Origin of the sequence: Streptomyces sp. LUP30 (genome assembly GCF_001746365.1) — a bacterium.
Taxonomy (GTDB): Bacteria; Actinomycetota; Actinomycetes; order Streptomycetales; family Streptomycetaceae; genus Streptomyces.
The window spans coordinates 1-57,671 of record NZ_MJAJ01000048.1 but is presented as its reverse complement, the minus strand read 5'-3'; the positions used below and the strand labels follow the sequence as shown (position 1 = coordinate 57,671).

The window sequence follows — 57,671 nt, the reverse complement described above, 5'->3', positions numbered from 1 at the left end:
GCCCGACGGCCGGGCGGCGAACCAGGCGTTGGCGGTGGTCACCTTGATGCCGCCGATGGCCGCGCCGTTGCCCGGGGCCTCGGTGAGCACGCCGGTGACGGCTTCGCCGGCCAGGGTGTCCGCGGTGACCTGCGCGGGTGAGAGCTTGGCGAGCAGCGCCTTCTCCTCGCGGGTGGCCGGCGCGTCGATACGGGCGTAGGCGGGCGCGCCGAAGCGTTCCGTCAGGGCGGCGTAGTGCTCCGACGGGGTTTTCTCGGTGACCGCCGTGATCTCGGAGGCCAGCAGCGCCAGGATGATGCCGTCCTTGTCCGTGGTCCAGACGGAGCCGTCACGACGCAGGAAGGACGCCCCGGCCGACTCCTCCCCTCCGAAGCCCAGCGAGCCGTCGACCAGGCCGTCCACGAACCACTTGAAGCCGACGGGCACCTCGACCAGCCGGCGCCCGAGGTCGGCGGCGACCCGGTCGATCATCGAGGACGACACCAGGGTCTTGCCGATGCCCGCCCCGGCGGGCCACTGCTCCCGGTGCGCGTAGAGGTAGCCGATGGCGGCGGCCAGGTAGTGGTTGGGGTTCATCAGGCCCGCGTCCGGCGTGACGATGCCGTGCCGGTCGGCGTCGGCGTCGTTGCCCGTCGCGATCCGGAAACGGTCACGCTGGTCGATGAGCGAGGCCATCGCGTACGGCGACGAGCAGTCCATGCGGATCTTGCCGTCCCAGTCCAGCGTCATGAAACGCCAGGTCGGGTCGGTGAGCGGGTTGACGACGGTCAGGTCGATCCGGTGCTGCTCGGCGATCCGGCCCCAGTAGGCGACCGACGCCCCGCCCAGCGGGTCGGCGCCGATGCGGACGCCCGCGGCGCGGATCGCGTCCAGGTCGACGACGTTCGGCAGGTCCGCGACGTAGGCGCCGAGGAAGTCGTGGCGACCGGTGGTGGAGGCGCCGAGGGCCCTCGTGTACGGGATGCGCCGTACGTCCTTGAGGCCGGCCGCGATCACGTCGTTGGCGCGGTCCTGGATCCAGGAGGTGGCGTCCGAGCCGGCCGGCCCGCCGCTCGGCGGGTTGTACTTGAAGCCGCCGTCGGCGGGCGGGTTGTGCGAGGGGGTGACCACCACGCCGTCGGCGAGGCCGGTCGTGCGGCCCCGGTTGTGGGTGAGGATGGCGTGGGAGACGGCGGGCGTGGGGGTGTAGCCGTCGGCGTCGTCGATGAGCACGCTCACGCCGTTGGCCGCGAACACCTCCAGCGCCGTGACCCGCGCGGGCTCGGACAGGGCATGGCTGTCGGCACCGAGGAAAAGGGGGCCGTCGGTGCCCTGGGCCGCGCGGTACTCGCAGATCGCCTGGCTGGTCGCGGCGATGTGATCCTCGTTGAACGCCGTGTTCAGCGACGATCCGCGGTGCCCCGAGGTGCCGAACGCCACCCGCTGGGCCGGGTCGGCCGGGTCCGGGTGCAGCGCGTAGTACGCGGTGACCAGCCGGGCGACGTCGACGAGATCTTCGGGGCCGGCCGTCCGGCCCGCTCGCTCGTGCTGCATGTGCCCGCTCCTCCACATCGGTTGACCATTGGCTTGCGGTCCCATCTTTCCCTGTGGGAGCGCCCGCCCGCGACTACGGGCCGGCCCGCCGTATCCGGAGTTCGTCCGGTCCGGTCCGTCCGGTCCGGTCCGTCCGGTCCGGTCCGTCCGGCCCGTGCCGCGATCCGCTGCGGTGCGACGGGCACGCGGCGCGACAGGCGCCGCGGTGCCGTCGGGCGGGATCAGCGCCGGCGGCCGCGGACCGCCCAGCCGCTGCCGATGCCCGCGACATGGAGGGCGAGCAGGGCCAGTCCGATCAGCATGACGTTGGTGGAGGTGAAGGTGTCGTTGGTGGAGATGTCCGCCGCGTTGATCAGGAAGGCGATGAAAAACAGCACTGCCGAGATGATGGCGAGCACGGGGTCCGTCCTTTCGGGTCTGGAGCTTCGCCGGGCGCCTTGTCCCGGCGAGTCGTTCAGGCGAGCCGGTGTTCCGGCGAGTCGTTCCGCCGAGTCGTTGCGGTGTACTGCCGCGGTGCACTGACGCCGGGTGTCGCCGGGTGTGATGCTTCGATATGTAGTGCTTCGGTGTGCGTTGTTCGGGTCCGGTGTCGCTTCGGTGTCGTCGTCTCGTCGATGTGACTGTTCTCCGAATGCCCCCGACCGGGGTTCGAACACCGGGCCGTTTCACCGCCGTTCGGCGCGGGGCCGGTATCTGAGTAGCCGTACTCAGGCGTGGGGGCCCCGCCGCCGGGAGACTGGGGCTCCGATCGTCCAGCCCGGAGGCCCTCGTGTTCAGCCGTGCCGTCTACGCCCTGACGCCGCTCTTCGGGCGCCTCACCGTCACCAGCGAGATCAAGCTGCGGCTGCCCGCGGGGACCATATTCGTGGCCAACCACGACTCGATGGCCGACCCGGCCGTCGTCCTGACCGCCCTGCGGCGGTTCGAACTGGAGCCGGTGGTCATGGCGACCGCCGGACTGTGGCGCATCCCGCTGCTCGGCAGGGCCCTGACGCGCGAGGGACACATCCCGGTCCACCGGCGTTCGGCGCGTGCGGCGCTGGCTCTCGACGCCGCCGCCGAGGCGCTCGCCGGGGGCCGGCACGTGCTGCTCTACGGCGAGGGCGGACTGCCGCACCGCAAGGACGCGGGGGCGTCGGCGCCCGAGGCCTTCCGCACGGGACTCGCCAGACTGGCCCAGGCGACCGGCTCGCTGGTCGTGCCGGTGGGGCACGCGGGCGCCCGACGGATCGCCTCGGGCTCGACCGCCAAGCAGCTGGCGGGCACGCTCACCGCGCCCGTGCGCCGTCCGCACTGCCACGTGCACCTGGGCGCACCGCTGCGCCTGCCCTCGGAGACGGAGCGCGGCACGACGGCGGCCCGGCTCGCCGTCACCACGGCATGGCGGACCGCGGCCCGCGCCGTGGGCGAACACCCGAGGTAACCACCCGCGCCACGCCTCACATTTCCCCTCCCCGTGCCACGCGCCTCTGTGCGAGGCCCCGTCGGCCCCGGGAGAAGGGGCGCGCCCGCTCCTGTCCCGTCGGCCCGGGCTTGCACACGCGGCCGGGCACACCTCGGCCACCGCACACCTCGACGACGGCGGAACCTCGGCCACCCAGGGCTCCAGCCACGTCCGGTCCCCGGCCGCCTCGCACGCGGCGCGCCGCCGGCACCCGGAGCCCCGGCGCCGTACGGATCGACCGCCGCGCACCCCTCCCGCCGGGCGACGGGCGGCTAGCCCTCGGCGGGCGGTGGGGCCGTGCTGTCGCGCAGGACCAGTCGCGTGGGCACGAGCGTCGTGCCGTGCTCGGAACCGTCCGGGCGCATCTTGCGCAGCACGGCCTGGACGCACAGGCGGCCGACCTCGGCGAAGTCCTGGTGCAGGGTGGTGAGCGGCGGCAGGAAGGAGCCCGCCTCGGGGATGTCGTCGAAGCCGATGACGCTGACGTCCTCGGGCACCCGGCGGCCGCGTTCGTGCAGGGCCCGCAGCAGGCCGAGGGCCATCTGGTCGTTGGCCGCGAAGACGGCGGTGCACTCCTCGCGGGCCGCGAGTTCGAGGCCGGCCCGGTAGCCGGACTCCGCCGACCAGTCCCCTCGGACGAGGGGCGGGGGCGTGCGGCCCGCCTCGGCGAGGGCGGCGCGCCAGGCGTCCGCGCGGCGCTGAGCGGCGAACGAGCCCTCGGGCCCGCCCAGATGCCATACGGTCCGGTGTCCGAGGTCGAGGAGATGCTGGACGGCGGTCCGGGTGCCGCCCGCCTGGTCGGTGTCGACGACGGTGTAGTGGTCCCCGGCGTCGGAGTCGACCACCACCACCTGGACGTGCGGCGGCAGTTTGACGGTCGCCGCGTCCAGCAGGTGCACTTCCATGATCACGATGACGGCGTCGACGGCCAGTTCCTCGAGCCGGGAGAACGCGCCGCGCACCTCGTCGGTGGTGGGCACGGCCACCGGGAGCAGGGTCACCGCGTAGCCTTCCTCGGCCGCCGAGGTGGCGATCGCCTCCAGGGTGCGCACGTTTCCCGTGGTGGACAGCGTGAACGTGATGACGCCGATCGTGCGGAACTCGCCGCGCTTGAGGGCGCGGGCGGCGCTGTTGGGCCGGTAGCCGAGTTCGGCCATGGCGGCGAGGACCTGCTGCCGGGTCTCCTCGTTCACGCCCGCGTAACCGTTGGAGACACGCGAGACGGTCTGCGACGACACCCCGGCGAGCCGGGCGACGTCGGCCATGGAGGCGGTGGCCCGGGTGCGTCTGGGCACGTCGGCCGGTGTTCTTCGAGCCATGTCCACTCGGTGTCCCCACCTCTCTGTCGGCGCAGGTGCCACGGTCTCCCCAGACGACTCTTGACCATCGTTATCGGGGCAGTGTAGACATGCCGCCATCAGATGTTTACGTAAACATAACAGCTTGCCCAGTCTCTTGCGTGGCCGATGTTTGCGTAAACATCATGGTGGCGGTGAGGCGTTCGGAAATCTCCGCGCAACACCGCCTGCTCCAGTTCTGGACGAGCGAGGAACGACATGACGACGCTGCAACCGCCGGTGGCCGCCGAGCCGCGGCCGGCACCTCCTCCGGCGAAACGGGACCGCCGCTCCTGGACGGGATGGGGTTTCATCGGTCCCTTCGTGGTGGTGTTCGCGCTGGTCTTCCTGGCGCCGATCGCGTACTCGATCTACCTGAGCCTCTTCCGCGACCAGCTCATCGGCGGAAACCACTTCGTCGGCCTGGACAACTACACGCAGGCCCTGCAGGACGACGCGTTCTGGTCGGCCGTCGGACGGGTGGCGCTCTTCCTGGCGGTCCAGGTGCCGATCATGCTGGGCATCGCCCTGCTGGTCGCGCTGGCGCTGGACAGCGGCCGGCTCTACGGCAAGAGCTTCTTCCGGATCACGATCTTCCTGCCGTACGCCGTGCCCGCCGTGGTCGCCACCCTCATGTGGGGCTTCATGTACGGCACCAAGTACGGCCTGGTGGGCGACATCAACTCCGCGTTCGATGTCACCCTGCCCGACCTGCTCTCCCCGGACTGGGTGCTCGCCTCCATCGGCAACATCGTGACCTGGGAGTTCGTCGGGTACAACATGCTGATCTTCTACTCGGCGCTGCGCGTCGTGCCGACCTCGCTGTACGAGGCTGCGGAGATCGACGGCGCGGGCCAGTGGCGGATCATCGGCTCGATCAAGCTGCCCGCGATCCGGGGCGCGCTCGTCATCGCGACGATCTTCTCGATCATCGGCAGTTTCCAGCTCTTCAACGAGCCGAGCATCCTGCGTCCGCTGGCGCTGAACTCGATCACCACGGACTTCACGCCGAACTTCTACACGTACTCGCTGTCCTTCAACGGCCAGCAGCACAACTACTCGGCGACGGTGGCCATCATCATGGGCGTCATCACGATGATCGTCGCCTACGCCGTCCAGCTGCGCGGCATGCGCAAGGGAGCGTGACCCGATGAGCACCTCTGTCACCGCCTCCCCCGCGAAGAGCAGCGCGCCCAGGCTGCGGACCCCTCGCAAGAAGCACACCCCGGGCAAGCCGAAGCGCAATGTGCTGCTGACGGTGCTGATGGCCCTGATGGTCCTCTACACCGTGGTGCCGCTCATCTGGCTGGTCATCAACTCCACGAAGACCCAGGCCGGGCTCGCCGACTCCAACGGGCTGTGGTTCGCCCACGACTTCGCCCTGTGGGACAACATCCGGGACACCTTCACCTACCACGACGGCATCTTCGGCCGCTGGCTGCTGAACACCCTGCTGTACGTGGTGCTCGGTGCGGGCGGCGCGACCCTGCTGGCCGTGCTCGGCGGGTACGCCCTGGCGAAGTTCCAGTTCCCCGGCAAGCGGGCGATCTTCGCCGTCGTGATCGGCGCGGTCGCCGTGCCGGCCACGGCGCTGGCCGTGCCGACCTTCCTGATGTTCAGCAAGATGGGCCTGACCGACACCCCCTGGGCGGTCATCATCCCCTCGCTGGTGTCTCCGTTCGGCCTCTACCTGATGTGGGTGTTCGCCGCCGAGGCGATCCCGACCGAGCTGCTGGAGGCGGCCCGGATGGACGGGGCGAGCGAGGTGCGGACCTTCTTCCAGGTCGCGCTGCCGCTGCTGGCCCCCGGGATCGTGACCGTGCTGCTGTTCACCACGGTCGCCACCTGGAACAACTACTTCCTCCCGCTGATCATGCTGAAGGACCCCGACTGGTACCCGCTGACGCTGGGTCTGAGCGCCTGGAGCTCCCAGGCACAGACCATCGGCGGAGACGTGATCTTCAACCTGGTGATCACGGGATCCCTGCTCACGATCCTCCCTCTCATCGCCGCCTTCCTGTTCCTCCAGAAGTACTGGCAGTCCGGCCTCTCCGCCGGAAGCGTCAAGGAGTGACGCGGGCAGCGCCCCCGAACCCCACATGTGAGCAACACCGGCACCACCTCCACCCTCACCTGTCCCACCCACGTAGAAGTGGAAGCACCATGCGCAGAACAACGAGCCGCATCCTGCGCGGCATCGCCCTCGTCTCCACCCTGGCCCTGGGCGTGACCGCCTGCGGCGGCTCGGACGACGCCTCCGACACCAAGGCCGTCTCCGCCGGCGACATCCAGGCCGCCCTGGACAAGGGCGGCGACATCACGGTCTGGGCCTGGGAGCCCACCCTGAAGACGGTGGCCGCCGACTTCCAGAAGAAGTACCCGAAGGTCAAGGTCAACCTGGTCAGCGAGCGCTCCGGGGACAAGCACTACACCGCGCTGTCCAACGCGATCTCGGCCGGCAAGGGCGTCCCGGACGTCGCTCAGGTCGAGTACTTCGCCCTCGGCCAGTACTCCCTGACCAAGGGCCTGACCGACCTGGCCCCGTACGGCGCCTCCAAGCTCGCCTCCAAGTACACGCCGGGCCCGTGGAACGCGGTCAGCGACGGCGACAAGGTCTACGGCCTGCCGATGGACTCGGGCCCGATGGCGCTGTTCTACAACAAGACGGTCTTCGACAAGTACAAGATCGCCGTCCCGACCACCTGGGACGAGTACCTCGACGCCGCCCGCAAGCTCCACAAGGCCGACCCCAAGGTCTACATCACCAGCGACCTCGGTGACCCGGGCCTGACCACCTCCCTGCTGTGGCAGGCCGGTTCGCGCCCCTACAAGGTCGACGGCACGAAGCTCGGCATCAACTTCGACGACGCCGGTGCCAAGAAGTACGAGACGGTCTGGCAGCAGCTGATCAGCGAGAAGCTGGTCGCCCCGGTCAACGGCTGGACCGACGACTGGTACAAGGGCCTCGGCGACGGCACCATCGCCACCCTGCCCACCGGCGCCTGGATGCCCGCCAACTTCGTCACCGGCGTCCCGAACGCCAAGGGCCAGTGGCGCGCGGCGCCGATGCCGGCCTGGACCAAGGGCGACAAGGCGAGCGCGGAGAACGGCGGCAGCTCGCTGGCCGTCCCGGCGCTGGCCAAGAACAAGGAACTCGCCTACGCCTTCACCGAGTACGCCAACTCCGGCGCCGGTGTCGCCACCCGCGTCGGCGAGGGCGCCTTCCCCGCCACCAAGGCGGAGCTCGAGTCCCCCGCGTTCCAGAGCAAGAAGTTCGACTACTTCGGCGGCCAGGAGGCCAACAAGATCTTCGCCGACTCCGCCGCCAACGTGGCGAGCGACTGGTCGTACCTCCCGTTCCAGCCGTACGCGAACTCGATCTTCAACGACACGGTCGGCAAGGCCTACGTCTCCAGCGCCAAGCTGGCGGACACTCTGAAGGCCTGGCAGGACGCCTCGGTCAAGTACGGCCAGGAGCAGGGCTTCACGATCGAGAAGTAGTCGGAAACAGTCGGTACGCAGTGATCAGTACCCAGTAATCCCCATGCAGTGAAACGCCGGGCGGCGCGGCTCCCGGGCCGCGCCGCCCCCGTGCACCACCTTCGGAAGGACCGCCATGATCTCCACCCTCCAGTCCCGCATGCTGCGCGGGGCGGACGGTGACCCCGCTCCGCGTCTGGCCTACGGCGCCGACTACAACCCCGAGCAGTGGCCCCGGGACGTGTGGGAGGAGGACGTCCGGCTGATGCAGGAGGCCGGCGTCACCGTCGTCTCCGTGGGGATCTTCTCCTGGGCCCGCATCCAGCCGGGCCCGGACACCTGGGACTTCGGCTGGCTCGACGAGGTCATGGACCTGCTGCACGCGGGCGGGATAGGCGTCGACCTGGCCACCGCCACCGCCTCTCCGCCGCCGTGGCTCACCACGGCCCACCCCGAGATCCTGCCGGTCACGGCGAACGGCGAGACGCTCTGGCCGGGCGCCCGGCAGCACTGGCGGCCCACCTCTCCCGTCTTCCGCGAGCACGCACTGCGCCTGGTCCGCGAGATCGCCGGCCGCTACAAGGACCACCCGGCGCTGGTCGCCTGGCACGTCTCCAACGAGCTCGGGTGCCACAACGTCTACGACCACTCCGACGACGCGGCCCGCGCCTTCCGCGTCTGGCTGCGCGCCCGTTACGGCACGCTCGACGCCCTCAACCACGCCTGGGGCACGGCGTTCTGGTCGCAGCGCTACAGCGACTGGGAGCAGATCCTGCCTCCGCGGCTGGCCGCGTCCCATCCCAACCCCACCCAGCAGCTGGACTTCAAGCGGTTCTCCTCGGACGCGCTGAAGGACCACCTCGTCGCGGAGCGCGAGATCCTGCGGGAGATCACCCCCGGCGTTCCCGTCACCACCAACTTCATGGTGATGGGCGGCACGAAGGGCATGAACTACCCGGACTGGGCGGGCGAGATCGACTTCGTCTCCAACGACCACTACGTGCATCCCGGCCCGCAGGACCGCGACGAGCTGTCCTTCTCCGCCAACCTGGTCAGCGGCATCGCGAGCGGCCGGCCGTGGTTCCTGATGGAGCACTCCACCAGCGCGGTCAACTGGCAGCCCGTGAACGTGGCGAAGCGACCGGGCGACCTGGCCCGCGACTCGCTGCTGCACGTGGCGCACGGCGCGGACGCGGTGTGCTTCTTCCAGTGGCGGCAGTCCGCGGCCGGCGCCGAGAAGTACCACTCTGCGATGGTCCCGCACGCCGGCGCGGACAGCGACCTGTTCCGCGCGGTCGCCGACCTCGGCGCCAAGCTCAAGACGCTCGCCCCGGTGGCGGGTTCGGAACGCGAGGCGGCGGCCGTCGGCATCCTCTACGACTGGGAGTCGTGGTGGGCCAGCGAGCAGGACTCCCACCCGAGCGCCCTGCTGGACTACCGGCAGGAGGCGCTCGACTGGTACTCGGCGCTCCTGGCCCTCGGCGTCCGCGCCGACCTCGTGACCACCCGCGCCGACCTCTCGCGCCACCAGGTCCTCGTCGCGCCCGTGCTGCACATGGTGCCGGCCGAACTGGCCAAGGACCTCACGCGCTACGTCGAGCGGGGCGGCCACCTCGTCACCACGTACTTCTCCGGGGTCGTCGACGAGAACGACCATGTGTGGCTCGGCGGATACCCCGGCGCGCTGCGCGACCTGCTCGGCATCCGCATCGAGGAGTTCGGCCCGCTGCTCGCCGGCGAGAGCGTGGAGCTGGACGACTCCACCCGGGGCAGTCTGTGGACCGACCGGATCACCCTCGCCGACGGCGACACGGAGGTCCTGGCGCACTACCGCAGCGGGGTGCACTCCGGGCGGCCCGCGGTCACCCGCCGGTCCACGGGCGCCGGCTCGGCCTCGTACGTGTCGACCCGGCTCGGCGTCGACGGGCTGCGCTCGCTGCTGCCGCGCCTGCTGGAACCGGCCGGTGTGAGCAGCGAACTTCCGTCGCAGGCCAGGGGATCGGTCGAACTGGCGGTACGGCGCGGCCCCCAGGGACGGTTCCTGTTCCTGGTCAACCGGACCGACGACACGGTGCAGGTGCCCGGCCTCGACGGCGAGGTACTGCTCGGCGCCCGCGACGCGGAGGGCTCCCTCGTCCTCGGTCCCCGGGAGGTCGTCGTCCTGCACCGGCCCACCGCCTGACGTCCCCACCCGCACCCCACGACTCCCCGGGCACGGCCTGACCCGTGCCCGGGGGCCATCCCCTCCGGCCCGCACGGCGGGAGGGGGCCCGCCACAGCGACCGCACCGCAGTTGGGAGCACACATGGCACGCCGTACCCGCAGCAGACGGACCCTCGGGGCCGCCGCACTCACCGCACTGGCCACCGGGGCCGCGCTCTTGAGCGTCCCCGTGCAGGCGCACGCCGAGGCCGCCGTCACGGTGACGCCGGACCCCTCGTACCAGCAGGAGAAGTTCGAAGGCTGGGGCACCAGCCTGGTCTGGTTCGCCAACGCCACCGGCGACTATCCCCCGGCGGTCCGGGAGAAGCTCGCCAAACTGCTCTTCGGTGACGACGGCCTGGCGCTGAACATCGCCCGCTACAACATCGGCGGCGGCAACGCTCCGGACGTCGAGAACTACCTGCGGGCCGGCGGCGCCGTGCAGGGCTGGTGGAAGGCGCCCGCGGGCACCACCCTCGAGGACACCGACTGGTGGAGCGCGGACGACCCCGCCGACTGGAACCCCAAGGCGGACGCCACCCAGCGCTGGTGGGTGAACCGCATCAAGAAGGACATCACCCACTGGGAGGCGTTCAGCAACTCCCCGCCGTGGTTCATGACGGAGAGCGGGTATGTGTCCGGCGGGTTCAACGCCAACACCGACCAGCTGAAGGCCGACTCCGTCGACGACTTCGCCGCCTATCTGGCGGGTGCGACGAAGCGGCTGGAGAAGGGCGAGGGCATCAAGGTCGACACGATCGACCCGTTCAACGAGCCCAACACCGGCTACTGGGGCACCCGGCTCGACGCGAACGGCCGGCCCGTCGGCGGCCGCCAGGAGGGCGCTCACATCGGCCCCGAGCTCCAGCAGAAGGTGCTCGCCGCGCTGGCGCCCGCACTGAAGAAGGCCAAGGTCAAGGCCGGGATATCGGCGATGGACGAGACCAACCCGTCCCTCTTCGCCACCAACTGGAACTCCTACTCGCAGGCCGCCAAGGACCTCGTGGACCAGATGAACGTCCACACCTACGGCACCGGGCAGCGCACCACCGTCCGCGACCTCGCCAAGGCCGCCGACAAGCCGCTGTGGATGAGCGAGGTCGAGGGCGACTGGGGCGACGGGCAGAGCTTCACCGACATGCGTCCGGGCCTCGGGCTGGCCCAGCAGATGGTGAACGACCTGCGTGAACTGGAGCCCACCGCCTGGGTGTTCTGGCAGCCGGTCGAGGACTACGACAACATGAAGCCGGGCGGCGAGTCCGCCAAGGGCGGCAACTGGGGCGAGATCCAGCTCCCGTTCAGCTGCACCAGGACGGACACTGTGCAGTCGTGTCCGATCTTCACGAACACCAAGTTCGACACCGCCCGCAACTTCACCCACTTCATCAAGCCCGGCGACAAGCTGATCAAGGTGGACGACACCTCCAGCGCCGCGGCCGTGACCAAGGACGGCAAGGGCGTCTCGCTCGTCCACGTCAACTCCACCACCGCGGCCCGCACGGTCACCATCGACCTGTCCAAGTTCCGCAGCATCAAGGGCAACGCGACCGTCACACCGACCGTGACCAGCGCCGACGGCAAGCTCCAGCAGCAGGCCCCGGTCAGGGTCGTGGACGGCAAGGCCACCTACACCGTCCCCGCCCAGTCCGTGACCTCCTTCGCCGTCAAGGGCGTCTCGGGCGTCGCGAAGAACGCCGGCCTGTTCAGCAAGGGTCACTCCTACACGCTGACCGGCGTGCAGAGCGGCAAGGCGGTCACCGTCGCCGCCAACGGAACGAGCCTGGTCATCGGGTCGGCCAACGGCAGCACCGCGCAGCAGTGGCAGCTGGACGCCCGGCACGGCGACAAGGGCGCGCGCCAGCGTTACGTCTTCGCCAACCCGGCCGAGGGCAAGCGCCTCGCCGTGCGGAACGACGTGCCGGTGGTCGAGCCCGACACCGGCAGGCGTGACCCCGCCACCGAGTGGATCATGTCGACCACCGGCGACGGCACGTGGACCCTGGTGAACGCGGCCACCGGACGGCTCCTCGAAGTCGGCGGCCAGGCGACGAACGAAGGCGCCGCCGTGACGACCTGGCAGGCCAACTCCGGCTCCAACCAGCGCTGGAGGGTCACGGACGTGACCCCGTAGCGTCCTGCCCGTTCGCTGTCTCCGCCCGTGTCGCGATCGTCGCGACACGGGCGGAGTGCTGTGCGGCCGGGACGCGCTCCAGGACGCCGCCCGCGAAGACGTCGTACAGCGGGAGCGTCTCCAGGTGCACATAGCCGATGTGGCAGTCGCAGACGGCGAGCGGGCAGGTCCGGGGGCGCAGGGCGGCGCGGTACGAGCCGTCGTAGAGGTTGCCGAGTTCGGCGCGGACGAAGTGGCAGCGGCGGACCGTGCCGTCCCCGTCGACCGAGATCACCGACTCGCCGGTGCGGCAGGGCAGGCCGGCGCTGGCGTGCGGATGGCGGCTGTACGGGAAGAGCGGGTCCAGGGCCGTCCACCCGTCGGCCTCGGCGTCGTCGTAGACGTGCCCCTCGGCGGCGTTGATCCACAGGTAGACGTGCGCGGGCAGGTCGACGCGCAGGCGGCGGGCCGCTTCGAGGTGCTCGGGGAGGCCGACGACGCCGACGCTGAAGCGGATGCCCCGGTCCGTCAGATCCCGGCACTTGGCGAGGAACCGCTCGTATGGCGTCTGGCCCGGGTGGTAGGTGCACCACAGCGCCAGCGTGGCGGGGTCGGCCTCGGCGAGCCAGTCGGTGCGGCAGCTGAGGTTGGTCTGGATCGCGACGCGGCGGATGTGCGGGAGACGGGAGAGGTCGGCCAGGGTACGCCGGTACCAGGAGCGGACCAGGCCCTCGCCCCAGGGGGTGAAGAGAAGGGAGAGCCGGTCCTCGGTCCGGGCCGCGGCCCAGCCGGCGAACCGTTCGAGCGCGGCCCGGTCGGCGCGCAGCTGCGCCGTCGAGTCGCGCCGCTTGGCGAACGGGCAGTAGGGGCAGTCGTAGTCGCAGGAGGCGAGCGGACCGCGGTAGAGGAGGGTCAGGTCCATGGCGGTCGCCTCACTTGCGTTCGTAGGCGGCCATGGCGGTCCGCACGGCCGGTGAGAACAGGTCGGGGCCGACGGCGTCGGAGTGGGCGAGCCCCTCGGGGGTGAGCCGCAGGGTCGTCGGGTCGGCGTCGGTGAGCCAGCCGCGGTCGGCGAGGCGCCCGAGTTCGGGGCCGAAGTCGTCGGCGGGCGTGCCGCCGAAGCGGGCCCGGTAGTCGTCGAGGCGCAGCCCCTCGGCCTGGAGCAGGGACTGCAGGAGGTGGCGGCGGCGCGCCTCGCGCGGGTCCATGCGGAAGCCGACCTGGGCGCGGGCGAAGTCGGCCGGGCCGCTGGATACGTAGTCGTCGATGATGCCGCGGATCTCGTGCATGCCGACCGCGTAGTCGAAGGAGTAGTGCAGTGCGGCCGTGTAGGAGCGGGCGCCGCAGCCGAGACCGATCATGCCGTCGCTCTGGCAGGCGTAGTCGTCGGCGCCCTGGGGCGGCGCGTCGGCACGGCGGAACATCCGCATGGACTGCTGGGTGTAGCCGTGCGCGAGGAGGTGGTCGCGACCGGTCCGGTACAGGGTCAGACGCTGTTCGTCCCAGGCCGGGTCGGGGCCGGTCGTGGCGCGTCGGCCGAGGCCGGTGAGGGGGCGGACGTAGAGGGGGTAGAGGTAGAGCTCCTCGGGCCGCCAGGCCAGGGCGGCGTCCAGGGAGTGCAGCCAGCTCTGTTCGCTCTGACCCTCGATGCCGTAGATGAGGTCGATGTTGAGGACCGGGATGCGCGCGTCGCGGATGCGGGCGAGGGCGGTCTCGACGTCGGCGCGGCGCTGCGGTCGTACGGCGGCTCTGGCCTCGGTCTCGACGAAGCTCTGGACGCCCAGGCTGAGCCGGGTGGCGCCGCGCTCGGCCAGGACGGCGAGGCGGTCGGCGGTGGCCGTGGCGGGTGAGGCCTCGACGGAGAGCGGGACCGCGCGCAGGTCGGCGCCCATGCGGTGCTCGGCGATGTCGCAGAGGCGCTCCAGCTCACCGGCGGTGAGGAAGGTGGGGGTGCCGCCGCCGAAGGCCGCGGTGGCGAATCGGACCCGGTCCGTCTCCCCCAGCGCCTCGCGCACGACTGTCGCCTGCCGTTCCAGCGCGTCCAGGTAGGCGCCGGTGAGGCCGTCGGGCGCGCCGATGCGGGTGAAGAGGTTGCAGAAGCCGCAGCGGACCTCGCAGAACGGTATGTGCAGGTAGAGGGAGAGCGCCTCCTTGGGCTCGGCCGCCCAGAGCCGGCGCAGGAGCGGGCGGGCGGGGAGCGGGCAGTAGGCGGTCTTGTGGGGATAGGCGTAGATGTAGTGCTGGTACGGGCTGACACCGGTGATCGGCTCGGCGGTGGTCGGCTCGGTGGTCGGCTCGGCGGTGGTCATCGGGCGGTCTCCGTCGGGCGGGGTGTGCGGTCACGGGGCGCGTGGTCGAGGAAGAAGTGGGCGTACGGGACGGTCCACACGCACTCGTGGCCGAGCCGGTGTCCGGTGTAGCCGTCGTCGCCGTAGGCGGTGCCGTGGTCGGAGCAGACGATCGCGAAGCAGCGGCGCCTGCTGCTCGCGGCGGCGAAGAGCCGCCCGATGTGCCGGTCCACGTACTCCAGCGCGGCGGCGTGGGTCGCACGGCTGTCGCCCGCCTCGCGGGTGGCGCCGGGCAGATGGAACCAGTTCGGCTGGTGCAGGGCGGACACGTTCACGAAGAGGAACAGCCGCCGCTCGTCGGGGAGTCGCCGTACGGCCTCCTCGACCCGGTCGATCTGGTGCTCGAAGGAGTGGGGCGAGGTCACACCGAACTCCGGTTCCCAGTGGGACTCGTGGAACAGACCGGGCAGGACCGAGCCCAGGGGGCCCTGCCGGTTGAAGAAGCCCACTCCCCCGACGCACACGGTGTGATAGCCGTCCCGGGCCAGACCCGAGACGATGTCGGGGGTGTCGTAGACATAGGTGCCGGGCGCCGTGGTCTCACTGCCCGCGAAGCTCGCCGCGAACAGCCGCGGGTGCGGTCCGGGGGCGGCCGGGGTAGGCAGGAAACCGGCGAAGATCGCCTGGTGGGAGGCGTAGGTGAAGCTGCCCGGGGCGTGCCTTTTCTCCCAGCGGCCGCCGGGGAGGTGGCGGGCCAGGTGGGGAATGCGGCCCGCCTCCGCGAGTTCCTCGGCCACGTCGTACCGCAGGGTGTCGAGGGTGACCAGGAGGATGTCGTGACGGCCCACGACGTCGTTCATGTCGGGCTCAGGCATGGGGTGTTCCTCTGTCGTTCCGGTCGCGCAGCACGGCGGCCACCTGGGCGCCGTAGGTGTCGAGGCCCTCGGCTCCGCTGCCGGGCAGGCCCGTGAGCCGGGGCAGCAGGTCGCCGAAGGCGTTGACCTCGCCGACCGCGGCGCCGCGCCAGCCCACCGCGGGCAGCAGGTCCACGCCGACGCACAGGGTGCGCGGGAAGCAGGCCGCGGCCCGCTCGCAGACGCCCAGCACGTCGGACCAGTCGGCGCCCGCCGCCTCCACCGCCTGCCGTGCGGCCGGCAGGTCTCCCCGCCGGCCGCCCAGATGGAGGTTGGTCAGCGGCGAGCGGCTGGTGCGGACCACCGCGTGGGTGGCACGGCCCGCCACCACCACGACTCTGAGGTCGGCGGCCCGGCCGTCCTGGGACGCCTTCGGCAGCCAGCGTTCGAGGTGCAGGCCGTCCGGGGCGAGAGCGTCCACGACGGCCGCGATGTCCTGTTCGCGTTCGTAACGCCGCACCCTGAGGGAGTTGTACAGGCTGCCGTCGGCGGCGCGTTCCACGGAGGTCGTGGCCCTGATGCGGCCGCCGCCCGATTCGACGGCCAGAACGCCCGACGCGGAGGACCCGTGCGCGGGCTTCACGAACAGCCGGGACATCCGGTGCCCGCGCATCACCCCGCGCACGTCGTCCCAGCCGCGCACCGCGATGCCCCGCGGACCCGAGGTGGGCGAGGCGGGGACCGGGACGCCCGCGGCGTCGAGGACGCCGTGACAGAGCCGCTTGTCGAACAGCACGGTCAGGTCGTCGGGGTCGTCGAGGCGGACGCCGCCGCGCAGCCCGCGCACCGCCGCCGTGAAGCGGGCGTACCAGCGGGCCGAGCCCTCGACCCTGGTGGGGTCCTGCGCGCCGCGCAGCATCCGGTCGACCTCGGGGTTCTCCCCGGGTGAGTCGATCCGGACGATCTCGTCGCCGTCGAAGTCGGCTCCCCGGGCACGGAGCACGTCGCTCCAGGCCACGACGCGCGGGGCGGGGAGACCGGCCGCGCGCACCGCGTCCGCGAAAAGGGCCACCCGGCGGTTCTCCGGGTTGCCGACCACCGCGAAACGCGGCCCCGCGTCACTCGCCGACGGCGACATACCGCCACACGGTGCCGTCGCCGTCGGCATCCTCCTCGGCATCGCCGCGGTCGAGGCCGACCTCGACTCCGGCCGGCTCCAGGGTCTGCCGGACCCGCTCCAGGAGGGGCTCACTCAGGTAATGGTGGTGCAGGTCGAGCATCTTGAGATGGGTGAGCGGCTGCCCGCCGAGCAGGGCGGCCGCGCCTTCGTCGGTCAGGACGCCCATGGAGAGGTCGAGCACCTCCAGGCGCGCCACCACCGGCGCGGACGCCACGGCCGCGGCCACGGCGTCCTGCATCTCGCTGTTACGCAGGGCCAGATGGCGCAGGTTCGGCAGCCGGCCGCCCGACAGGATCGGCTCCAGGTCCGTGGCCTCGCTGTCGCCGCCGTACTCCGGTGTGCCCAGCCACAGGTCGAGGTGCTCCAGCGCGGGCAGGTCGCTGCCGCCGATCCCGCGCACGACCTCCGCGGGCAGCCCGCCGGTCTCGATCACGAGCCTGCGCAGCGCATCGTGGCTCAGGGCGGGGAACCGCAGCCCGGACCCGCCGCGCACGCCCAGCTCCTCCAGCCGGGGAAAGGCGGCCAGGAGGGGGGTGACGTCGGTCTGGTTGATCCAGGAGATCTCGCACTCCTCCATCACCATGTCGCCGAGGAACAGCGCCCGCAGTGCGGGGAAGCGGTCCCGGGCGGCGGTGAGGGCCTCGATGACGGCGGACGGGTCCGTGTCGTAGGCCTCCTCCCAGGCGCCGACGATCAGGGCCCGCACACGGGTGGTCTCGACGGTGGCGCAGAAGCGGGCGAACGCGTCCGTCCAGTTCTCGTCCGCGTCGTAGACGTCGCCGGTGACGCGCCAGGCCACGGCGTCCGGTTCGACCGGCCGGGGCCGGTGCTTGACGCCGGGAAACGTGTACGCGGGCAGCCCGTACAGCGCGTCGAGGTGGTGGCCGATGGTCATACGGCTGCTCCCGGGGAGGAAAGGTGTGCGGTCCGTGATGTGTCCGCAGTTCTACCAACAGGCACTGACAGCACCCGTCGGCGGGGGCTCGGTTCGGGGGCGTTGTCAGTGCCGGCCCGTACGGTCGTGGTCATGGGGCCGGTGCGCGGTGCACCCGGCGGGGAGGGGAGAGCCATGTACCGGCAGGGAGACGTGCTGATCGTGCCCGTCGCCGAGGAGGCGGTGCCGCCGCATGTCGCCGCGGCGCCGAGCGAGCGGCGGGACGCGCGGGGCCGGCTGGTGCTGGCCCTGGGCGAGGTCACCGGGCATGCGCACGCGGTCGTCGGACCGGGTGATCTGGTGCGGGAGCCGGGGCCGTTCGGTCCGCTGCTGCTGCATCTGCCCCAGGGCGGCCGGGTGGTCCACGAGGAGCATGCGGCCATCGCGCTGCCCAAGGGGTGGTACCGGGTGATCCGGCAGCGGGAGTACGTGCCGGGGTCGGTGCGGATCGTGGCGGACTGAACCGAGGGTGAGCGAGGGGCGGATGACGACGACGGGCGGGGAGGAGACCGCGGTCTCCGAAGAGAAGAGCGTCCAGGCGTGGCGCGTGTGTGCGGCGTCGGTCGGCGCGGCCGACCGCGCCGCCGCCGAGGCGGGCGTGCGCCGGGCCTACCGGCAGGCGGGGCTCGACGAGCCGGAGGAGGTGATGTGGGTTGGTTCGCCGCGCGAGGCGGTCACGCTGATCCGGGCCTCGCGGGACCTGGGCGCCAGTGTGCGCGACACGGTCCGGAGCCTTCCGTGGGCGGGTGAACGGGAGCGGCTGCAAGCGGAGTTGGGCGCGGCGGGCTGGGCGGCGCACTGGGCGGCGACGGGCGGCCGGCTGTGGAACCCGACGCAGGCGCTGGTCGACCGGATCAGGGCCGGGGTGCTGGAGGAACTGGCCGGCGGGGACACGGGAAGCGAGGCCGCACAGGTCCGGCTGGTGCTGCTGGAGGCCGTACTCGGTCAGCACGACGCGCCGTGGCTCGCCGCGTTCCCGACCGACGGGGGCCCGCTCGAAGGGCTGGCCGCCGTGGGGCGCAGCGCCGGCTGGTGGTGGCCGTTCACGCGCGTGGCCGTGGTGTGCGAACGGCCCGTCGCCCTGCACCGCGACGAGGCGGGCCGGCTCGACCACGGGGACGGCCCGGCGCTGGCCTATCCCGACGGCTTCGCCCTGTACGCCTGGCGCGGGATGCCGGTGCCTGCCGGCTTCCTCGCCGAACTGCCCGGGCTCACGCCGGAACGGATCCGGGGCGAGGAGAACGCGGAGCTGCGCCGGGTCATGCTCGAGTACTACGGCTACGACCGCTATCTGTCGGACTCCGGCGCCCGCCCCGTCCACCGGGACGAGACGGGCACGCTGTGGCGTGTCGACCTGGACGACGACGAGGCCGTCGTCATGGTGGAGGTCCTCAACTCGACGCCGGAGCCGGACGGGACGCGCCGCACCTACTGGTTGCGGGTGCCCCCGTCGACCCTTACGGCACGGGCGGGGGTCGCCTGGACGTTCGGGCTGGCGGCGGAGGCCTACGCCCCCGTGGTGCAGACATGACGCCTCGGAGCGTCCCGCGGGGCCGCCTCAGACGACTGCGCGGGCCAGCACGTCGGTGACCTCGCGGCGCAGGGCGTCCTGTGCCGGGGCGGGCAGGGCGGCCGACCCTGCTGCCGCCAGGCTCCGGAGGACCTGCTCTGCGTCGGTCCGGTACGGCGTGCTCTCGCTGAACACCTCGTAGCCGACGCGGACGGCCACGCGCACCGTGCCGGGGGCGTCGCCGTCCGCGTGTACCGCCACGGCGGCGACGAGCGGTGGCGGGCCGCCCGCCTCGCCGTCCAGTTTGCGGTAGCCGCTGGCCAGGGGGGTGCGCCAGCGCAGGGCGAGCAGCACATGGCGTTTCGCGAGCAGCTCGGCCAGGTCGGTCTCGTACACGCCGTCGGCCGTCAGGACGGTGGCGCGGGCGTCGAGCACGAGCGCTGCCGGGAGCAGACAGCGCAGGGTGCTGCCGACGATGTTGCCGCCGACCGTGGCCGCCCGGCGCACCGCGCCCGTGCCCACGCCGGAGGCCGCCCGGTGGAGCGCCTCGGGCACGGTCGCGTCGACGCGATGCAGCCGCACGGCCCCGCCCAGTTCCTCGGGCCCGACCGTGTTGGCCTCGGGCAGGTCCCGCAGCGACACGGCCTGCTCGGGGAAGCCGTCCCGCTGCCAGCCGGCCCACACCAGTGTGGCGCCGCCTATCGGCACCGCTCCGTCGGCCAGACATCGCTGCGCTTCGGATACCGAGGAGGGAAGACGCAACTGCACGACAACCGACCTGCCTTCCCTGGGAGTTCGGGAGGACGTCGTCCGTGTCCGTCCCACGTGATCCATGGCAGAACGGATTCTGCCCAGTCGCGTGGGGGCGCATACAGGGCTCATGGCCGCACCGGGCGCCACCGCTCGGCGGACCCCGGCCCCCGGGTCCCCCGGCCCTGACTCCCCCGGCCCCGGCTCCCGCCTCGCCCGGTGGTCAGCCGTTCGGCGCCAGCCAGGGCTGCGGGTCGGTGTAGTAGCCGTCGTAGATCACCTCGAAGTGCAGATGCGGGCCGGTGGACAGGCCGGTGGAGCCGACCCGCCCGATCGGGGCGCTGGTCCGCACCGCCTGCCCGGCCGTGACCTGCAGCAGGGAGAGGTGGCTGTACGTCGTCTCCAGGCGTTTGCCGTCGATGAGGCCGTGGTCGACGACGACACGGTTGCCGTACGCCTTGGTCATCGCCGCGAACACCACCCGGCCGTCGCGGGCGGCGGACACCTGGGCGCCCTGCGGAGCGCCGAAGTCCGTTCCGGTGTGGAGCTTGGTGACGCCCGTGAGCGGGTGCTTGCGGGAGCCGTAGGGCGAGGTCACGGTGAGGGTGGTGGTGGGCGCCGCGAGGATCGCGTTCGCTGGGGCGGAGCCGCCGCTCGGGTCCTCCCGGTCGAAGTCCGCGTAGGTCGCGAACCGGGACTTCACCTCGCCGAGATACGTCCCGGCCGCGGCGGGGACCCTGCCCGCGTCGGCGACGGCGTCCGTGCCGACCGCGTACGCGGCGAGGGTGAGGTCCACGAGGTCGCCGTTGACCGTGCCGTCGGTCCTGAGCTCGGTGATCCTCCGGGCCAGGGAGCAGTCCTGGCGGCCGAGGGCCATGATCGCGTCGGCGGGGTCGTGCGGTGAGGAGTGCCCGTTGCCGTCGTCGTCCTTGCCCCAGGCGCGCCATCCGGCGGCGGTGAAGGCGGCGATGCCCTGGCCGCCGGAGGCGGTGGTCTCGTCGCTGAAGCCGGTGAGCTGGTCGATCTGCGCGGCGAGGAGGGAGGGGGTGACGACCGAGCATGCCTCGGCGGACCTGCGCAGCCAGGGTCCGTAGGTCGCGTTGACGCCGCCCGCGGCGTCGTCCTGCGGGTGTGCCCCCGCGTCCTCGTCGCCGGGGAGCCCACCGGTCAGTGCGAGGAAGCCGGCCACGGCGGAGAGGGTGAGCAGCGCGGGCAGGACCACGACGGTGAAGAGGCCCGGACCGCGTCGGCGGGGTTGCGGCGCGACCGGTCGCGGGGCGCTCCCGGTCTGCTGGGGAGGCGCCCCGACGGCCTGGTCGTCGCTCATGCGGTGTGGTCCTGCCGATCGGTCGAAGGCCGCTGCAGGAGAGTGCGGTTGTTCACGAGCGGACGGTAGCCGCAGACCCGCCGCACGTCACCGGACGCAAGGGCAGACCTGCTGCCCCTGTGGGCAACAGCCGTTGCGGGGCAGCCGGTTCGGGGCGACGGAGACCGGCGGTACGGCGCCGCCGGCGAGTCAGCGCCGGCGGCGTTCGGCTCAGTCCACGACGACGAGCAGGTCGCCGCCCTCCACCTGCTGGATGCGGTTGATGGCGAGCCTCGCGACCCGGCCGGCCTTCGGTGCGGTGATCGTGGCCTCCATCTTCATCGCCTCGATGGTGGCGATCGTCGCACCGACCTCCACCTCGTCGCCCTCGGCGACCGCCAGCGTGACCACACCGGCGAACGGCGCGGCGACATGGCCGGCGTTGCCCCGGTCGGCCTTCTCGGTGACCGGGACGTCGGAGGCGGCCGCCTTGTCGCGGACCTGGATGGGCCGCAGCTGACCGTTGAGGGAGGACATCACGGTGCGCATGCCCCGTTCGTCGGCCTCGCCGACGGCCTGCAGCTCGATCAGGAGCCGCACGCCCGGCTCCAGGTCGACGGCGTACTCCGTGCCCGGGCGCAGACCGTAGAAGAAGTCCTTGCTGTCGAGCACGCTGGTGTCGCCGTAGGCCTGGCGGTGGTTCTCGAAGTCGCGCGTCGGGCCGGGGAAGAGCAGCCGGTTGAGGGTGGTGCGGCGGGTCTTCTCCAGGCCCTCGCGGTCCTCGGTGCTCAGCTCCTGGACGGGCTTGGCGTCCGCGCGGCCCTGAAGCGCCTTGCTGCGGAACGGCTCGGGCCAGCCGCCGGGCGGGGTGCCGAGCTCGCCGCGCAGGAAGCCGATGACGGAGTCGGGGATGTCGTAGCGGTCGGGCGACGCCTCGAAGTCCCGCGGATCGACTCCGGCGCCGACCAGATGCAGGGCGAGATCGCCGACCACCTTGGAGGACGGGGTGACCTTGACCAGGTGACCGAGGATGCGGTCGGCGGCCGCGTACATCGCCTCGATGTCCTCGAACCGGTCGCCGAGGCCGAGCGCGACGGCCTGGGTGCGCAGGTTGGAGAGCTGTCCGCCGGGGATCTCGTGGTGGTAGACGCGCCCGGTCGGCGAGGCCAGGCCCGCCTCGAAGGGGGCGTAGATCCGGCGGACGCCCTCCCAATACGGTTCCAGGTCGCCCACGGCCTGGAGGTCGAGGCCGGTGGGCCGCTCGGAGTGGTCGGTCGCGGCGACGATGGCCGACAGCGAGGGCTGCGAGGTCGTCCCCGCCATGGAGGCCACGGCGCCGTCGACGGCGTCCGCGCCCGCCTGGATCGCGGCGAGGTAGGTGGCGAGCTGGCCGCCCGCGGTGTCGTGGGTGTGCAGGTGCACCGGCAGGTCGAACTCGCGGCGCAGGGCCGAGACGAGCTTCGCCGCGGCCGGTGCGCGCAGCAGGCCCGCCATGTCCTTGACGGCCAGGACGTGTGCGCCGGCCTCGACGATCTGCTCGGCGAGCCGCAGGTAGTAGTCGAGGGTGTACAGGCGCTCGTTCGGGTCGGACAGGTCGGAGGTGTAGCACAGGGCGACCTCGGCGATCGCCGTGCCCGTCTCCCGTACGGCGTCGATGGCGGGCCGCATCTGGCCGACGTCGTTGAGCGCGTCGAAGATGCGGAAGACGTCGATGCCGGTGGCGGCGGCCTCCTGCACGAACGCGTCGGTCACCTCGGTCGGGTACGGGGTGTAGCCGACGGTGTTGCGGCCGCGCAGCAGCATCTGCAGGCAGATGTTGGGGACGGCCTCGCGCAGGGCGGCCAGCCGCTCCCACGGGTCCTCGGCGAGGAAGCGCAGCGCGACGTCGTAGGTGGCGCCGCCCCAGCACTCCAGGGACAGCAGTTGGGGCAGCGTGCGGGCGACCAGCGGGGCCGAGGCGAGCAGGTCCTTGGTGCGCACACGGGTGGCGAGGAGGGACTGGTGGGCGTCGCGGAAGGTGGTGTCGGTGACGCCGATGGTCGGCGACTCGCGCAGCCAGCGGGCGAAGCCCTCGGGGCCGAGGTGGACCAGTCGCTGCCGGGAGCCGGCGGGCGGCTCGCCCCCGGGCGTCTCGGGCAGCTTGGCGGTGGGGTCGACCAGCTCGGGACGCTCGCCGTGCGGCTTGTTCACCGTGACGTCGGCGAGGTAGGTGAGCAGCTTGGTGCCGCGGTCGGCCGACGTGCGGGCGGTCAGCAGATGGGGACGCTGCTCGATGAACGACGTGGTGACGCGCCCGGCCTGGAAGTCGGCGTCGTCGAGGACGGCCTGCAGGAAGGGGATGTTGGTGGCCACGCCCCGGATGCGGAACTCGGCGACGGCGCGCCGGGCCCGTCCGATCGCGGTGGGGAAGTCGCGGCCCCGGCAGGTGAGTTTGACCAGCATCGAGTCGAAGTGGGCGCTGATCTCCGTGCCCGCGTGGGTGGTGCCGCCGTCGAGGCGGATGCCGGAGCCGCCCGGGGACCGGTAGGCGCTGATACGGCCGGTGTCGGGACGGAACCCGTTGGCGGGGTCCTCGGTGGTGATACGGCACTGCAGGGCCGCGCCGTGCAGGGTGACGGTCTCCTGCGACAGGCCGAGGTCGGCGAGGGTCTCGCCGGCGGCGATGCGCAGCTGGGCCTGGACCAGGTCGACGTCGGTGACCTCCTCGGTCACCGTGTGCTCGACCTGGATGCGGGGGTTCATCTCGATGAAGACGTGGTTGCCGGCGGGGTCGAGGAGGAACTCGACGGTGCCGGCGTTGCGGTAGCCGATCTGGCGGGCGAAGCGGACCGCGTCGGCGCAGATCCGGTCGCGCAGCTCCGGGGCGAGATTCGGCGCGGGCGCCATCTCGATGACCTTCTGGTGGCGGCGCTGGAGGGAGCAGTCGCGCTCGAAGAGGTGGATGACGTTGCCCTCGCCGTCGGCGAGGATCTGCACCTCGATGTGGCGGGGGTCGACGACGGCCTTCTCCAGGAAGACGGTTGGGTCGCCGAACGCGGAGGCCGCCTCGCGGGAGGCCGCCTCGATGGACTCGCGCAGCACGGCCGGGTCCTCGACCCGGCGCATGCCGCGTCCGCCGCCGCCCGCGACCGCCTTCACGAACACGGGGAAGCCGATCTCCTCGGCGGCCCGGACGAGTTCGTCGACGTCGTTGGAGGGCGCGGACGAGCCGAGGACGGGGACGCCGGCCGAGCGGGCCGCGGCCACGGCGCTGGCCTTGTTGCCCGTCAGTTCGAGGGTGCGGGCGTCGGGGCCCACGAAGGTGATGCCCGCCTCCTCGCAGGCGCGGGCGAGTTCGGGGTTCTCGGAGAGGAACCCGTAACCCGGGTAGACGGCGTCGGCGCCCGCCCGTCGGGCGGCGCCGACGATCTCCTCGACGGAGAGATAGGCGCGGACCGGGTGCCCCTGCTCTCCGATCTCGTACGCCTCGTCGGCTTTGAGCCGGTGCAGCGAATTGCGGTCCTCGTGCGGGAAGACGGCGACCGTGCGCGCGCCCAGCTCATAGCCGGCGCGAAACGCACGGATCGCGATCTCACCACGGTTGGCGACCAGCACCTTGCGGAACATCGTGGACCCCTTCAGCCTGCCGGTGACGGACCCATCGTGGCGGTGAGTGACCATGTTGGCCATGTGAGTCGGGCCACTCACCGCAAGTCTCGCTCGATCGGACCGCCTCGGGTCGCGACCGACGGCCGCTCAGGTCGCCCTGAGGACGGCCGTGGTATCCTCCGCGGCCGGCTGGTGGACCTCGTCGGTCCGGCTGCTCACCAGCGCTTGACGGTGACCGGGTTGGACCCCTGCGCACGCCGTCCGGCAGCTTCAGGAGGCCGCCTTCCGAGTCCGCCCCGTCCGTAATCTCCCGGTAGGCGTCGCTGTCCGTGAGCCCGTGACCCGCGAGGAACGAGGGGGTCCCAACCCACCCGCGCCGCACCGGCGTTCCCCGGGGCGGTCGTCCGCGCGGGCGGGGGCGGTCGGGCCGTCCGCCGCTCCTGAGACCGTTCGCCGTTCTCAATCGTTCGGCCTGTCGGACATCGTTCGAGAAGTCTTGACGCGGCCATGCACACCGTTTGACACTCCTGCAACATCACGTCACACGGTTGAAACGGCGGTCCCCCATGGCGCACAGACATCGACTCCGCGGCCGCACACGACAGGGGGCAGGCCGACTGGCCGCACTGACCGCCGTGTCCCTGCTCGTGGGCCTGGCCGGGACGGCGATTCCCGCCCGGGCCACGGAGGCCGCCGACGTCACCGACGGTCTGGCCCTCTGGTACAAGTTCGACGGGGCCTCCGGCACGACCGTCCCCGACGCCTCGGGCCACGGTCTGGACGGCACGGTCAACGGCGCCGCCGACTGGTCCTCGTCCGGCCAGGGCCTCTCCTTCAACGGCTCGGACACCTACGTCAAGGTCCCGAACGACGTGATGAAGGGCATGACGTCGATCAGCGTCGCGATGGACGTGAAGATGGACGCCGCCCAGGCCACGCCCTACTTCCTCTACGGCTTCGGCAACACCAGCGCAGGCAACGGCAACGGTTACCTGTTCACCACGGGCAACTCCCTGCGCACCTCGATCGCGACCGGCAACTGGTCGACCGAGCAGAACACCAAGCCCGCCGACTCCCACAACCTCACCCGCGCCGTGTGGAAGCATCTGACGTACACCCAGTCCGGCACCACGGGCGTGCTGTACGAGGACGGCGTGGAGGTCGCCCGCAACACCTCGGTGACCATCACCCCCGGCGCGATCGGCTCGGGCACGACCACGGCCAACGCCATCGGCAAGTCCGTCTACTCGGGCGACCGGCTCTTCAAGGGCAGCATGCGCGACTTCCGCGTGTACGACCGCGCGCTGAACGCCGGCGAGGTCGAGCAGCTCTCCCTGCCCGTGGCCACGCAGGGCGTCGCCGACGACAAGGCCGCACTGGACCTCGGCGACACGAGCGCCGTCACCGCCGACCTGACCCTGCCGAAGACCGGCCCGGCCGGCGGCTCCGCCATCACCTGGTCCAGCGACGACACCGGCGTGGTGTCCGATGCGGGCAAGGTGACCCGACCGGCCGCGGGCGAACCCGAGGGGCACGCGACGCTCACCGCGACCCTCAAGAAGGGCTCCGTCTCCGCCACCCGGTCCTTCGACGTCACGGTCCTGCCGGCCCTCGACGACAAGGCCGCCACCGCGCAGGCCGCCGAGGCCCTCACCGTCCACAACCTGGACGACGCCCGCGGCAACCTCACCCTCCCCGCGACGGGCGCGTACGGCACCACCGTGACCTGGTCCTCGGCGAAGGAGGACGTCGTCTCCTCCGACGGCGTGGTCCACCGTCCCGCGCACGGCGCAGGCGCCACCACGGCCGACCTGACCGCGACCGTCGCCAAGGGCGACGCGAGGACGACCCGCACGTTCACCGCGAAGGTCCCCGAACTCCCCGTGAAGGAAGCCCTCAAGGGCTACATGTTCAGCTACTTCACCGGCGAGGGCACCGCGGACGGCGAGCAGCTCTACGCGGCCCTCAGCAAGGGCGACGACCCGCTGAAGTGGCGCGAGCTCAACGACGGCAAGCCCGTCCTGACCTCCACGCTCGGCGAGAAGGGCCTGCGCGACCCGTTCATCATCCGCTCCCCCGAGGGCGACAAGTTCTACCAGATCGCCACCGACCTCAGGATCTACGGCAACGGCGACTGGGACCGCTCGCAGCGCAGCGGCAGCAAGTCCATCATGGTCTGGGAGTCCACCGACCTCGTGCACTGGACGAACCAGCGCCTGGTGAAGATCTCCCCCGACAGCGCCGGCAACACGTGGGCCCCGGAGGCCTACTACGACTCCAAGCTCGGCCAGTACGTGGTGTTCTGGGCGTCGAAGCTGTACGACAACGCCTCGCACTCCGGAGATACCTACAACCGGATGATGTACGCCACCACCCGCGACTTCTACACCTTCAGCGAGCCCAAGGTCTGGATCGACCGCGGCTACTCCGTCATCGACTCCACGGTGATCCAGCACGACGGCACGTACTTCCGGCTGTCGAAGGACGAGCGCAACAACACCTCCTCCACCCCCAACAGCAAGTTCATCTTCGAGGAGAAGAGCGACTCGCTGCTGAACCTCTCCTGGGACCCGGTCGCCGAGGGCATCGGCAAGGGAGCGATGAACGCGGCCGAGGGGCCGCTGGTCTTCAAGTCCAACACCGAGGACAAGTGGTACGCCTTCCTCGACGAGTTCGGCGGCCGCGGCTACATCCCGTTCGAGACGAAGGACCTCGCCTCGGGCGCCTGGACCCCGTCCACCGGCTACGACCTGCCCTCGAAGCCGCGCCACGGCACCGTCCTGCCGGTCACGCAGGCCGAGTACGACCGGCTGCTGCGCGCCTACCAGCCGGACCAGATCGTCACGGGCGCCGAGGACGTGTCGGTGAAGACACGCATCGGTGAGGCCCCGGTGCTGCCGGCCACCGTGATCGCCGAGTACGCCGACGGCGCCAAGCGGCCCGTCACCGTCACCTGGGCGGACGTGGCGCCATCGCAGTACGCGCAGGCCGGGTCCTTCACGGTGAAGGGCAAGCTGCCGGGGGACGCGGCGATCGAGGTCCACGCCGAGATCACGGTCTCCGCCGAGGGCCCGGACGTCCCCGCCGATCTGCTCCTGCACTACGGCTTCGACGAGAACGGCGGCAACATCGTCCGTGACTCCAGCGGCCACGGATACCACGGCACCTACGTCCGTACGCCGGCCTTCGGGACCGGCGTCGAGGGCGGCTCGTTCAAGATGTCCGGCGGCTCCAGCACCTCCGACTCGCCGTATGTGAAGATCCCCAACGGGGTGCTCAAGGACGTGGACGGCGTCACCGTCTCCACGTACGTCAAGTGGAAGGGAGGCGACAACTTCCAGTGGCTGTTCGGGCTGGGACCCGACAGCGACAGGTACCTGTTCGCCACTCCCTCCAACGGCGGCGGCAAGCTGTTCTCCGCGATCACCAAGGCCACCTGGTCCGGCGAGAAGCAGATGATCGGCGGCTCGCAGCTCACCCCGGGCGAGTGGAAGCACCTCACCGTCACGCTGGACGGCGCGACCCAGACGGCGATCCTCTACGTGGACGGCGCCGAGGTCGCCCGCGTGAACGGCGTCACCGTCAAGCCGTCCGAGCTGTACGACTCGGCCAAGGACGCCTCGGGCTACATCGGAAAGTCCCTGTACTCCCCGGACCCGTACTTCGCCGGCGAGGTCGACGACTTCCGGATCTACAACCGGGCCCTTACGCCCGCCGAGGTCCTGGAGCTCGCCGGCAACACCACCGGCATCGCCTCGGCGACCCACCCGGCGCTCAAGGTGGACGCGCTGATCAACGACAAGAACAGCACGATCGTGCTGCCGCTGACCGAGGGCAGCGACGTCACCGCCCTGGCGCCGCAGTTCACCCTGGCCCATGGCGCCGGCATCAGCCCGGCCTCCGGCACCCTGCGCGACTTCAGCAAGCCGCAGACCTATGAAGTGACCGGCTCCGACGGCAAGAAGCGCACCTGGACCGTGTCGGCGCTGATCATGAAGAGCCCGGTCCTGCCGGGGCTCAACGCCGACCCGAACATCGTCCGCTTCGGCGACACCTTCTACATCTACCCGACCACCGACGGCTTCGACGGCTGGAGCGGCACGCAGTTCAAGGCCTACTCCTCGACCGACCTGGTGCACTGGACCGACCACGGCGTCATCCTCGACCTGGGGCCGGACGTCAGCTGGGCCGACAGCAGGGCCTGGGCGCCGACGATCGCCGAGAAGAACGGCAAGTACTACTTCTACTTCTGCGCGGACGCCAACATCGGCGTCGCCGTCTCCGACTCGCCCACCGGCCCCTTCAAGGACGCCCTCGGCAAGCCCCTGCTGAAGGCGGGCCAGTTCCCCGGCCAGATGATCGACCCGGCGGCCTTCACCGACGACGACGGCCGGTCCTACCTGTACTTCGGCAACGGACACGGGTACGTCGTGCCGCTGAACGCCGACATGACCTCGATCGACACCGCGAAGGTCGAGGACATCACCCCGAGCGGATTCAACGAGGGCGCGTTCGTCGTCAAGCGCAAGGGCGTCTACTACTTCATGTGGTCGGAGAACGACACCCGGGACGAGAACTACCGGGTCGCCTACGCCACCGGCCCCTCCCCCACGGGTCCGTGGACCGAGCGGGGCGTGATCCTGGAGAAGGATCTCTCCCTCGGCATCAAGGGCACCGGACACCACTCGGTCGTCCAGGTGCCTGGCACGGACGACTGGTACATCGCCTACCACCGCTTCGCGATCCCCGGCGGTGACGGCACCCACCGTGAAACCACCATCGACAAGCTGGAGTTCGACGCCGACGGCCTGATCAAGAAGGTCGTGCCCACCCTCACCGGCGTCGACCCGGTCACCGTCGTGCACGCCGGGCCGGACGCCCGGGGTGTGGAGGGCTCCGCGATCGCCCTGAACGGCACGCTCTCGGGGGCGGGCGGCGCGAAGTGGACCGTGCAGAAGGACGCGCCCTGCACGGTCGCGGCCCCCACCGCGGCCCGCACCTCGGTCACCTGCACCGACGACGGCGTCTTCACCCTCACCCTGACCGGCGGCCGCAGCACCGACACGGCCGTCGTCACGGTGGCCAACGCGGCGCCCTCGATCCCCTCCGCCGCCGGCCCGGCCTCCCCGGTGTCGGTCGGCAGGCCGGCGGTCGTCACCGCCCGGATCACCGACCCGGGCGCCGGTGACACCCACACCTGCACCGTCGACTGGAAGGACGGCGGCAGGCCGGCCACCGGCAAGGTCACCACGACCGGCTGCCGCGCCGAGCACGTCTACACCGCGGCGGGCATCTTCCGCCCGGTGATCACCGTCAAGGACGACGACGGCGCGACGGGCACCACGACACTGCCCGAGGTGATCGTGTACAACCGGGCGGCCGGGCCGGTGGTGGGCGCGGGCCTCTCCGCGTCCCGGGGCAAGCCGTTCTTCTCCGTCTCGGCCGGCTATCTGCCGGGGGCCACCGCCCCGGCCGGCGCGGTCGCCTTCACCCTGAAGCCGCAGTCCCTGAAGTTCCGGTCCGGCCACCTCGACTGGCTGGTGGTGTCCGGCAACCGGGCCGTCCTCCAGGGCTCCGGCACCGTCAACGGCAAGAGCGGCTACAGCTTCCGCGTCACCGCCACGGACGGCCCGGACACCTTCCACATCACGATCTGGAAGACGTCCGGCGGGACTGTCGTCCACGACACCGGCGTCATCACCAGGATCGCCGGCGTGATCATGGTCGGACCGCGCCACCACTAGGGAACGAGCCTGGCGCGTGCTCGCGCCGGGCGGTTAGGGTCATGGGCCCCCTGCCACCGCAGGGGGCCCATGCCTTTGCCCGGGGGGTCCCGCACATGCCCACGCCCGAAGGGATCTGGGCCGACGCCGATCTGCCGACCCGGCGCCTCGCCGGGCTCGCGCTCAATCCGTCCACCCCGGTCGACGCACTGCACCGGCTGCTGGCCGACGCTCCGCCCGCGGTACGGATGGTGCTGTGCCGGGACCGGGTCCTGCCCGACACCGTCGTGGACGCGGTGATCGCGCATCCCGACGCCCGCACGCGCAGCTTCTTCGCCCGCAACCTCCATGTGGATCCGCGCCAACGGGCACGGCTGCTGAAGGACCCGGACTGGCTCGTCCGCGCCCATCTGGCCGAAGGGCCCCGGCCGACCGGTCCCGCGGGCCTCGAACCGCTGCCCGACGACGCCGTCGTCCACATGATCACCGCCTTCGAGGACGAGCACCTGGGCGGTTCCTTCCACGGGCAGATATCCGCCGGGCTGCGGCGGGCCATGCCGACGCACCCGGTGGCGAAGGTCCGGCTCTGGGGAACCGGTTCGTGGCGGGGGCTGCCCGCCGAGACGCGGGCCGCCCTGCTGGCCGACCCCGACGACGAGGTACGGCGGAGGGCCCGGCGCTTCGCGCGGGAGGACGATCCGGCATGGGTGGAGAGCGTCCTGCCTCCGCGGTCCTGTCACGGCCGCACCGACGCGCTGCTCCATCTGGCGCTCAGCAGGACCGTCGTGGAGAGCGTCCTCAGCACACCGGCCGGCCCCGACGAACGGGCGATGATCGCGTCCAACGCCGCTCTGCCGCCCGACTTCGTGGTCCTTCTGGCCGCCGACCCGGATCCGGAGGTCCGGCGGGAGATCGCGCGCCGCGGGGACCTCGGGACCGCCGAACGCCGAGCCCTCGTCGGCGACCGTGATCCCTCGGTGCGCCGCACGGTGGCCCGGCACCCGGACCTCGGCCCCGAGGAGCGCGCCGCCCTCGCCGCGGACGCCGATCCGCAGGTGCGCCTGGCGGTCTCCGTCCACCCGGCGTGGAGCGAGCGGGAACGGTCCGCCATCGACTACGAGGTGCGGGTGGACGGCGACTTCGTCCACCACCGCCCTTCACCGACGCCGCGTCACCCGTCGGCCGTCCGCCGCGACGCGCTCTCCGCTCACCCGATGCTGCGTCGCGAGGCCGCACGCGAACACGCGCTGCCCCCGGACCTGGTGGCCCGGCTGGCCGCAGACGACGACCTGGGCGTACGCGTTCTCCTCGCCCAGAATCACCCGGACGCCCCCGCCGACCTGCTGCTGCGCAGCTACCTCGAGTACACCGGCCGCGAACGCGAGCATCTCCTGACACGGCCCGGCTTTCCGGGCGAGGGTCTCGCCGTCCACGCCGACGACGAGGATCCGGCCGTCCGCCCGCTCGCCGCTCGCGATCCCCGGACCGCGCCGCAGACCGTGGAACGGCTCACCCGGGACCCCGACCCCGGCGTGCGGGCCGCCTTCGCGCGCCATCCCCGCCTCCCGCGGCCGCGGCTGACACAACTGCTCGACGACGAGGAGCTCGTCCACCACGCCGCCGCCAACCCGGCGCTCGAAGAGTCCACGATCCGCCGTCTGGTGACCGCCCTGCCTCCCGGGTGACGGCGGCGAGCGCGTCGCGGCCGCGGGCGGCGTCGTCCGGATGGCGGTCGGCACGGACCTCGGCGGTCCGGTCCTTCTAGAATCCCGATGATCATGTTCGGGGGCGTCGGCAGGGAGCATGACGAGCCGAAGGGGCGGGGTTGAGCGGGGAGCGGGCGGCGTTCGGGGCGCTGCTGCGGGAGCTGCGGTTGTCGGCCTCGCAGACCATCGAGGGTCTGGCCGAGGCGTCGGGCGTGAGTGTGCGGGGCATCGGGGATCTGGAGCGGGGACGGCGGGCGGCGCCGCAGCGGCGGACGGTCGCCGCGCTCGCGGACGGCCTCGGCCTGGACGAGGCGCTGCGGGAGCGGCTCCTCACGGCGGCGCGGGCCGGGCGCCCCCGGGGCTACAGCCCGGCGGGCGTGCGCGCGTTCCCGCGGGGCGTCGACGACTTCGTGGGCCGGGGCCGGGAGCTGGCACGGCTCGCGGTACTCGCGGGGCGCGAGGCCGCCGTGCAGCCGGTGGCGGTGGCGGTGTCCGGGGCGCCGGGGGCGGGCAAGACGACGCTGGCGCTGCACGCGGCCCGCGATCTCGCCGACCTCTTCCCGGACGGGCAGTTGGTCCTGGACCTGCGGGGCACGCACGACGAGCGGCCCGGTCCCGGCGAGCTCGTGCTCAGCGTGCTCAGGGCGCTCCAGGTGTCCGACCGGGACCTCGCCCAGGCCGGCCCGGAAGGGCATGGCGCCCTGTACCGGCAGCTGTTGGCCGAGCGGCGTTGTCTGCTGATCCTGGACGACGCCCGGGACGAGGGGCAGGTGCGGCCGCTGCTGCCGGCCGCGGGGGCGAGCATGGTGGTGGTGACGAGCCGTCGCATGCTGACCGGGCTGGACAGCGTGCACCGGCTGCCGCTCGGGGAGCTGCACCCCACCGAGGCCGCCGAGTTGCTGGCCTCGCTCGTCGGGGCCGAGCGGGCGGCCGCCGATCCGGAAGCCCTCGCCGAAGTCGCCGCACGCTGCGGCCATCTGCCTCTCGCGCTGCGGGTGGCCGGCAACTGGCTGGCCACCCGCTCCGGTTGGACCGTCCGTCGGCTCGCGGACCGGCTCGCCGACGAGGAGCGGCGCCTGCACGCGCTCCAGGCCGGCGATGTGCGCGTCGCGGCCGCCTTCGATCTGTCCTACCGTCGGCTGACCCCCTCGGCCGCCCGGTTGTTCCGGCGCCTGGCGCTGGTCCCAGGAGCGGACACCGGCGCCCCGGGAGCCGCACAGCTCACCGGTCAGCCGCTGTTCGACGCCGAGGACACGCTGGAGGAACTGGTCGAGGCAGGGCTGCTGGGCGCGAGCGGGGACCGCTACCGGCTCCACGACCTGCTGCGGCTGTACGCGCGCAGCCGGCTCGACGCCGAGGAGAGCGCTCGGGACGCCGACCTGGCCCGCAGGGCGCTGTATCGCTGGCTGCTGGAGACCACGGTGGTGGCGGGGCGCTGGTTCGAGCCGGACCACGGGCCGCCTCCCGCGGCCTGGCAGGGCAGCGTCGACCTGTCGAGCGCGGACCGGGCGCGGGCCTGGCTCCAGGCGGAGGGCGACGGCTGGCTGGCCGCGCTGCGCGCCGCCGTGACCGCGGGCGAGCACGCGACCGTGGTGGAGGTGGCCGAGGCCCTGCACTGGTTCTCCGACCAGTGGATCTTCTGGGGTCACTGGCCCGAGGTCTTCGGCGCTGCCGCGCACAGCGCGCAGGCGCTGGGCGACCCGCTCCTGGAGGCGACCCATCTCAACTACCACGCGTGGGCGCTGCTCGTCTGCGAGGACCGCCCCCATGACAGCCTCGACCGGTCCGCCGAGGCGCTGGCCGCCGCGGAGCGCGCCGCCGATCCGCGACAGCGGGCCTGGGGGCACATCTACCGCAGCTCGGCCCTGCGCCGGATCGGCGACCATGTCACGGCCGCCGGTCACATGTACCGGGCCGCCCCTCTGTTCGAGGCCGTCGGTGACCTGCCGGGCAGTCTGCAGGCCCAGCACGGGCACGGCATCCTTCTGCAGAACTCCGGCAGGCCGGAGGAGGCGCTCGCCTCGTACCGCGACACCCTGGCCTTCCTGGACCGGGCCGGTGACCGGATCCCGTCGCACATCGCCGACTTCGCCCGGGGACAACTGCACGCGGCCATGGGCGCCTGTCATGCCGCGAAGGAGCGGTGGACGGCGGCCGTCGACTTCCTGACGACCGCCGTGACGATCTCCCGGGGGAGCGGGAACGCCGCCCTGGAGAGCCGCTATCTCGTCTCCCTGGCCGAGGCGCTGCTGTCCGCCGGACGGCCGGCCGAGGCCCGCGAGGCGCTCGCCCGCTGTCTCTCGCTCGGTCTCGACGCCGACCCCCGGCGCGTCGCCGAGGCCCGCGAACTCCTCGCCCGTCTCGAGGCGCCCTGACCGGGCCCGCCGGCCCCCTCAGTCGCCGCGAACCGGGGACGGACGAGCCCAAGCCACGACGGACGAGCCACGCCACGACGGGCGAGGCCTCCGCCGTGCCGCCCATCCTGGTCCCGGAGCCCGCGTCGCGTCTTGTCTCCTGGCGCACCGCGCTGTTCCCCGAGCGCACGACGGACGGCGCAGTCGGCGGCGTCGGCGTTTCTGCCTGCTTCCTGCCTGGCGCCGGTCCCGAAGCGCTGCTTGGCTGACCGCGGCGGGGAGAACGGGCCGCCGTCCGACGCTCTCCGCCGGTTCCGCACGGCTGGAGAGGAGGGCCAGGTGGCCCTGGTGCTGACGACCGCTTCGGTTCCCGACGGGGAGCGACTCGCCTACTGGCGGGACGCGTTGGGCCGGGCGCTCGTGCCGACGGCCGTCACCGTGCCGGGCGACGGCCCGTTCGAGGCCCGCCTCCGCACCGAGCGGCTGGGGTGTCTGCGGGTCTCCACCGTCGACGCCGACGCGCACCGCCTGAGACGCACGCCCGCGCACATCGCCGACGAGCGCGCGGGCGCCGACGCGGGCGGCGCGAGCGGCGCGGACTACGTGGCCGTGGGCGTCCAGCGGACGGGCACCGCCACGCTGATCCAGGACGGCCGGCGTTCCGTCGTCGAGGAGGGCGACCTCTTCGTCCACGACACGGCGCGGCCGTACTCCCTGGACTTTCCGGGGCGCTTCACCGCACACGTGGTGCACATGCCACGGCGGGCGGTGGCCGTGCCCGAGGAAGAGCTGCGGCAGGTGACGGGGACCGCGATCGGCGGCGGGGACGGCGTCGGAGCTCTGCTGGCGAACTTCCTGACCTCGTTGACCGCCTCGGTCCCCCGCTGCGCACCGGCCGTCGCCGCCCGGCTGGCCACGGGTGTCGTGGACCTCTTCGCCACGCTGGTCGACGAGCGGACCCGACGGCCGTCCGCCGTCGGGGCCGACGCGGCGGACCCTCTCGTGGAACGCGTGCGCGATCACATCGACCGCAGTCTCGGCGATCCGGACCTCTCCCCGCAGTCCCTGGCGGCGGCACACCACATCTCGGTGCGCTATCTGCACCGGCTGTTCGAGGGCGAGGGCGTCACGGTCGCCCGGCTGATCCAGCAGCGCCGCCTGGAACGGTGCGCCCGGGAACTGGCCCGGGCCGACGCCACCGCCGCCACGGTGTCCGCGGTGGCCCAGCGATGGGGTTTCGCCAATCCGGCGCATTTCAGCCGGGTCTTCCGCGCCGCGTACGGGCTCTCCCCCCGCGAGTGGCGACGGGCGGAAGGCTTCGCGGTTCCCGACGGGGGTCCCGGTCCAGGCACACTCGGCCCGCGGTCATCGGCGGCGTCGGCCTGATCGAGGACGGCGCGCGCCTGGCCCGCGCGGACCGGGTGAACGGCGGCCGGGCCCTCCCCCACGTCAGCGCGTGGAGCGGCCTCGGCCCGAGGACCACGTGTACAGCAGGACCGCCGCGGCGACCGTGGCCGCCGCGCCGGCCGCACGGACGCCGCCGCGGGAGCGCCAGGACAGCACGGAGCCGGCCGAACGGGCGGACAGCACAGAGCCCGCGCTGAGCCAGGAGCCCACCGAGGCCACGGACGCGGCGGAGCCGACGGAGCCCACCGAGAGGAAGCTGCCCACGGAGCCCACCGAGAGGAAGCTGCCGGCGGAGCCCACCGAGAGGCAGCTGCCCACGGAGCCGACCGAGAGGAACGAGCCGACCGAGCCGACCGACAGCGCCGAGTCGCCCGACCACAGGGAACGCCCGGTACCCGCGGCGCCCTCGCACTTCGTCACAGCTCTACTCATGCTCCGAGCATAGGACCGGAGGACTCAGGACGGCGGCCAGTCGCGGTAGGGGATGCGTGCGAGGTCGCGGACCTCACCGACGGCGCCCCATTCGTCGCGGCCCAGCCGGGACAGCGGCCGCAGCCGCCGGATGTCGGGATGGCCGTCGACGAGCACGTCCTCCTGCACGGCGGCGTGCACGACCTCGCCCAGGACCAGCGTGGAGTTGCCGATGCGCACGGTCGAGTGGAGCGTGCACTCCAGGGCGACCGGCGAGGCGGCCACGCGTGGTGGTCCCACCCGCAGCGAGGGCTCCCGCTCGATGCCGACGGCGTCGAACTCGCCCTGGTGTGCGGGGAAGTCGACACCGGTGGCGTTGATCTGCTCGAAGAGCTGCTCGGGCGCGAGGTTGACCACGAACTCGCCGGTGGCCTCGGCGTTGCGCAGCGTGTCCTTGCGTCCGACGGAGGTGAACTGGACGATCGGCGGGTCGGTGCAGGCGACGGTGAAGAACGAGTGGGGGGCGAGGTTGGCGGTGGCTCCGTCGGCCGTCAGGGTCGACACCCAGGCGATCGGCCGGGGTACGACGACGGCGGTGAGCAGGCGGTAGAAGGCGCTCGCGCCGAGGGCCCCGGGATCGTAGTCAACGCGCATGCGGCCAGTTCTACCGGAAGCGGGCCGCGGCGCCGACGTCGGCCCCGGGCGGCGGGCGGCGGGCGGCGGGCGGCGGGCGGCGGGCGGCGGGCGGCGGGCGGGTCAGCCTTCGGTCCGGTCGGTCCCGCCGTCCAGGGCGGCCGCGGCCGCCTCCGACCTGACCGTGGCGGCCGCCGCTGCCACCTCCTCGTGCGCTGCGCCCGCCGGCTGCCCGCCCTGCACGGCACCGACCAGGTCCTGGGCGAGGCGGTGCAGGGGGACGCCGGCGTTCTGCGAGGCCAGGGCCAGCACCCGCCATGCCTCCTCGACGCCCAGGCCGAAGGAGGCCATGACGATGCCTCGGGCGAGGTCGATCACCGGGCGGGTCTGCAGGGCGCGCCGCAGACGCACGACCTCGACGCGCAGGTCGTGCACGACGCCTTCGCCGGGGGCGTCGGCCCGCCGGCCGACGGCAGCGGCGGCGGTCGGACCGGGAGCGCCGTCGGTGGGGCCGGGAGCATCGTCGTGGGGGCCGGGGGCGTCGAACAGCGTGCCGGTGCCGGTCAGTTCCAGCAGGCGCCCCACCGCCCGGCTCACCGTGTGCACGACGATCGTCTTGCCCTCGTCCAGGCCGCGCTCCCGCGCACCGAGCAGCACGTTCAGGGCGGAGCAGTCGCAGAAGGCGACTCCGTCGAGTTCGAGGTCGATCCCGCCGACCGCGGCGCCGAGAGCTCCGTGCAGAGCTCGCTCCAGCTGTTCGGTCGAGTCCAGATCGAGTTCGCCCCGGACCGTGACGACTACGCGGTCCCTCTCGAAACGGGCGCGGATCACGGGACCGGCGGCCGTCCGACGAGGACGGGCGGCGCGGCGCGTCTCCGCTGCCGAACGGGCATCCACGCCTCCGGCGTTCGCGTCATGGGCAGGTTCCGGCATGCCCGCCTCCCCGGTCACTCCACATGTCACCACCAGGGTCACCCCGCCTCGGTCACACGTCAACCAATACACGAAACGAAGTTCCGGTCTTTGTATACGTGAAACCTTGGACATAGGATTGCCTCATGGAAGGGGTGCCCGAGTCACACAACGGATGGACGTTCCTGACCAACCACGCGCGCGTGCTCGCCGTCATCGCGGACGACAACAGCGCCCGCATCCGGGACATCGCCGCGCACTGCCGGCTCACCGAGCGGGCCGTGCAGAAGATCATCGCGGACCTGGAACAGGACGGCTACCTGTCCCACACCAGGGAAGGGCGCGGCAACATCTACCGGATCGAGCCCGACAGGGTGCTGCGCCACCCCGCCGAGGCGGGACTGAGCGTGGCCGCGCTGCTCTCCCTGCTCGCCCAGGACGAGGCGGCCCGCAGCCGCGGCCCCGCGACCGGGACGAGTCGCCGACGACCGTGACCGGCGCGACCGTACCCCTCGGACCAGCGGCGCGACGGCGGGCGAGAGACGAAGGTCACGACTACGTATCGGACATTTAAGACCTCAATCTTCACGCCAGGCACACAAGTTGGCTAAGTTGACGCCAGGCCGTTCGACTGCCCTTCAGGGCAGGGGGCTTGAGGCGCCCGCAACAGGGGTCGCCCGGATTCCGCCGCCCACGGCGACGGAGCACGGAAGGAGAACGTCTTCCATGGCGACGGATCGCAGCCCGCGCTCCCCAGGCAGCAGCGACGAGCCGAGTCGGGCGGAGATCCAGCAGCGGGTCAACTCGCTCTACGACCGCGCCGAGAGCGACACGGGCAACTACAACGCGACACGCGCGATGTCGGGCCGCTCGCGCAGGACGGCCGGCTCGGTCGCCGACAGCGGACGCCGCTCGTCCGACGCCTCGCTCGACGCGGTGGCCAGGCAGTGGTTCGACCGCGCTCGCGACCGGGTCGGGCCCACCGTCCCCGCCGTGCTGCCGACCGACCGGCTGCCGGCCCCGGCGCCCCGGTCCGCCGGCACGTCGGAACGCCCCGGCGACAGCGCCGTGGTGCGTGAGCTGGAGGCCGCCGTACGACGGGTTCCCGAGCTCACCGGACGCGCGGTCGCCGCGCTGCCCGCGGTGCCCGAGCCCCGTCAGGGCGAGCCCAAGGCGCTCGCGCCCGCCCCGGCCGCCCTCCCTGCCCTTCCGGCCGGGCCCGCCGCCTCCGCCCCGGCCGCCGCCGCGCCCGCGGACCGGCAGGCCTCGCTCAAGGACACCAAGGAGCGCAACGGGCGGAAGCTCATGGCGGCCCGGGACATCCTGACCCGCGCCCTCGCCCGCCCCACGCCGGCCCTGCCCGCCCCTGCTCCGGTCGCGGCAGCGGCTCCCACGGCCGTCCTGCCGGTGGTCGACGCGCAACCGGCCGAGGCCCAGCCGGTTCAGCAGCCCTGGGACACCGCCGAACAGCAGGCGTTCCGGGCGGAGATCACGGCGGCGTGGGCGGGACGGCCGACCGCCGCCGGCACCGCCGCGCCCGCCGGCGCGGACGCCATCCTCACCACCACGGGCCAACTCGGCATCGTCACACCGTCGTCGGGCTTCGCCGCCCAGGCGACCGACCTCGGCGCGCAGGCGTCGGGCTTCGCCACGGCCGCATCGGGCTTCGCCGCACCGGCGTCGGGCCTCGCGGCGCCCGAGGCCGCCCTCGTCGTGCCCGCCCCCGCCCCCGCCCCGGCTCCTGACCAGCTCGGGTCGGAACCCGGCTTCACCGCGCCGCCGTCCGGCTATCCCCTGCCGGAGATCGGCCTGCGCGCGCGGGAGTCCGGCATCCTGACGCCCGACGCCGGGACCGGCGGCCTCACGGTCACGACGGGCTACCCGGTTCCCGAACCGGCCCTCGGCGCCGCCCTGTCCGCCGGCGCCGCCCCGTCCGGCTACGTCATGCCCGACTTCGGCCTCCCCACGACGGACCTGGGCATCCAGGCGCCCGGCGTCGACGCGTTCACGGCCGTCCCCGGTCCCCAGGCCTCCGGTCCGGGTGTCGCCGCACCGCCGCTCGGCCCTACGGCGGCCGGACTCCCCCTCACGGCAACGGAGTCCGGCTTCTCCGTGCCCGCCGGGGCGTCCGCCCCGAGCCAGGTCGCCGCCGCACCGGTCGTCACGGCCCCCGCATGGGACGTGGTGACGGTCGGGGGCGGGTACCCGGTCGCCGTCGGTCCGACGGCCCCCGCCGCCCCGCTTCCGGCCGCCGTCCCGCCCGTCGTGGCCCCGGCCGACGTGACGTCCCGCACGACGGGCACGGCCTACCTGCGGAAGGCGGACAAGGCGCTCGCCTTCGCCCGGGCCCAGGTGGGCAGGCCCTGCGTGTGGGGAGCGACGGGGCCCGAGTCCTACGACTGCTCCAGCCTCACCCAGGCCGCCTGGCGGGCCGCCGGGGTGACCCTGCCGCGGACCGCCATCGACCAGGCGAAGGCGTTCACCCGGGTCAGCCTCGCCGATCTGCGCCCGGGCGACCTCGTCTTCTTCTTCGACGACCTCAGCCACACGGGACTGTGCACGGGTGACGGCATGATGATCCACGCGCCGGGTCCGGGGGCGTCCATCCGCGAGGAGGCGATCCTCCCGTTCGGGGAGGGTGCGCTGCGCGGAGCCGTTCGGCCCGCCTGAGGGGGCCTGCCCCCTCAGCGCATCGCGGAGTCGGCCCGCGCCTGAGCCCGTCTGGCGTTGTTGTAGGCGCGCAGGAGGAGTTTGGAGACGGCGCAGGGCGACGCGTCGAAGTGACACTGACGGCAGGTGCGCGCATGCTCCTCGTACGCGGCGCGGGACTCCTGCAGAGCGTCCTCGGGAGTGGTCATGGGGGTCCTCCGAACGGAACGACGGTTGCCTTGGGGCGTGGCTACTCGCGAGTAGCTTCCACGTCCAGAGGATTGGATCATGTTACTTACGGTAGTGAAAAACGCGTGAGCGAAACCGCACGTCACGACAGGGGGACCGACTTGACCGACTTGACCGGCTTGACGGACGACGACGGACGGCGCGCGGCGCGGGTCTTCGACGCGCTGGGGCCCGCGTACGAGACGGCATTCGCGCACTCGGAGGCGCACCGCAGGTCGCTGGAGTGGCTGCTCGGGCGGCTCACGCCCCGCAGCCGCGTGCTGGACGTCGGAAGCGGGACCGGGCGGCCGACCGCCGAGACCCTGGCCGGGGCGGGGCACGAGGTGCTGGGCGTCGACGTCTCCCCCGTCATGGTGGAGCTGGCCGCCCGGCAGGTGCCCGAGGCGGAGTTCCGCTGCGTGGACGCACGTGAACTCCCGCTGGCCGAGAGCTCGTGGGACGCCGTCTGCGTCTACTTCTCGCTGTTGCAGCTGGACCGCGCGCAGCAGGCCGACCTGATCGGCAGACTGGCGCGGGCACTGCGGCCCGGGGGCAGTCTGGTGCTGGCGACCGTGCCGCTCGACGTCGAGGGCGTCGACGCCGTCTTCATGGGGCAGCCCGTGCGGGTGACCAGTTTCGCCGGCGAGGCGCTCGTCGACCTGGTCACCCGGGCGGGTCTGACCGTGCTGGCCGAGGAGCACGTGCTGTTCACCCCCGACCACCCCGAGGCGGTGCCCGAGCCACACCTGTTCCTGCACTGCGGCCGCCCCGAGGCGGCGGACGGGTAGGCGAGCGGGCGGCGGGCCCGGACGGCGGCCCCGCTCAGTTCCTCGCCGCGTGCGCGGCGAGCGCCACGACCAGCGCCGCCGAGCCCGTGCCCAGCAGGGCGCCGGCCACCACGTCACCGGGGTAGTGCACGCCGGTGTGGACCCGCGAGTAGCCCACCGCGCAGGCCAGCAGCCCCAGCGGGACGGCGGTCACCGGCAGGGTGGGGCCCACGGCGGCCGCGAACGCCACGGCCGAGGCGGTGTGGCCGGACGGGAACGACGCCGAGTGCGGCATCGGCACGTGCCGTCCCGGGAACGGCGAGTCCTCGGCACGGTGCGGACGCGGACGGCGCACCAGCTTCTTGCCGAGCAGGTTGGCGGACGCCGAGGCCACGCCGATGGCGGCGACGCCGAGCACCGCGGCCCGGCGCGGGCGTCCCCCGCACAGGGACAGTGCCGCGGCCACCGTGAAGGACAGCTTGGAGTGGTCGGCTGCGGCCGACAGCCGGCGCAGAGCGGTGTCCAGGGTGGGCGTCCTGGTCACGGTGACCGCCTCGTACAGGGCCTGGTCCAGCGTGACGAGGTCACTGACCAGACTCCGGGCGGAAAGCTTCGGGCGGCGGTCAGACATCGTAGGCCTCCTTGACGGTGCGGGGGTCGGGACGGCCGAGCGCGAGGCGGAGGACCCGCCGCCAGTCGACCGTGGGGGGAGCGTAGGCGGCGCCGGGACGGTGCCGGGGCACCCGGACACGCAGCGCGGCGGGCCGTACCGTGCAGACGACGGGGGTGGCCAGTTCGAGAGCCTCGCCGTCGACGGCCACCGCGATGCGCTCCCGGTCGGCCTCGACGACGACGCGCCGGGAGGTCACCGAGGTGATGCCGCCCGCGCGCTCGCCGAACAGCGCGATCTCGGCGGCCTGGGCCGCGCCCTCCACGCGGACGCCGATCACTCCGAGCAGGCCGGCGTCCAGCCGGGGGCGACGGCCGCCGCCCAGCGGATCGGCGCGGGCGTAGGCGTTGTTGCTGACCAGAAGAGCCTGCGGGGCGTGCAGCTCGGTGTCGTCCGCACGCACGTGCAGGACCGGGGCGGCGTCTCCCTGGAGCAGGTCCGGAAGGTGATCCAGGGCGGTCGCGGCTTTGGCGTCGCGGTAGTCGGGGCTCTGCACTATCTCCGCGTACGCCCCGAAGGAGACGGTGTTGACGAAGGCGCGTCCGCCGACGTCACCGAGGTCCACGCGCAGCTCGACGCCGTTGGTGAGGGCGTCCAGGCTGCGCACCGGATCGGTGCGGTCGAGGCCGAGGTCCATCGCGAAGTGGTTGCGGGTTCCGGCGGCGACCACCAGGAAGGGCACGTCGTGTTCGGCGGCCACGGCCGCGACCAGCGCCTGGGTGCCGTCGCCGCCCGCCACGCCGAGCAGGTCCGCGCCCCCGGCGACGGCCCGGCGGGCCTCCTCCGCCGGGTCGGTGTAGGTGTCGTCGGCCCCGAGCACGACCACCCGGGCGCCGAGCGCCTCGGCGCGTTCGACGAGACGGTGCTTGACCACCTTGCCGCCGCCCGAGCGGACGTTCATGATCAGCACCGGCCGGCGCGGCGGCGGGGTCCGACGGCCGTGCGTGCCCTTGGGGCGGCGCACGCTGCGCAGCGAGGCACGGGCCGAGGCCAGCGCGCCCGCCCACAGAGCCAGCGCGCCCACCGCCACCGGCCACAGACCGGACAGCGCGTACATCACCATGACGCCCACGGGCGCGGTCGCGGCCAGCAGAGCACCGAACAGCCGGGCGCCGCCCCGGTGCGCCAGCATCCACCACACGCCGGCCCCGGCCACGGCGAGCAGTGCGAACCCGGACAGCAGGATCAGCCAGCCGCCCGCCCCCGCGCCCGCCAGCACCACCGCCGCACATCCGGCGACCAGCAGCACCGCGAGCCGGGCCCAGCCTCGCGCGCGGGCGACGGCGTCCAGGTGCGCCGGGCCGACGTGCGGCAGCGCCCATTTCGTCCTACGTGTCTCGTTCACCGTGCGCCCGCCATGCTCCGTGGCTCCCTGTTGTGCGTCGACAGCGCCAACGATCTCGATCAATTGTCCATGGCACGGCGACCTGACGTGACCGTGCTCCCGCCGTCGAGGACGCCGGTGCGGAGTCGGGTTCCCCGAAGGGAGCACACGAAGAGGGGCCCGTCGGCAGTCCGACGGGCCCCGTGGTCGTGCGCTCGGAGCTCAGGTGCGCCGGGTGCTGCGGCGCAGGACGACGAAGCCGCCGATCACCAGCAGGGCTCCCAGCGCCCCGGGCCACAGGTTGGCGCCGGTCTCGGCGAGGCCGCCCTGGACCGCCTGGGGCTCGGTCCCGCCGACGATCGCGCCGGAGCCGGTGTCGGCCGGGGGCTCCGACCCACTGGAAGAGGGAGTGGGCGCGGGGGCGGGGGCGGCGGCGGACGCCGGAGCGCTCGCGGGGGCGGTCGCGGGGGCGCCGATCTCACCGCCCGAAGCGGCGGCGGGCGCCGACACGGGCGCCGGGGCGGCCGCCTTGGGCGAGGGCTTCGAGTAGACGCGCGGCTCGGTGGCCGCGCTCGCGGACGCCCGGGGGGACTCGGGAGCCTGGGACTGCTGCGCGCCCCCTTGCGAACCGTTGTCCTCGTTACCGCCGCCGGTACCGCCGCCGTTGCCGGAACCGTTGTTGCCGCCGTTGCCGGAACCGTTGCCCGCGGTGCCGTTGTCGCCGGTGTTTCCGGAACCGCTGTCACCGCCGTTGGCGTTACCGGTGTTCCCGGAACCGTTTCCGTCGCTGTTGCCGTTTCCGGTGTTTCCGGTGTTTCCGGTGTTTCCGGAACCGCTGTCACCGCCGTTGCCGTTGCCGCCGCCGTCGCCCGGCTTCGTGCCCGCGCCGCAGGTACGGCCACCGTTGATGCAGTCGACCATCTCCCGCATCAGGTTGTCGTCGAAGACGTTGATGAAGTCGCCGTGGTCCGTCACCGGCTTGTGCAACTGCTCGGGGAAGGAGTCCACCGCGAACAGCGGAGTCGTCTTGCCGCCGTCCTGGAGGCTCGGCGCGTCGACGTCGTACACGATCCGCTGGACCAGCTGCGGCACTGCCTTGAAGCCGTTCGGGCAGCTGCCGTCGGCGCCGGCGAAGGCCACGTGGGTGCGGTGGTTGGCGCTGTCGATGTTGGCGCCGTCCCAGCAGCTCTGGAAGCGGAAGGTGCGCACCACGTCGCTGCCGGCCGGGCAGAGCGGGTACTTGTCCTTGAGCTGACGGTCCTCGAACCCGGTGCAGCTCCACGACGCGTTGGCGTTGGCCGTGCCGTTGACGAAGGCCTTGGCGTCGCCGGTGATGATGCGCAGCAGCCGGGGCATGGCGGTGACCTGGGAGCGCGGGTTGCCGACGAAGGTCAGCGTGACGTCCTTGGCCGTGACGATCTTGCCGGCGTTGCCCTCGACTCCGCCGCCGGGGCTCCCCGCGTCCCGTTCCTGAGCGCCGTTCTGCAGCCGCAGCACGGGCCAGTAGTAGGTCGACCTGTCGCCCTGGTCCACGCAGCTCGTCTCGGCCTTCGCCAGATCGCCGTCGGAGGCGAAGGCGTTGTTGGACTGGTTGCCGATGTAGTCGTGGAAGTGATGGGCGCCGTTGGAGACGCCCGGTGCGACGATCACGTTGTCCGAGTTGAACAGCCCGTTGGCGTTGACTCCGCAGCTGCTGGTGAAGGTTCCGCGGGAGGGACCGGACGCGGGGTCCGACGTCTGCTGCGAGGGCTGGACGGACTTGATGTCCGCGTAGTCCGCGGCGACCGGCCCGTTGCCGGCCTGTCCGCCGTTGCCCTGCTGTCCGTCGCCCTGCTGACCGTCGCCGCCCTGCTGACCGCCGCCGTTCCGACCGTCGTCGCCGTTCTGGCTCTGATCGCCGTTCTGGTTCTCGTCACCGTTGCCGTCGGCGCCGCCGTCGGCCTGGTCGTCGTTGGCGCGCAGGGAACAGGCGGCGAGGGCCTCGAGGCCCTCCGGACGGTCGCCGACCCGGTCGATGGCGACCGCGATGCGCTCGATCGTCGCGCCGCGCTTCTCCTTCAGCGGGTTCATGACCGCGTTGTCCGCGAAACCGGCGTCCTGGCGCACGGCCTGGGCCGACTCCTGCAGTTGACGGTAGGCCGCGGCGATCTGCTCGTCGAGTCGGGCCAGTTCGCGGTCGACCTCGGCGGACGCCCCGTCCGGCACGCTGGTCAGCTTGCTCCCGACGTCCGGACAGTCGACGGTGACGGCGCTGTTTCCGGCCCGTCGGGTCGAGTTGCCGTCGGAGCCGTCCTCGGTGGCCGAGGCATACACGTTCGCCGCCATCAGGCCGCCGCCGCCCAGCATCAGCGCCGCAGCCAGGAAGGTCGCGCGTCGTCCGCCCGTCGGGCGTCTGCGCCTGTTCTGAACCAAGGAGTGCTCCTACGCGTCGTGGGCGGCCATGGACAGGAAATCCCCCGGCCCTATACGCGACCGGACACCGAAGTGTTCAACCGCACCACGAATTCATAGCAACATCTCAGGCAAGCCTGGTGACCCGCCCCTTCGAAGCTGACACCGGGTCATCCCGTCGGCGGGTCGAAGGACAGGGACAGCACCCGCCTCCTCCGACCGGCGCGCTCGTGCAGCAGGCCCATGACGGCGGCCGCGGCCACCGCGATCAGATGCTCGCGTCCGGCGAGGTTCGGTGCGGCTATCGACTCGAGCACCATCGAGCCGCCGGTGAGCGTGAACACGATGGGCGCGCGGCGGACGACCGAGAGGTAGGTGAACAGTCCGACGACGGCCGCGGAGGGGCCGGTGTCGAGCACCTGGCCGGCCTCGGGCGGCAGGCCGAAGCCCCACCAGCCGGGCCCCATCGCCAGCATCACCCGTACCGAGAGGGTGCCCGCCAGGGTCGACGCGTAGGCGACGAGCAGGGTCCGGCGGCGGCCCAGGGCGAGCTCGGCCAGGGCGAAGGCGAGGAAGAGCTGGGTGATGCCGGCCCAGACCGGCAGATCGAGCGCGGGGACGTAGAGGGAGACCGGGGTGCGCAGCAGCGTCAGCCACAGAGGCAGGTCGCCCTGGACCCCGCCGACGGCTCGCACGGCCGTCTCGCCCGCGGGGTGCTGGGCCAGGGCATGGAAGAAGATCACGCCGAGGCACGCCACGACGGCCAGCACCAGCGCCCCCGGGCCGCGGCGGCGCAGCTGCCGCAGCGGGTCGACCACGATGCCGTACCACTCGCCGCGCAGGGTCCGGCCGACGAACCGGGCGGCGCGGGAGAGCGCACCGCCGTGCGGCGCGCCCCGGCCGCCGGCGAGGCGCTGCTCCACGGCGCGGCCGTCTCCGGCGCGGTCCTCGCGGGCACGGCCTTGCAGGGCACGGTCCTTCCCGGCAGGGTCTTCTCCGGCGCGGTCGCGAGGCCGTTCCACTTCGGGACGCAGGATGCTCAAGGTCTCCCCCACACACTCGTCGCGCGATGTTTCGTGCGAGTCACGCTCTGGAGGACGCAAAGACGCCCCGGGAGGCTTACTCCCGCGTGGGCCATCTCCCTCACATTGCGGACCGGAACGGCGCGGGCACGACCGGTGAGCCCCTGACTCCCGGTCACGTGGTGGTAACTCAGGTGGGCTACTGTCACTTCCGTGGAACGCACTGACCAGCGGAACATGACCCCGGCCAGGTTACGTCGCCCGGTGGGCCCGACCGGCCCCGGCGCCCTCGCCTCCCTCGTCCCGAGCGACCGCCGCGTGACCCGCCGGCCGCCCGCGGACGCCAGGCCCACCGTCGAGCCCGGGCACTGCGCGGGCGCCGGCCCCCGCGCGGAGCCGGGGCCGGTGCTGCTCGCCGACGGCCTCCTCACCGAGCGCCTCTCACTGGCCGTGCCTCAGGACACCAGGGTCGTCGTCACGGACTACGAGATTCCGCCGGGCGGATCGCTGCCCTGGCACTACCACGAGGGACGGGTGGTGGCCGTGGTCACGGCGGGCGTGCTGACGCGGACCCTGTCGGACGGTTCCGAGTGCGTGACGCCCGCCGGCGGATGCATCGTCGAACCGGTCGGCCCGCAGGGCGTGCACATGGCGGAGAACCGGGAGCCGGACCCGCTGCGGATCTGCGCCCTCTTCTTCCTCCCGCAGGGCGCTGCGTTGTCTACGCGCGCAGAACCCCCGGACGCGGTCACCCGCGGCTGACCGGTGCGTCCACCGCCGCGGCCGAAACGAGCCGGTGGTTTTCGGCGGGCCGCGCCGTCCGGAGATCGGTGGCCCGGCGGCGCGGCCCGAGCTCGACGGCCCCGCCCGGATCAGGTCTGCGGCCGTCGGCCCGGCTCCTGGGAGGGGAACGTCTGCTCGGCGCCGGGCAGCGCCGGCGCGGGCAGCGTCGCGACCTCCTCCTGTGCCTTGAGCAGCTGCTCGGCCGTGCCGTCGGGCAGCGCCGGCGCGAGCGGCTGGGCCGACTCGAAGCGGAAGGCCGAGGTGAGGTCGCCGAAGGCGCCACGCCGCCAGGCGCTGATGTTGGGCTCCTCGACGCCGGTCAGTCTTTCGAGGAACCGCAGGGCGGAGGTGTGGTCGAAGGCCTCGGAGGCCACCCAGCCGCCCACGGTCCAGGGCGAGACGATGATCGCCGGGACCCGGAAGCCGCCCCCGATCGGCAGCCCGGCGACGAATTCTCCGGGGGCGCCGGCCGGCGGGGTCGGCGGCGGCACGTGGTCGAACAGTCCGTCGTTCTCGTCGTAGTTCAGGATGAACGCGGTCTTGGCCCAGACGGCCGGGTCGGCCGCGATGGCCTCGATCTTGGAGGCGACGAACGCCGCGCCGGCCGCCGGCAGGAAGTCGGGGTGCTCCGACTGGTGCCCGGGCGGGATGATCCAGGACACCGTCGGCAGCCGGTCGTTGCGGGCGTCGTCCTCGAAGGCGCCCTCGGGCTGGGGGCGTACGCCGCGCTCGTACAGATCGGAGCCCGGCAGGGCGTCCTGGAACGCGGCGAACTGCTCCAGCAGGTTGCAGCCGTAGTCGTCCTGCTGCTGGTACACCTTCCAGCTCACCCCGGCCGCCTGGAGCCGTTCCGCGTATGTCGTCCAACTGAACGGCGTCGGCGCGGCGTTGCGGATGACGGGGCCGCCCTCGTCTCCGTCCGGGTCGATGCTGCCGGTCATCCACATCAGGCGGTTGGGCCAGGTCGGGCCGAGGACCGAGCAGAAGTAGTGGTCGCAGACGGTGAAGGTGTCGGCCAGGGCGAAGTGGAACGGGATGTCCTCGCGCGTGTAGTACCCCATGACATACGGGCCGTTCGCGCCGTCGGCCGTGCGGTGCGCCGGCAGCCAGCGGTCCATCCGGCCGCCGTTCCAGGCCTCGTGCTGCACCGACCAGGCGTGACTGGTGGACGGGATGGCCTGGGCGCTGGAGGTGCGGGTGTCCAGGTGGAAGGGGAGGAGGTGACCCCTCGGGTTCTCGGGGTCGGGCTGGTGGAATACGGAACGCCCGGTGTCGAGGGTGAGCGCTTCGGGGTCGGCGAAACCGCGCACCCCGGACAGGGTGCCGAAGTAGTGGTCGAACGAACGGTTCTCCTGCATCAGCAGGACGACGTGTTCGACGTCGGCGAGCGACCCGCGACTGGGCTGTCCGGCCGCGACGGCCTTCTGGACGCTCGGCGGGAGGAGGGAGACGGCCGCGGCGCCCAGCGCGCCCGCGGCCGAGCCCAGGAGTCTGCGGCGGGTCAACTCGGCCATGTGTCGTGCCCCTTGCTGCGCGGAGAAGTCGATGGGAAGGCCGGCCCGTGCCCCGCACGGGGCGGGGCACCGCTCGCTGCGGTGCTGTGCGGGTGTCCGTCGGAGCCGGTGCGGCGCCGGTCCGTCGGAGCCCGTGCGGCGCGGGTGTCCGTCAGAGCCGGTGCGGCGTGGGTCCGTCGGAGCCTGTGCGGCGTGGGTGTCCGTCAGAGCCGGTGCGGTGCGCGGGCGTTCACGGCCACAGCTCCGCGCTGTCGCACACCCGGGCGCCCATGTTGCGTTCCATCATCTCCAGGGCGGCGTCCGCGAGATCGGGGTGGATATGGGCGACGGCGTCACGGGGGACGGTCACCTCGAAGTGCCGGATGTGGGCGTCGAGGGCCGAGTACAGGACGCACTGCTCGGTGACCTGCCCGCACAGGACGAGGTGGCCGACGCCCTCCTGGTCGAGCAGGTAGGACAGCGGGGTCTCGAAGAAGACCGAATGGCGTGCCTTGACGACGAACAGCGATGCCTCGTCGGGGCGCAGCGGGTCGACGAGGTCGGCGTGCGGGCCCGCCAGGGCCGTGTCGAGGAGTTCGCCGTGGTGCGAGCGCCACTGGCCGAAGTTGTCGTTGACGTAGACGACGGGAACGTCGGCGCGGCGGGCCCGGTCGAGGAGACCGGCGGCAACCGGGACCACCCTGCGGGCCGACGGCAGGAGCAGGTCGGCGTCGGGATGGTCGTAGGTGTTGATCATGTCGATGACGATCAGCGCGGTCTTGCTCATGCCGCTATGGGTTCCCTGTCGGACGCGAATATGACGGCACATCACTCGTCCGCGTCAGCGGGCGGCCGGGGTCCCGTCCCGGAACCCCGGCCGCCCTGCCCAGGTCGGGCCGTCAGGGCCTACCTCTCCTCGCGGAAGGAGACGTGCCGGCCGGCGACGGGGTCGTACTTGCGCAGGACCAGTCGGTCGGCGTCGTTGCGACGGTTCTTCCGTGTCACATAGGCGACGCCGGTTCCGGCGGTCGACCTCAGGGTGACGACGGGGCGCGCTGTGCTGCGGGCCATGGGAATCTCCTTTCACCGACTCGCACCGATTGAGCGGTGCATGCCAGTCAGGCGGTTCAACACGGGGGACGTCCGGCGCATTCCCTGGTTCCCGGGCCGTGGGCCGGGCGGGAAATCTCGGTGGCGCGGGCCATGCCCCTCTCGGTTACAGTGCTCCGCCGGTATCGCACCGGCGGCGAGAGGAGACTCAGCGGTGCGCCGTGGGGTGGGGAATGTACGGAACGTGCGGAACGTGCGGCAAGGACTGACGCTGGCAGCCGTGTTGACGGGGCTGCTGACGGGATGCGCGGCCGCGGAGGACGACACGGACAGCGCGTCGGGCAGGGCCGGGGCCTCTGCCGGGACATCGACCGGGACGAACGCGAAGGTGGCCGCGCGCGGAGGGTCCGTAGGGGCCTCCGGGTCCGCCTGCGAGCTTCCGGTCGTCTTCGACGTCGCGGAGTTCTGGAAGGCCAAGGCGGTCGACGCCGAGGAGGCGTCCGCCGCCACCGGCGACCTGGCCGATCTCGCCGACGCGCTGCTGCGCCAGGGGCCCGTCACCATGGCGTGCGAGATCGACGCCAAGCCCGCGGGGAAGATCGGGTTCCTGCGCGTGTGGACCGGCGAGCCGGGCGACGCCGACGCGCGCACCGTGCTGAAGGGCTTCGTCACCGCCGAGAAGGGGGCGAGCAAGGCCGTGTACCGCACGTTCACGTCGGGCGACGTCACGGGCGCCGAGGTCGAGTACGTCACCACGAGCGAGCTCCTGAAGGAGAGCAAGACGGAGCACGCGCTCGCCGTCAGCACCCCCAAGGGTCCCGTGGTGCTGCACCTCGGCGGGATGGACACCCAGGAGCACGAGGCGATGCTCCCGGCGTACGAGCTCGCCAAGAGCACCCTGCACGTCAGCGCCGGCTGACGGGCGCCGCCCGCCCGGTCAGTCGTCGAGCAGCTCGCGCATCCTCGTGGCGGCGCGTACGGCGGCGTCCCCGCAGCAGTTGTTGAACAGCACATGCACCTGCTCGGTCCGCCGGGCGAGCTCTCGCACCCTCGGTGTCCATTCGGCCAGTTCGGCGTCGGCGTACTCGTGCCGGAACCGGTCCTCCTTGCTGCCGCTGCCCCAGGCCTTGCTGCGTCCGTGCAGCCGGACGACGGCCAGCCGCCCGCAGGTGACGGGCGTGACGGGCGGTATCGCCGACGCCAGGGACTGCTCCATGTCGACGGCGACGGCGGCGAACCCGTGGGACCGCAACAGGTCGGCGGTGATCCGGCACTGGTCGGCGCCCTGCCACCACTGCGGATGCCGGAACTCCACACAGACCGGCCAGCCCGCGGTGCGCTCGGCGCACTGCGCCAGGAACGCGCGGGCGCGCACGCCGGGGCGGAACCACGGCGGGAACTGGAAGAGGACCGCGCCCAGCCGGCCCGTCTCCCGCAAGGGTTCGATGCCGTCCGTGAATCTGCGCCACACCTCGTCCAGCGCCTTCGGACCGCGCACGTCGTCGGGCAGCCCGGGCGGCAGCACCGCGGACCGGGTGGGGTGCCCGGTCAGCAGGGAGAAGGCCTTCACGTCGAACACGAAGTCCTCCGGGGTCCGCTGTGTCCACAGCAGGCTCGTACGCTCCGTGGGCAGCGCGTAGTACGTCGCGTCGACCTCGACGACCGGGAAGCGTTCGGCGTAGTGACGCAACCGGCCCTCCGCGTCGCGCCGGCCGGGGGGATACCAGCCGCTGGAGACCAGCGCCCGGTCCGTCCATGAGCACGCGCCCACCAGAATCTCACCCATGGCGGGGCGGATACCCCGCCCGGAGCGGTTCTCCCGGGCCATCCGGGGATGCACATCCGGCCGGGTGTGGCGCATTCTTGCTGTGTCGCCCACGCGCGGCACGGACGAGGTAGGGCCGATGACTGGGAGCGCCGGGAACGAGCGGAAGACGTCCGGACCGCCGCCCGCGCTGCTCACCGGGGCCGTGGCGGAGGCGCTGCGGGCCGCGGACGGCAGCGCCGGGGGCGTGTACCTGTGCTCCGGCACGCCCGGTCTGCTGCGGCTGGCCGTCCTGACGGGGCTCCCCGGGCCCCTGTTCCGCCCCTGGTGGCGGGTGAACGTCGACAGGCCCTTCCCGGTGACCGAGGTGCACCGTACGGGCGTCCCGGTGGTGCTGGCGAACGCCGCGGAGGCGATGCGCCGTTATCCGCAGTTCGCCGCCGGTCTGCCGTTCCAGTTCGGTTCCCTGCACGTGCCCGTCGCGGCGGACGGCCGCTCCTTCGGGGTGCTGACCGTCCTCGGCAGGGCCGTCGCCGACGCGGCGGAGGTGCTGGCCGACCGGGAGCGGCTGACGGCCGTGGCCGACAGCCTGGGAGCGGCCCTCCTGCGGCTGGAAGCGGACGGCCGGGCCGTCACCTGGGACGACGAGCCGCTGTGCGTGCGACCGCCGGTCGCGGGACCTGCCCCCGGGCGCGTCGGGCGGTTCTCCTGGGACCCGGCGACCGGCGCCGTCGCCGTGGACGAGCACGCGCGCGGCCTGCTCGGTCTGCCCGGTGACGAGTTCACCGGCACGCTGGACGCGCTGGTCCGGGCCGTCGACGCGACGGACGCCCTGCGGTTGCCCGGCCTGTTCCACCGGACGGCCCGGGGACGCCCGCCGCCGCTGCCGGTCCGGCTGCGCACCGTCGAGGGCGCTCTGCGGCTGCTGGAGCTCTGGGAGGAGTCGGGGGCGAAGAGCCCGGCCGACGCCCCCGACGGGCCGTTTCCCGTCGCCGGTGTCCTCCTCGACCCCGGACCCGGCGCCCTCGCCGACGGGGCCGCCGACCTGCTTCCGGAGGGCGTCTTCTGCCTGGACCGGATGGGGTTCGTCGTCTACGCCAATCCCCGGGCCGGCCGGCTCCTGGGCGTGCCGCGCGATCTGCTGGTCGGCCGGTCGCTGTGGGAATCCGTGCCGTGGCTGAACCAGCCCACCTACGAGGAGCATCTGCGGGGCGTCCTGCTGGCGCCCGAACCGACGCACTTCCATGTGCGGCGCCCGGCCACCGCCGACCGGCCCTCGGACGAGCTTCTCTATGAGGGGGACTGGCTGCGTGTCTCGCTGTACCCCGGAGCCGACCTCGTCACCTGCACAGCGGTCCCGGCGAACCGGGTGCCGGACGACGCGGCTCCCGAGCCCGCGGACACCGACGCTCACGCGCCCGACGCCGCCGCGTCGACCGCTCCCTTCTACCGGCCCATCGTGCTGGCCATCGCGCTGACGGAGGCGGTCACCGCCCGGCAGGTGTCGGCGGTGGTGATGCAGGAGCTGCTGCCCGCGTTCGGGAGCCGCATGCTGGCCATCTACCTGCTCCAGGAGCGGCATCTGTACCTGGCGTGGGAGTCCGGCTTCCCCGAGGGCTTCCTCGCGCCCTTCGAAGGGGTGGGCCTGGAGGCCCGGCTGCCGGGGGTGGAGACGCTCACCACGGGCCGCCCCCTCTTCTTCGACTCGATGCAGCAGCTGGCGGCCGCCTATCCCGGCATCGAGCTCGACGCGGAGGAGGGCGCCCGGGCCTTCCTTCCGCTGATCGCCTCCGGCCGGCCGGTCGGTTCGTGCATCCTCGGCTTCGACCGCTCCCGGAGCTTCGGCTCCGAGGAACGCACGGTGCTCACCGCGCTCGCCGGACTGATCGCCCACGCGATGGAGAAGGCCCAGCGCTACGACACGGAAGCCGCTCTCGCCCGCGGGCTCCAGCAGGCACTGCTCCCCCGGCGGCTGTCCCAGCACCCGCGTGTGGAGACCGCCGGCCGCTACCTGCCGGGCACCGAGGGCATGGACGTGGGCGGGGACTGGTACGACGTCGTGGAGGCCGGGGACGGCCTCGCCCTGGTCATCGGGGACGTGCAGGGGCACGGGGTGCAGGCGGCGGCCACCATGGGTCAGCTGCGCAGCGCGGTGCGGGCGTTCGCGCTGTCCGACCGGCCCCCGCAGGAGGTCATGGGCGGCACGAACCATCTGCTCATCGACCTCGACCCGGGCCAGTTCGCCAGCTGCTGCTACGTCCGGCTGGATCCGGCCACGGGCCTGGCCCGAGCCGCCCGCGCCGGGCACCTGCCGCCGCTGCTGCGCCACCCCGACGGGCGAACCGAGGTGGTGGAGCTGCCCGGCGGAGTGGTCCTCGGCGTGGACCCACGAGCCCATTACCCGGTCACCGAACTCCGGCTGGAGCCGGGCGCGATCCTCGCCCTGTACACGGACGGGCTGGTCGAGCGGCCCGGCCACGACATCGACGAGGGCATCACCACGCTGTGCAGGGCCCTGGCCGAGGCCGGCGGGCCGGGGACGGGTTCCCCCGGCCGGGCCGAGGGCCGCGCGCGGGCTTCGGCGCCCGGAGCCGACGCTCTCGCCGCGGGCGTCGAGGGCGCGCCCGGTCGGCCCCTCGGGACCGTCGCCGACCGGCTCACCGCACTGGCCCGGCAGTCCGCGGACCGGCCCGACGACATCGCCCTGCTCCTGGCCACCCGGCGCGACGGCCGAAAAGATCACCCGGGGCGAGCATGAGGGGCGCGTCCTGTGACCCTGTGTGACGCCTCTCGCCTCATCCGGCCGGGCAGTGTAGACATGGCACATGGTCCGACTCCTGGGGCGCTCGGATGCCCGGCCGGCCCGTCGTCCCCGGGACCCGGGGGCCCGGCGTACGCCCGAGTCCACACTCGGCGGGCGCAGTCTCGCCGCGCAGGTGTTCGTCCTGCAGGTGGTCATCGTGCTGCTGCTGGTGGTGGCCGGCGTGGTGGCGCTGCTGCTCCAGGTGCGGCACGACACCACCCAGGAGGCACGTAACCGGTCCGTGGCCGTCGCGCAGACGTTCGCCAACTCGCCGGGCATGGTCGCGGCGCTGAACAGCCCGGATCCCACGGCGATCCTGCAGCCCCGGGCCGAGGCGGCCCGCAAGGCCTCGGACATGGACTTCATCGTCGTCATGAACACCGACGGCATCCGCTACACCCACCCCAAACCGGACCGCATCGGGAAGAAGTTCGTCGGGACCATCCAGCCCGCGCTGGACGGCGGAGTCGTGGTCGAGGAGGTCGACGGGACGATCGGCCGGCTCGTCCAGGCCGTGGTGCCGGTGCGGGCAGCCGACGGGAAGGTGGTCGGACTGGTGTCGTCCGGCATCACCACGGCCCACGTCGGCGGCACGGCCGACCGTCAGCTCCCCCTGCTGCTGGCCAGCGCCGCCGTCGCCCTGGCCCTGGCCCTGGCGAGCACGGCCCTGGTCAGCCGACGGCTGCTGCGCCAGACCCATGGCCTCGGGCCGCGCGAGATGACCCGCATGTACGAGCACCACGACGCGGTGCTGCACGCCGTGCGCGAAGGCGTGATCATCGTCGGCGGCGAGGGCGACCTGCTGCTCGCCAACGACGAGGCGCAGCGCCTGCTCGACCTGCCCCCGGACGCCGAACGCCGGCAGGTTCTCGACCTGGGGCTGGACCGGGACACCGCCGAACTGCTGGCCTCCGGACGGATGGTCACCGACGAGGTGCACCTGGTCGGGGACCGGCTGCTGGCGATCAACCAGCGGCCCACCGATCTGGCGGGCGGGCCGGCGGGCAGCGTCGCCACCCTGCGCGACTCCACGGAACTGCGCGCCCTGTCGGGCCGGGCGGAGGCGGCGCGCGAGCGCCTCGACATGCTGTACGCGGCCGGGGTGGGCATCGGGACGAGCCTGGACGTGGCCCGTACCGCCGAGGAGCTGACGGAGCTGGCCGTGCCGAGGTTCGCGGACTTCGCCACCGTCGACCTCTTCGACGCCGTGCTGGACGGCGAGGAGCCGGAGGCGCGGGGCGCGCTGCGGCGCACGGCGATGAGCGCGATCCGCAAGGGAGTGCCGCTGTACGCGGTGGGCGAGCGGATCCGGTTCGTGGACAGCTCGCCGCAGGCCCGCAGCCTGCGCGAGGCCCGTGCCGTCCTGGAGGCCCGTCTCACCCATGCGCCGGGCTGGCGCGCCCAGGACCTCGAACGCACCGAGCAGATCGTGGAGTTCGGCATCCACTCGCTGATCACCGTGCCCGTGCGGACGGGCGCCCTGACGCTGGGGGTGGTCAGCTTCTGGCGCTCGGAACGGCCCGACCCGTTCGACCCGGACGAGGTCGTGCTCGCGGAGGAGCTCGTGGCGCGGGCCGCGATCTCCATCGACAACGCGCGCCGCTTCACGCGTGAGCACGGGATGGCCGTCACGTTGCAGCGCAGCCTGCTGCCGCGCACCCTGCCGGAGCAGAACGCCCTGGACATCGCGTACCGGTACCTGCCGGCGCAGGCGGGCGTGGGCGGCGACTGGTTCGACGTGCTGCCCCTGTCAGGGGCCCGGGTCGCGCTGGTGGTGGGCGACGTGGTGGGCCACGGGCTGCACGCGGCGGCGACCATGGGCCGGCTGCGCACCGCGGTCCACAACTTCTCCGCCCTGGACCTGGCCCCGGAGGAACTCCTCGGACTGCTCGACGAGTTGGTGGCCCGCATCGACCAGGACGAGACGGACGACAGCGCCAACGCGCCGGTGTCCGGGGCGACCTGCCTGTACGCCATCTACGACCCGGTCTCCCGGCGCTGCACGATCTCCCGCGCCGGCCATCCGCCGCCGGCGCTGGTCCACCCCGACGGCCGGGTCGAGTACCTCGAGGTGCCCGCCGGGCTCCCGCTCGGGCTGGGCGGGCTGCCGTTCGAGACGGTGGAGACTGAACTGGCCGAGGGCAGCCGGCTGGTGCTGTACACCGACGGGCTGGTCGAGGACCGGGAACGAGACATCGACACCGGTCTGGAGCTGTTGCGAGGCGCCTTGGAGCGAGGCGCCGGGGGTTCGCCGGAGCAGATCTGCCAGGGCGTCCTGGGCGACCTGCTGCCGGCCCGTCCGAACGACGACATCGCGCTGATCGTCGCGCACACCCGGGCGCTGGGCGCCGACCGGGTCGCCGAGTGGGACGTGCCGGTGGATCCGGCGGCGGTCGGCGAGGTGCGGGCGGCGGTGGTCCGGCAGCTGGCGCGCTGGGACCTGGAGGAACTGTCGTTCACGACGGAGCTGATCCTCAGCGAGCTGGTGACCAACGCGATCCGTTACGGCAGCGCGCCCGTGGGCGTGCGGCTGCTGCGCGACCGCACCCTGATCTGCGAGGTCTCCGACAGCAGCAGCACCTCGCCGCATCTGCGGTACGCGGCCATGACCGACGAGGGCGGGCGCGGGCTGTTCCTCGTGGCGCAGCTCACCGATCGCTGGGGCACCCGCTACACGCCCAAGGGCAAGGTCATCTGGGCCGAACAGCCCCTGCCGTGAGGGCGGTCGACCGTCGCGCCGGTCGACCGCACCGGTCATAAGTGATGGTTATGAGTCCATAGACCGGACCCGCGTACCGGGTTAGGCATGCCTCAGTTTAGGCTTCCCCCGAGTCGATCCATCGCCACTCGAAGGGAACCTGATCATGCCCCGCCCCCTGCGGGTAGCCATTGTCGGAGCCGGCCCCGCCGGGATCTACGCCGCCGACGCGCTGCTCAAGTCCGCCGTGGCCGCCGACCCGGGTGTCTCCGTCGACCTCTTCGAGCGCATGCCGGCCCCGTTCGGCCTGATCCGTTACGGCGTCGCCCCGGACCACCCGCGCATCAAGGGCATCATCACGGCCCT

General features: G+C 72.7%; 43 protein-coding genes (1 of these 43 running past the window's edge). 20 read left to right on the top strand and 23 right to left on the bottom strand.

Going from position 1 to position 57,671, the window contains the following annotated elements; translation table 11 throughout:
- Positions 1-1,533: the 5' portion of a phosphoglucomutase (alpha-D-glucose-1,6-bisphosphate-dependent) gene (gene pgm / locus BG482_RS30975; RefSeq protein WP_069772492.1), read on the bottom strand. 108 nt of this gene lie to the left of the window's left edge; the window shows 1,533 of its 1,641 coding nt (coding positions 1-1,533); its start codon is at positions 1,531-1,533; its stop codon lies beyond the left edge, outside the window.
- 221 nt (positions 1,534-1,754) lie between these two features.
- Entirely contained in the window at positions 1,755-1,931 is a 177-nt protein-coding gene (locus tag BG482_RS42960) for a hypothetical protein (protein ID WP_107450821.1), read from the bottom strand.
- A gap of 371 nt (positions 1,932-2,302) precedes the next feature.
- On the opposite strand from BG482_RS42960, the gene BG482_RS30970 reads away from it, so the two are divergent.
- Positions 2,303-2,956 carry a lysophospholipid acyltransferase family protein gene (locus tag BG482_RS30970; protein WP_069772491.1) on the top strand — a complete coding sequence of 218 codons (654 nt, stop codon included), beginning with the start codon at positions 2,303-2,305 and terminating at the stop codon, positions 2,954-2,956.
- Between the two features lie 293 nt (positions 2,957-3,249).
- Here BG482_RS30970 and BG482_RS30965 read toward each other — a convergent pair whose 3' ends face one another.
- Positions 3,250-4,242, bottom strand: coding sequence for a LacI family DNA-binding transcriptional regulator (locus BG482_RS30965; protein ID WP_370745926.1), 993 nt, complete (start codon positions 4,240-4,242; stop codon positions 3,250-3,252).
- A 291-nt stretch (positions 4,243-4,533) separates the two neighbouring features.
- Between BG482_RS30965 and BG482_RS30960 the strand changes: the two genes are divergently transcribed.
- The 5 genes from BG482_RS30960 to BG482_RS30940 all read left to right on the top strand — a co-directional run bounded on the left by BG482_RS30960 (position 4,534) and on the right by BG482_RS30940 (position 12,127).
- Positions 4,534-5,460, top strand: a complete 927-nt coding sequence (locus tag BG482_RS30960) for a carbohydrate ABC transporter permease (protein WP_069772490.1) — start codon at positions 4,534-4,536, stop codon at positions 5,458-5,460.
- 4 nt (positions 5,461-5,464) lie between these two features.
- Positions 5,465-6,388, top strand: a complete 924-nt coding sequence (locus tag BG482_RS30955) for a carbohydrate ABC transporter permease (protein ID WP_069772489.1) — start codon at positions 5,465-5,467, stop codon at positions 6,386-6,388.
- 89 nt (positions 6,389-6,477) lie between these two features.
- Positions 6,478-7,815, top strand: a complete 1,338-nt coding sequence (locus BG482_RS30950; protein WP_069772488.1) for an ABC transporter substrate-binding protein — start codon at positions 6,478-6,480, stop codon at positions 7,813-7,815.
- A 115-nt stretch (positions 7,816-7,930) separates the two neighbouring features.
- Positions 7,931-9,976 (top strand): beta-galactosidase, encoded by a 2,046-nt coding sequence (locus BG482_RS30945; RefSeq protein WP_069772487.1) that lies wholly within the window; start codon positions 7,931-7,933, stop codon positions 9,974-9,976.
- A gap of 123 nt (positions 9,977-10,099) precedes the next feature.
- Complete coding sequence (locus BG482_RS30940) at positions 10,100-12,127, top strand: glycoside hydrolase (RefSeq protein WP_069772486.1); 2,028 nt, start codon at positions 10,100-10,102, stop codon at positions 12,125-12,127.
- Here the strand turns inward: BG482_RS30940 and BG482_RS30935 are convergent.
- The 5 genes from BG482_RS30935 to BG482_RS30915 are packed head-to-tail and all read right to left on the bottom strand — an operon-like array spanning position 12,108 to position 17,323.
- Positions 12,108-13,028, bottom strand: a complete 921-nt coding sequence (locus BG482_RS30935; RefSeq protein ID WP_069772485.1) for an STM4011 family radical SAM protein — start codon at positions 13,026-13,028, stop codon at positions 12,108-12,110. The genes BG482_RS30940 and BG482_RS30935 overlap by 20 nt on opposite strands.
- Positions 13,029-13,038: 10 nt before the next feature.
- A complete protein-coding gene (locus tag BG482_RS30930) occupies positions 13,039-14,415 on the bottom strand; it encodes an STM4012 family radical SAM protein (RefSeq protein WP_069772484.1) in 1,377 nt (458 codons plus the stop codon).
- On the bottom strand, positions 14,412-15,254 hold the full coding sequence (locus BG482_RS30925) for an STM4013/SEN3800 family hydrolase (RefSeq protein WP_176741514.1): 843 nt from the start codon (positions 15,252-15,254) through the stop codon (positions 14,412-14,414). The genes BG482_RS30930 and BG482_RS30925 overlap by 4 nt, the downstream gene beginning before the upstream one ends.
- A 7-nt stretch (positions 15,255-15,261) precedes the next feature.
- A complete protein-coding gene (locus BG482_RS30920) occupies positions 15,262-16,386 on the bottom strand; it encodes an STM4014 family protein (protein WP_069772482.1) in 1,125 nt (374 codons plus the stop codon).
- The gene (locus BG482_RS30915; RefSeq protein ID WP_069772481.1) at positions 16,367-17,323 is read right to left on the bottom strand and encodes an STM4015 family protein; all 957 of its coding nucleotides are present in this window, start codon (positions 17,321-17,323) and stop codon (positions 16,367-16,369) included. The genes BG482_RS30920 and BG482_RS30915 overlap by 20 nt, the downstream gene beginning before the upstream one ends.
- Before the next feature lie 174 nt (positions 17,324-17,497).
- Between BG482_RS30915 and BG482_RS30910 the strand changes: the two genes are divergently transcribed.
- Together BG482_RS30910 and BG482_RS30905 are read left to right on the top strand one after the other, a co-directional pair.
- Positions 17,498-17,824, top strand: coding sequence for a hypothetical protein (locus BG482_RS30910; protein ID WP_069772480.1), 327 nt, complete (start codon positions 17,498-17,500; stop codon positions 17,822-17,824).
- Between the two features lie 22 nt (positions 17,825-17,846).
- Complete coding sequence (locus BG482_RS30905) at positions 17,847-18,893, top strand: DUF6745 domain-containing protein (protein WP_069772479.1); 1,047 nt, start codon at positions 17,847-17,849, stop codon at positions 18,891-18,893.
- Positions 18,894-18,920: 27 nt separating this feature from the next.
- On the opposite strand, the gene BG482_RS30900 is transcribed toward BG482_RS30905, so the two are convergent.
- From BG482_RS30900 to BG482_RS30890, 3 genes are all read right to left on the bottom strand, one after another.
- Complete coding sequence (locus BG482_RS30900) at positions 18,921-19,640, bottom strand: FAD binding domain-containing protein (RefSeq protein ID WP_069772478.1); 720 nt, start codon at positions 19,638-19,640, stop codon at positions 18,921-18,923.
- Between the two features lie 205 nt (positions 19,641-19,845).
- Positions 19,846-20,949, bottom strand: a complete 1,104-nt coding sequence (locus tag BG482_RS30895) for a M23 family metallopeptidase (RefSeq protein ID WP_069772477.1) — start codon at positions 20,947-20,949, stop codon at positions 19,846-19,848.
- A gap of 210 nt (positions 20,950-21,159) precedes the next feature.
- On the bottom strand, positions 21,160-24,534 hold the full coding sequence (locus BG482_RS30890) for a pyruvate carboxylase (protein WP_069772509.1): 3,375 nt from the start codon (positions 24,532-24,534) through the stop codon (positions 21,160-21,162).
- Between the two features lie 548 nt (positions 24,535-25,082).
- Between BG482_RS30890 and BG482_RS30885 the strand changes: the two genes are divergently transcribed.
- The 4 genes from BG482_RS30885 (at position 25,083) to BG482_RS30870 (ending at position 35,685) form a co-directional block, all read left to right on the top strand.
- Positions 25,083-30,260, top strand: coding sequence for a family 43 glycosylhydrolase (locus BG482_RS30885; protein ID WP_069772476.1), 5,178 nt, complete (start codon positions 25,083-25,085; stop codon positions 30,258-30,260).
- Positions 30,261-30,355: 95 nt separating this feature from the next.
- A complete protein-coding gene (locus tag BG482_RS30880; RefSeq protein WP_069772475.1) occupies positions 30,356-31,924 on the top strand; it encodes a hypothetical protein in 1,569 nt (522 codons plus the stop codon).
- 140 nt (positions 31,925-32,064) lie between these two features.
- On the top strand, positions 32,065-34,320 hold the full coding sequence (locus tag BG482_RS30875) for a tetratricopeptide repeat protein (protein ID WP_069772474.1): 2,256 nt from the start codon (positions 32,065-32,067) through the stop codon (positions 34,318-34,320).
- Positions 34,321-34,638: 318 nt separating this feature from the next.
- Entirely contained in the window at positions 34,639-35,685 is a 1,047-nt protein-coding gene (locus BG482_RS30870; protein WP_079142374.1) for a helix-turn-helix domain-containing protein, read from the top strand.
- Positions 35,686-35,748: 63 nt separating this feature from the next.
- Here the strand turns inward: BG482_RS30870 and BG482_RS30865 are convergent, their stop codons facing one another.
- From BG482_RS30865 to BG482_RS30855, 3 genes are all read right to left on the bottom strand, one after another.
- Complete coding sequence (locus tag BG482_RS30865) at positions 35,749-36,138, bottom strand: hypothetical protein (RefSeq protein ID WP_079142372.1); 390 nt, start codon at positions 36,136-36,138, stop codon at positions 35,749-35,751.
- Positions 36,139-36,162: 24 nt separating this feature from the next.
- Positions 36,163-36,771, bottom strand: coding sequence for a flavin reductase family protein (locus BG482_RS30860; protein WP_069772472.1), 609 nt, complete (start codon positions 36,769-36,771; stop codon positions 36,163-36,165).
- A gap of 102 nt (positions 36,772-36,873) precedes the next feature.
- On the bottom strand, positions 36,874-37,683 hold the full coding sequence (locus BG482_RS30855; protein ID WP_079142370.1) for an anti-sigma factor antagonist: 810 nt from the start codon (positions 37,681-37,683) through the stop codon (positions 36,874-36,876).
- Positions 37,684-37,808: 125 nt separating this feature from the next.
- Here BG482_RS30855 and BG482_RS30850 point away from each other — a divergent pair, with 125 nt between their 5' ends.
- Together BG482_RS30850 and BG482_RS45480 are read left to right on the top strand one after the other, a co-directional pair.
- Positions 37,809-38,156 carry a helix-turn-helix domain-containing protein gene (locus BG482_RS30850; RefSeq protein WP_069772471.1) on the top strand — a complete coding sequence of 116 codons (348 nt, stop codon included), beginning with the start codon at positions 37,809-37,811 and terminating at the stop codon, positions 38,154-38,156.
- Positions 38,157-38,388: 232 nt separating this feature from the next.
- On the top strand, positions 38,389-40,332 hold the full coding sequence (locus BG482_RS45480) for an NlpC/P60 family protein (protein WP_256096532.1): 1,944 nt from the start codon (positions 38,389-38,391) through the stop codon (positions 40,330-40,332).
- A gap of 14 nt (positions 40,333-40,346) precedes the next feature.
- Here BG482_RS45480 and BG482_RS44215 read toward each other — a convergent pair whose 3' ends face one another.
- Positions 40,347-40,520, bottom strand: coding sequence for a hypothetical protein (locus BG482_RS44215; protein WP_176741512.1), 174 nt, complete (start codon positions 40,518-40,520; stop codon positions 40,347-40,349).
- A 150-nt stretch (positions 40,521-40,670) separates the two neighbouring features.
- On the opposite strand from BG482_RS44215, the gene BG482_RS30840 reads away from it, so the two are divergent.
- Positions 40,671-41,327 (top strand): class I SAM-dependent methyltransferase, encoded by a 657-nt coding sequence (locus BG482_RS30840; RefSeq protein WP_370745925.1) that lies wholly within the window; start codon positions 40,671-40,673, stop codon positions 41,325-41,327.
- Between the two features lie 34 nt (positions 41,328-41,361).
- Here BG482_RS30840 and BG482_RS30835 read toward each other — a convergent pair whose 3' ends face one another.
- From BG482_RS30835 to BG482_RS30820, 4 genes are all read right to left on the bottom strand, one after another.
- Positions 41,362-41,937 (bottom strand): phosphatase PAP2 family protein, encoded by a 576-nt coding sequence (locus BG482_RS30835; protein ID WP_069772470.1) that lies wholly within the window; start codon positions 41,935-41,937, stop codon positions 41,362-41,364.
- Positions 41,930-43,321 carry a diacylglycerol kinase family protein gene (locus BG482_RS30830; RefSeq protein ID WP_370745923.1) on the bottom strand — a complete coding sequence of 464 codons (1,392 nt, stop codon included), beginning with the start codon at positions 43,319-43,321 and terminating at the stop codon, positions 41,930-41,932. The genes BG482_RS30835 and BG482_RS30830 overlap by 8 nt, the downstream gene beginning before the upstream one ends.
- Positions 43,322-43,522: 201 nt before the next feature.
- Complete coding sequence (locus BG482_RS30825; protein ID WP_069772505.1) at positions 43,523-45,625, bottom strand: DUF1996 domain-containing protein; 2,103 nt, start codon at positions 45,623-45,625, stop codon at positions 43,523-43,525.
- A gap of 236 nt (positions 45,626-45,861) precedes the next feature.
- Positions 45,862-46,533, bottom strand: a complete 672-nt coding sequence (locus BG482_RS30820) for a hypothetical protein (protein WP_256096534.1) — start codon at positions 46,531-46,533, stop codon at positions 45,862-45,864.
- A gap of 393 nt (positions 46,534-46,926) precedes the next feature.
- Here BG482_RS30820 and BG482_RS30815 point away from each other — a divergent pair, with 393 nt between their 5' ends.
- On the top strand, positions 46,927-47,475 hold the full coding sequence (locus tag BG482_RS30815) for a cupin domain-containing protein (RefSeq protein WP_141746678.1): 549 nt from the start codon (positions 46,927-46,929) through the stop codon (positions 47,473-47,475).
- Between the two features lie 110 nt (positions 47,476-47,585).
- Here BG482_RS30815 and BG482_RS30810 read toward each other — a convergent pair whose 3' ends face one another.
- The 3 genes from BG482_RS30810 to rpmG all read right to left on the bottom strand — a co-directional run bounded on the left by BG482_RS30810 (position 47,586) and on the right by rpmG (position 50,060).
- On the bottom strand, positions 47,586-49,010 hold the full coding sequence (locus BG482_RS30810; protein ID WP_069772468.1) for an alkaline phosphatase family protein: 1,425 nt from the start codon (positions 49,008-49,010) through the stop codon (positions 47,586-47,588).
- Positions 49,011-49,239: 229 nt separating this feature from the next.
- Positions 49,240-49,776 (bottom strand): cysteine hydrolase family protein, encoded by a 537-nt coding sequence (locus tag BG482_RS30805; RefSeq protein WP_069772467.1) that lies wholly within the window; start codon positions 49,774-49,776, stop codon positions 49,240-49,242.
- A 119-nt stretch (positions 49,777-49,895) separates the two neighbouring features.
- Positions 49,896-50,060, bottom strand: a complete 165-nt coding sequence (gene rpmG / locus BG482_RS30800; RefSeq protein ID WP_069772466.1) for a 50S ribosomal protein L33 — start codon at positions 50,058-50,060, stop codon at positions 49,896-49,898.
- 223 nt (positions 50,061-50,283) lie between these two features.
- Between rpmG and BG482_RS30795 the strand changes: the two genes are divergently transcribed.
- The gene (locus BG482_RS30795; RefSeq protein WP_069772465.1) at positions 50,284-50,958 is read left to right on the top strand and encodes a lipoprotein; all 675 of its coding nucleotides are present in this window, start codon (positions 50,284-50,286) and stop codon (positions 50,956-50,958) included.
- 18 nt (positions 50,959-50,976) lie between these two features.
- Here the strand turns inward: BG482_RS30795 and BG482_RS30790 are convergent, their stop codons facing one another.
- Positions 50,977-51,825 carry a DUF72 domain-containing protein gene (locus tag BG482_RS30790; RefSeq protein WP_069772464.1) on the bottom strand — a complete coding sequence of 283 codons (849 nt, stop codon included), beginning with the start codon at positions 51,823-51,825 and terminating at the stop codon, positions 50,977-50,979.
- 118 nt (positions 51,826-51,943) lie between these two features.
- Between BG482_RS30790 and BG482_RS30785 the strand changes: the two genes are divergently transcribed.
- From BG482_RS30785 to BG482_RS30775, 3 genes are all read left to right on the top strand, one after another.
- Positions 51,944-54,562 carry a SpoIIE family protein phosphatase gene (locus BG482_RS30785; protein ID WP_069772463.1) on the top strand — a complete coding sequence of 873 codons (2,619 nt, stop codon included), beginning with the start codon at positions 51,944-51,946 and terminating at the stop codon, positions 54,560-54,562.
- 67 nt (positions 54,563-54,629) lie between these two features.
- Positions 54,630-57,326 (top strand): SpoIIE family protein phosphatase/ATP-binding protein, encoded by a 2,697-nt coding sequence (locus BG482_RS30780; protein WP_176741511.1) that lies wholly within the window; start codon positions 54,630-54,632, stop codon positions 57,324-57,326.
- A 145-nt stretch (positions 57,327-57,471) separates the two neighbouring features.
- On the top strand, positions 57,472-57,671 hold a 200-nt coding region (locus BG482_RS30775), incomplete at its 3' end, for an FAD/NAD(P)-binding protein (protein ID WP_176741510.1).

Excerpts from the sequence above, each read along its gene's own strand:
- BG482_RS30940 (WP_069772486.1), top strand. The coding sequence starts at position 10,100 with ATGGCACGCCGTACCCGCAGCAGACGGACCCTCGGGGCCGCCGCACTC.
- BG482_RS30960 (WP_069772490.1), top strand. The coding sequence starts at position 4,534 with ATGACGACGCTGCAACCGCCGGTGGCCGCCGAGCCGCGGCCGGCACCT.
- BG482_RS30895 (WP_069772477.1), bottom strand. The coding sequence starts at position 20,949 with ATGAGCGACGACCAGGCCGTCGGGGCGCCTCCCCAGCAGACCGGGAGC.
- BG482_RS30855 (WP_079142370.1), bottom strand. The coding sequence starts at position 37,683 with ATGCCGGAACCTGCCCATGACGCGAACGCCGGAGGCGTGGATGCCCGT.
- BG482_RS30955 (WP_069772489.1), top strand. The coding sequence starts at position 5,465 with ATGAGCACCTCTGTCACCGCCTCCCCCGCGAAGAGCAGCGCGCCCAGG.
- BG482_RS30905 (WP_069772479.1), top strand. The coding sequence starts at position 17,847 with ATGACGACGACGGGCGGGGAGGAGACCGCGGTCTCCGAAGAGAAGAGC.
- BG482_RS30810 (WP_069772468.1), bottom strand. The coding sequence starts at position 49,010 with ATGGCCGAGTTGACCCGCCGCAGACTCCTGGGCTCGGCCGCGGGCGCG.
- BG482_RS30950 (WP_069772488.1), top strand. The coding sequence starts at position 6,478 with ATGCGCAGAACAACGAGCCGCATCCTGCGCGGCATCGCCCTCGTCTCC.
- BG482_RS30915 (WP_069772481.1), bottom strand. The coding sequence starts at position 17,323 with ATGACCATCGGCCACCACCTCGACGCGCTGTACGGGCTGCCCGCGTAC.
- BG482_RS30930 (WP_069772484.1), bottom strand. The coding sequence starts at position 14,415 with ATGACCACCGCCGAGCCGACCACCGAGCCGACCACCGCCGAGCCGATC.
- BG482_RS30965 (WP_370745926.1), bottom strand. The coding sequence starts at position 4,242 with ATGGCCGACGTCGCCCGGCTCGCCGGGGTGTCGTCGCAGACCGTCTCG.
- BG482_RS30920 (WP_069772482.1), bottom strand. The coding sequence starts at position 16,386 with ATGTCGCCGTCGGCGAGTGACGCGGGGCCGCGTTTCGCGGTGGTCGGC.
- BG482_RS30805 (WP_069772467.1), bottom strand. The coding sequence starts at position 49,776 with ATGAGCAAGACCGCGCTGATCGTCATCGACATGATCAACACCTACGAC.
- BG482_RS30825 (WP_069772505.1), bottom strand. The coding sequence starts at position 45,625 with ATGGCGGCGAACGTGTATGCCTCGGCCACCGAGGACGGCTCCGACGGC.
- BG482_RS30850 (WP_069772471.1), top strand. The coding sequence starts at position 37,809 with ATGGAAGGGGTGCCCGAGTCACACAACGGATGGACGTTCCTGACCAAC.
- BG482_RS30925 (WP_176741514.1), bottom strand. The coding sequence starts at position 15,254 with ATGAACGACGTCGTGGGCCGTCACGACATCCTCCTGGTCACCCTCGAC.
- BG482_RS30885 (WP_069772476.1), top strand. The coding sequence starts at position 25,083 with ATGGCGCACAGACATCGACTCCGCGGCCGCACACGACAGGGGGCAGGC.
- BG482_RS30780 (WP_176741511.1), top strand. The coding sequence starts at position 54,630 with ATGGTCCGACTCCTGGGGCGCTCGGATGCCCGGCCGGCCCGTCGTCCC.
- BG482_RS30785 (WP_069772463.1), top strand. The coding sequence starts at position 51,944 with ATGACTGGGAGCGCCGGGAACGAGCGGAAGACGTCCGGACCGCCGCCC.
- BG482_RS30790 (WP_069772464.1), bottom strand. The coding sequence starts at position 51,825 with ATGGGTGAGATTCTGGTGGGCGCGTGCTCATGGACGGACCGGGCGCTG.
- BG482_RS30860 (WP_069772472.1), bottom strand. The coding sequence starts at position 36,771 with ATGCGCGTTGACTACGATCCCGGGGCCCTCGGCGCGAGCGCCTTCTAC.
- BG482_RS30890 (WP_069772509.1), bottom strand. The coding sequence starts at position 24,534 with ATGTTCCGCAAGGTGCTGGTCGCCAACCGTGGTGAGATCGCGATCCGT.
- BG482_RS30945 (WP_069772487.1), top strand. The coding sequence starts at position 7,931 with ATGATCTCCACCCTCCAGTCCCGCATGCTGCGCGGGGCGGACGGTGAC.
- rpmG (WP_069772466.1), bottom strand. The coding sequence starts at position 50,060 with ATGGCCCGCAGCACAGCGCGCCCCGTCGTCACCCTGAGGTCGACCGCC.
- BG482_RS30880 (WP_069772475.1), top strand. The coding sequence starts at position 30,356 with ATGCCCACGCCCGAAGGGATCTGGGCCGACGCCGATCTGCCGACCCGG.
- BG482_RS45480 (WP_256096532.1), top strand. The coding sequence starts at position 38,389 with ATGGCGACGGATCGCAGCCCGCGCTCCCCAGGCAGCAGCGACGAGCCG.
- BG482_RS30910 (WP_069772480.1), top strand. The coding sequence starts at position 17,498 with ATGTACCGGCAGGGAGACGTGCTGATCGTGCCCGTCGCCGAGGAGGCG.
- BG482_RS44215 (WP_176741512.1), bottom strand. The coding sequence starts at position 40,520 with ATGACCACTCCCGAGGACGCTCTGCAGGAGTCCCGCGCCGCGTACGAG.
- BG482_RS30865 (WP_079142372.1), bottom strand. The coding sequence starts at position 36,138 with ATGAGTAGAGCTGTGACGAAGTGCGAGGGCGCCGCGGGTACCGGGCGT.
- BG482_RS30835 (WP_069772470.1), bottom strand. The coding sequence starts at position 41,937 with ATGTCTGACCGCCGCCCGAAGCTTTCCGCCCGGAGTCTGGTCAGTGAC.
- BG482_RS30935 (WP_069772485.1), bottom strand. The coding sequence starts at position 13,028 with ATGGACCTGACCCTCCTCTACCGCGGTCCGCTCGCCTCCTGCGACTAC.